This window comes from Deltaproteobacteria bacterium IMCC39524 (genome assembly GCA_029667085.1).
Taxonomy (GTDB): domain Bacteria; phylum Desulfobacterota; class Desulfuromonadia; order Desulfuromonadales; family BM103; genus M0040.
Window position 1 is genome coordinate 922744 of record JARUHJ010000001.1, and the last position, 57671, is coordinate 980414.

50 protein-coding genes (2 of these 50 only partly in view) are annotated in these 57671 nt (G+C 47.8%); 26 read left to right on the plus strand and 24 right to left on the minus strand.

Annotation, left to right across the window (positions count from 1 at the left end):
• From mutL to P9J64_04360, 9 genes are all read right to left on the minus strand, one after another.
• Positions 1 to 925, minus strand: partial view of a DNA mismatch repair endonuclease MutL gene (gene mutL, locus P9J64_04320; protein ID MDG5467542.1) — the 5' portion only. Its footprint begins 878 nt before the window's first position; 925 of the gene's 1803 nt are visible here — the first part of the coding sequence; its start codon is at positions 923 to 925; the stop codon falls past the left edge of the window.
• A gap of 77 nt (positions 926 to 1002) precedes the next feature.
• The gene (locus P9J64_04325; GenBank protein ID MDG5467543.1) at positions 1003 to 1905 is read right to left on the minus strand and encodes an AAA family ATPase; all 903 of its coding nucleotides are present in this window, start codon (positions 1903 to 1905) and stop codon (positions 1003 to 1005) included.
• Between the two features lie 21 nt (positions 1906 to 1926).
• Positions 1927 to 4491, minus strand: a complete 2565-nt coding sequence (locus P9J64_04330) for a tetratricopeptide repeat protein (protein ID MDG5467544.1) — start codon at positions 4489 to 4491, stop codon at positions 1927 to 1929.
• A 128-nt stretch (positions 4492 to 4619) separates the two neighbouring features.
• Positions 4620 to 6020 (minus strand): glucose-6-phosphate isomerase, encoded by a 1401-nt coding sequence (locus P9J64_04335; protein ID MDG5467545.1) that lies wholly within the window; start codon positions 6018 to 6020, stop codon positions 4620 to 4622.
• A 94-nt stretch (positions 6021 to 6114) separates the two neighbouring features.
• The gene (locus P9J64_04340; protein MDG5467546.1) at positions 6115 to 6837 is read right to left on the minus strand and encodes a pseudouridine synthase; all 723 of its coding nucleotides are present in this window, start codon (positions 6835 to 6837) and stop codon (positions 6115 to 6117) included.
• A gap of 62 nt (positions 6838 to 6899) precedes the next feature.
• The gene (locus tag P9J64_04345) at positions 6900 to 7853 is read right to left on the minus strand and encodes a Gfo/Idh/MocA family oxidoreductase (GenBank protein ID MDG5467547.1); all 954 of its coding nucleotides are present in this window, start codon (positions 7851 to 7853) and stop codon (positions 6900 to 6902) included.
• Between the two features lie 118 nt (positions 7854 to 7971).
• Positions 7972 to 9069: an AAA family ATPase gene (locus tag P9J64_04350; GenBank protein MDG5467548.1), complete on the minus strand. Its 1098-nt coding sequence runs from the start codon at positions 9067 to 9069 to the stop codon at positions 7972 to 7974.
• A gap of 110 nt (positions 9070 to 9179) precedes the next feature.
• A complete protein-coding gene (locus P9J64_04355; GenBank protein MDG5467549.1) occupies positions 9180 to 9755 on the minus strand; it encodes an isochorismatase family protein in 576 nt (191 codons plus the stop codon).
• Positions 9756 to 9804: 49 nt separating this feature from the next.
• On the minus strand, positions 9805 to 10281 hold the full coding sequence (locus P9J64_04360) for a MaoC family dehydratase (protein MDG5467550.1): 477 nt from the start codon (positions 10279 to 10281) through the stop codon (positions 9805 to 9807).
• A gap of 296 nt (positions 10282 to 10577) precedes the next feature.
• On the opposite strand from P9J64_04360, the gene P9J64_04365 reads away from it, so the two are divergent.
• A complete protein-coding gene (locus P9J64_04365; GenBank protein MDG5467551.1) occupies positions 10578 to 12431 on the plus strand; it encodes a GspE/PulE family protein in 1854 nt (617 codons plus the stop codon).
• 46 nt (positions 12432 to 12477) lie between these two features.
• Positions 12478 to 13260: a DUF4197 domain-containing protein gene (locus tag P9J64_04370; protein ID MDG5467552.1), complete on the plus strand. Its 783-nt coding sequence runs from the start codon at positions 12478 to 12480 to the stop codon at positions 13258 to 13260.
• A 152-nt stretch (positions 13261 to 13412) separates the two neighbouring features.
• On the opposite strand, the gene P9J64_04375 is transcribed toward P9J64_04370, so the two are convergent.
• The 6 genes from P9J64_04375 to P9J64_04400 form a co-directional block, all read right to left on the minus strand.
• Positions 13413 to 15419: a methyl-accepting chemotaxis protein gene (locus P9J64_04375; protein MDG5467553.1), complete on the minus strand. Its 2007-nt coding sequence runs from the start codon at positions 15417 to 15419 to the stop codon at positions 13413 to 13415.
• Between the two features lie 16 nt (positions 15420 to 15435).
• Positions 15436 to 16533, minus strand: a complete 1098-nt coding sequence (locus P9J64_04380; protein ID MDG5467554.1) for a 6-phosphofructokinase — start codon at positions 16531 to 16533, stop codon at positions 15436 to 15438.
• A 43-nt stretch (positions 16534 to 16576) separates the two neighbouring features.
• Complete coding sequence (locus P9J64_04385; GenBank protein MDG5467555.1) at positions 16577 to 16984, minus strand: biopolymer transporter ExbD; 408 nt, start codon at positions 16982 to 16984, stop codon at positions 16577 to 16579.
• Positions 16985 to 17584 carry a MotA/TolQ/ExbB proton channel family protein gene (locus P9J64_04390; GenBank protein MDG5467556.1) on the minus strand — a complete coding sequence of 200 codons (600 nt, stop codon included), beginning with the start codon at positions 17582 to 17584 and terminating at the stop codon, positions 16985 to 16987.
• Positions 17585 to 17777: 193 nt separating this feature from the next.
• Positions 17778 to 18260: an HIT domain-containing protein gene (locus P9J64_04395; protein ID MDG5467557.1), complete on the minus strand. Its 483-nt coding sequence runs from the start codon at positions 18258 to 18260 to the stop codon at positions 17778 to 17780.
• Between the two features lie 15 nt (positions 18261 to 18275).
• Entirely contained in the window at positions 18276 to 18788 is a 513-nt protein-coding gene (locus tag P9J64_04400) for a metallophosphoesterase (protein ID MDG5467558.1), read from the minus strand.
• Between the two features lie 400 nt (positions 18789 to 19188).
• Here P9J64_04400 and P9J64_04405 point away from each other — a divergent pair, with 400 nt between their 5' ends.
• The 13 genes from P9J64_04405 (at position 19189) to P9J64_04465 (ending at position 35748) form a co-directional block, all read left to right on the plus strand.
• Positions 19189 to 21456: an NADP-dependent malic enzyme gene (locus P9J64_04405; protein ID MDG5467559.1), complete on the plus strand. Its 2268-nt coding sequence runs from the start codon at positions 19189 to 19191 to the stop codon at positions 21454 to 21456.
• Between the two features lie 213 nt (positions 21457 to 21669).
• Entirely contained in the window at positions 21670 to 23061 is a 1392-nt protein-coding gene (gene thrC / locus P9J64_04410; GenBank protein MDG5467560.1) for a threonine synthase, read from the plus strand.
• A gap of 389 nt (positions 23062 to 23450) precedes the next feature.
• Complete coding sequence (locus P9J64_04415) at positions 23451 to 24371, plus strand: DUF3179 domain-containing protein (GenBank protein ID MDG5467561.1); 921 nt, start codon at positions 23451 to 23453, stop codon at positions 24369 to 24371.
• A gap of 108 nt (positions 24372 to 24479) precedes the next feature.
• Positions 24480 to 24869 carry a GtrA family protein gene (locus tag P9J64_04420; GenBank protein ID MDG5467562.1) on the plus strand — a complete coding sequence of 130 codons (390 nt, stop codon included), beginning with the start codon at positions 24480 to 24482 and terminating at the stop codon, positions 24867 to 24869.
• A 101-nt stretch (positions 24870 to 24970) separates the two neighbouring features.
• A complete protein-coding gene (locus P9J64_04425; GenBank protein MDG5467563.1) occupies positions 24971 to 26233 on the plus strand; it encodes a glycosyltransferase family 87 protein in 1263 nt (420 codons plus the stop codon).
• 225 nt (positions 26234 to 26458) lie between these two features.
• Entirely contained in the window at positions 26459 to 28114 is a 1656-nt protein-coding gene (locus tag P9J64_04430; protein ID MDG5467564.1) for a hypothetical protein, read from the plus strand.
• A gap of 327 nt (positions 28115 to 28441) precedes the next feature.
• Positions 28442 to 29398, plus strand: a complete 957-nt coding sequence (locus P9J64_04435; GenBank protein ID MDG5467565.1) for a glycosyltransferase family 2 protein — start codon at positions 28442 to 28444, stop codon at positions 29396 to 29398.
• Positions 29399 to 29469: 71 nt separating this feature from the next.
• Entirely contained in the window at positions 29470 to 30954 is a 1485-nt protein-coding gene (locus P9J64_04440; protein ID MDG5467566.1) for a hypothetical protein, read from the plus strand.
• Between the two features lie 78 nt (positions 30955 to 31032).
• Positions 31033 to 31911, plus strand: a complete 879-nt coding sequence (locus P9J64_04445) for a terpene cyclase/mutase family protein (protein ID MDG5467567.1) — start codon at positions 31033 to 31035, stop codon at positions 31909 to 31911.
• Entirely contained in the window at positions 31904 to 32917 is a 1014-nt protein-coding gene (locus tag P9J64_04450) for a DUF362 domain-containing protein (protein ID MDG5467568.1), read from the plus strand. Before P9J64_04445 ends, P9J64_04450 begins: the two co-directional genes overlap by 8 nt.
• Positions 32918 to 33299: 382 nt before the next feature.
• Entirely contained in the window at positions 33300 to 33749 is a 450-nt protein-coding gene (locus P9J64_04455; GenBank protein ID MDG5467569.1) for a TadE/TadG family type IV pilus assembly protein, read from the plus strand.
• A gap of 177 nt (positions 33750 to 33926) precedes the next feature.
• Positions 33927 to 34349 (plus strand): TadE/TadG family type IV pilus assembly protein, encoded by a 423-nt coding sequence (locus P9J64_04460; GenBank protein MDG5467570.1) that lies wholly within the window; start codon positions 33927 to 33929, stop codon positions 34347 to 34349.
• 28 nt (positions 34350 to 34377) lie between these two features.
• Positions 34378 to 35748 carry a pilus assembly protein TadG-related protein gene (locus P9J64_04465; GenBank protein MDG5467571.1) on the plus strand — a complete coding sequence of 457 codons (1371 nt, stop codon included), beginning with the start codon at positions 34378 to 34380 and terminating at the stop codon, positions 35746 to 35748.
• Positions 35749 to 35900: 152 nt separating this feature from the next.
• Here the strand turns inward: P9J64_04465 and glnA are convergent, their stop codons facing one another.
• Positions 35901 to 37310 (minus strand): type I glutamate--ammonia ligase, encoded by a 1410-nt coding sequence (gene glnA, locus P9J64_04470; GenBank protein MDG5467572.1) that lies wholly within the window; start codon positions 37308 to 37310, stop codon positions 35901 to 35903.
• 68 nt (positions 37311 to 37378) lie between these two features.
• The gene (locus P9J64_04475; protein ID MDG5467573.1) at positions 37379 to 37717 is read right to left on the minus strand and encodes a P-II family nitrogen regulator; all 339 of its coding nucleotides are present in this window, start codon (positions 37715 to 37717) and stop codon (positions 37379 to 37381) included.
• Positions 37718 to 38464: 747 nt separating this feature from the next.
• Between P9J64_04475 and P9J64_04480 the strand changes: the two genes are divergently transcribed.
• From P9J64_04480 to P9J64_04525, 10 genes are all read left to right on the plus strand, one after another.
• Positions 38465 to 38653, plus strand: coding sequence for a Flp family type IVb pilin (locus tag P9J64_04480; GenBank protein MDG5467574.1), 189 nt, complete (start codon positions 38465 to 38467; stop codon positions 38651 to 38653).
• A 69-nt stretch (positions 38654 to 38722) separates the two neighbouring features.
• Positions 38723 to 39340 (plus strand): prepilin peptidase, encoded by a 618-nt coding sequence (locus P9J64_04485; protein ID MDG5467575.1) that lies wholly within the window; start codon positions 38723 to 38725, stop codon positions 39338 to 39340.
• Between the two features lie 750 nt (positions 39341 to 40090).
• The gene (cpaB, locus tag P9J64_04490; protein ID MDG5467576.1) at positions 40091 to 40900 is read left to right on the plus strand and encodes a Flp pilus assembly protein CpaB; all 810 of its coding nucleotides are present in this window, start codon (positions 40091 to 40093) and stop codon (positions 40898 to 40900) included.
• A 25-nt stretch (positions 40901 to 40925) separates the two neighbouring features.
• Positions 40926 to 42515, plus strand: a complete 1590-nt coding sequence (locus P9J64_04495; GenBank protein ID MDG5467577.1) for a pilus assembly protein N-terminal domain-containing protein — start codon at positions 40926 to 40928, stop codon at positions 42513 to 42515.
• A gap of 19 nt (positions 42516 to 42534) precedes the next feature.
• Complete coding sequence (locus P9J64_04500) at positions 42535 to 42789, plus strand: hypothetical protein (GenBank protein MDG5467578.1); 255 nt, start codon at positions 42535 to 42537, stop codon at positions 42787 to 42789.
• Between the two features lie 411 nt (positions 42790 to 43200).
• Entirely contained in the window at positions 43201 to 44379 is a 1179-nt protein-coding gene (locus P9J64_04505) for an AAA family ATPase (GenBank protein MDG5467579.1), read from the plus strand.
• 32 nt (positions 44380 to 44411) lie between these two features.
• Positions 44412 to 45746, plus strand: coding sequence for a CpaF family protein (locus P9J64_04510; protein MDG5467580.1), 1335 nt, complete (start codon positions 44412 to 44414; stop codon positions 45744 to 45746).
• Between the two features lie 20 nt (positions 45747 to 45766).
• Entirely contained in the window at positions 45767 to 46744 is a 978-nt protein-coding gene (locus P9J64_04515) for a type II secretion system F family protein (protein ID MDG5467581.1), read from the plus strand.
• 8 nt (positions 46745 to 46752) lie between these two features.
• Entirely contained in the window at positions 46753 to 47745 is a 993-nt protein-coding gene (locus P9J64_04520) for a type II secretion system F family protein (GenBank protein ID MDG5467582.1), read from the plus strand.
• A 39-nt stretch (positions 47746 to 47784) separates the two neighbouring features.
• The gene (locus P9J64_04525; protein ID MDG5467583.1) at positions 47785 to 48747 is read left to right on the plus strand and encodes a tetratricopeptide repeat protein; all 963 of its coding nucleotides are present in this window, start codon (positions 47785 to 47787) and stop codon (positions 48745 to 48747) included.
• Positions 48748 to 48819: 72 nt separating this feature from the next.
• Here the strand turns inward: P9J64_04525 and P9J64_04530 are convergent, their stop codons facing one another.
• Positions 48820 to 50235, minus strand: a complete 1416-nt coding sequence (locus P9J64_04530) for a hypothetical protein (protein MDG5467584.1) — start codon at positions 50233 to 50235, stop codon at positions 48820 to 48822.
• Positions 50236 to 50455: 220 nt separating this feature from the next.
• Here P9J64_04530 and P9J64_04535 point away from each other — a divergent pair, with 220 nt between their 5' ends.
• Complete coding sequence (locus P9J64_04535; GenBank protein ID MDG5467585.1) at positions 50456 to 50896, plus strand: SH3 domain-containing protein; 441 nt, start codon at positions 50456 to 50458, stop codon at positions 50894 to 50896.
• Between the two features lie 310 nt (positions 50897 to 51206).
• On the opposite strand, the gene P9J64_04540 is transcribed toward P9J64_04535, so the two are convergent.
• The 6 genes from P9J64_04540 to murJ all read right to left on the minus strand — a co-directional run.
• The gene (locus P9J64_04540) at positions 51207 to 52286 is read right to left on the minus strand and encodes a glycosyltransferase family 2 protein (GenBank protein MDG5467586.1); all 1080 of its coding nucleotides are present in this window, start codon (positions 52284 to 52286) and stop codon (positions 51207 to 51209) included.
• Positions 52283 to 53482, minus strand: a complete 1200-nt coding sequence (locus P9J64_04545) for a glycosyltransferase family 87 protein (protein ID MDG5467587.1) — start codon at positions 53480 to 53482, stop codon at positions 52283 to 52285. The genes P9J64_04540 and P9J64_04545 overlap by 4 nt, the downstream gene beginning before the upstream one ends.
• Before the next feature lie 460 nt (positions 53483 to 53942).
• Positions 53943 to 54701, minus strand: coding sequence for an ADP-ribosylglycohydrolase family protein (locus P9J64_04550; protein ID MDG5467588.1), 759 nt, complete (start codon positions 54699 to 54701; stop codon positions 53943 to 53945).
• Between the two features lie 156 nt (positions 54702 to 54857).
• Positions 54858 to 55946 carry an aminopeptidase gene (locus P9J64_04555; GenBank protein ID MDG5467589.1) on the minus strand — a complete coding sequence of 363 codons (1089 nt, stop codon included), beginning with the start codon at positions 55944 to 55946 and terminating at the stop codon, positions 54858 to 54860.
• Positions 55947 to 55992: 46 nt separating this feature from the next.
• Positions 55993 to 56517 (minus strand): methylated-DNA--[protein]-cysteine S-methyltransferase, encoded by a 525-nt coding sequence (locus tag P9J64_04560; GenBank protein ID MDG5467590.1) that lies wholly within the window; start codon positions 56515 to 56517, stop codon positions 55993 to 55995.
• A 3-nt stretch (positions 56518 to 56520) separates the two neighbouring features.
• Positions 56521 to 57671 carry the 3' portion of a murein biosynthesis integral membrane protein MurJ gene (gene murJ, locus P9J64_04565; GenBank protein ID MDG5467591.1) on the minus strand. Its footprint extends 442 nt past the window's final position, so the window shows 1151 of its 1593 coding nt (coding positions 443-1593); its start codon lies beyond the right edge, outside the window — the gene reads right to left on this strand; its stop codon occupies positions 56521 to 56523.

Sequence of the window (57671 nt, forward strand, 5' to 3'; positions counted from 1 at the left end):
GGACCTCATGCTTGGTTGGATGGACGTTAACATCGACGGACTCAGGCGGCATGTCGATAAAGAGCACTGCGATCGGATAACGTCGTTTTTCCAGTAAAGACCGATAGGCTTCAAGAATGGCGTGTTGAACAACCCGGTCACGGACAAAACGACCGTTGATATATGTATAGATATTGTTTGTTGATGAGCGGCTGATACCAGGAGTTCCTAAAAGTCCGACCAGCATCTCGCCGTTTCCGGAATCCGCCTCTACCGTCAGCAAATCAGAAGCAACATTGCGCCCCAGCATGGCTGCCGCACGTTCTTCCAGACGGTTGTGACGATACGCCTCAAGAACATTGCGGCTATTATGCAAGAGGCGAAAATGAATATCCGGCCGCGACAAAGCCAACCTTGAGACGACATCCGCGATGTGGCCAAATTCAGTTTCATCTTTACGCAGGAATTTACGTCGTCCGGGCGTGTTGAAGAAAAGATTGCGAACTTCAACGACCGTACCGGGAGTGACACCGACGGCATCCGCCTGGCGGATTGTGCCACCTTCAGCGTAAATCTGCCAGCCGGTTTCATCATCAACAGAGCGGGTTGTAAGACGTAAGCGGGTCACAGATGCGATGGCCGGGAGAGCCTCACCACGAAAACCCATGGTGTGCAGAGCAAAGAGATCCACGGCACTGGAGACCTTGCTGGTGGCGTGACGCTCGAGGCAAAGGAAGGCATCATCCTTCTTCATGCCGTAACCGTTGTCAGTGACTTTGATCAGGGCTTTACCGCCCTTCTCTATCTCTACAAAGACTTCGCTGGCGGAGGCGTCAAGGGAGTTTTCTATCAACTCTTTCACAACCGAAGCCGGCCGCTCAACCACTTCACCGGCGGCGATCTGATTAGCGAGGTTTTCAGGTAATATCTGGATTCTGTTTTTCATATAAGACCCTTTCGTGAGAACAGAAAGGAAAAGCCGGTTCAGAGAACTGAACCGGCCGCATAGCTTAAGAACTAGGGTTATTGTTTTTGTTCGAGCTTGTCGAGCATGTTTTCAATTTCGGAAAGCTCATCTTTTATTATTGCTCGCGGTAGTTCCGAAAGAGGGTGCTGCAGGAGGCCGAGATCTCCGGCCACGCTATGAGCGATTCGGGAGTCGACTTTGTGCATTTTACGCAGATAGGCCTCAAAAAGACAGTTGTCACTGATGGTGTTAATCAGTCGAGGCACACCACCTGCGTAGCGATGAATCAGGGGAATGACCTCAGCATCATAGAGGACCTCCTTGGCACCAGCAACTTGAAGACGATGCTTGATATAAGAAGTCGTCGTTTCAACAGTCATTGACTTGAGGTGATATTTGACGGCGACTCTCTGGGCAAGTGGTTCATCAAGGGCCAGGCAATCTTCCAGCTCCGTCAAGCCGAAGAAAACAATATTAAGCAGCTTCTTGCCCGGAATCTCCAGGTTGAGCAAGCCACGGAATTCTTCCATCAGCTCACGACTTTGCAACATCTGCGCTTCATCAATCAGGACGACCGCGCGCCGCCCTTCATCCTCGATCTCAAGTAAACGCGTATAAAGTTGCTTGAGTAGCTTGAGACGATCACCAGCCGGTTCGTCGACTCCGAGCTGAAGCGCGATACGGGTCAGAATCCACTCAGGAGTGATCCCGGAGTGAACCATAACCAGCAGCGAAGATTCGTAACGATCTTCTGGCAAATTATCCAGCATACGTCGGGCCAGAGTTGTCTTGCCCGTGCCAACACCACCAACCAGGACGGCCAGCCCTTTGTTGGAGTCAACGGCATACATTAGTCGCAACAGCGCCTGACTGTGCAAGTCACTATTATAATAAAAACGTGCGTCGGGTGCGTTGGAGAAGGGCTCCCGATCCAATCCATAATGCTCCAGGTAACTCATAAGCTAACTACACGCTCCAGGTTAAACATAGGAAACACGATCACGATTCCCTTGTGGGCCGTCATCAATATCTTTTTCGTCAAGACCAAGCTCACGACGTAAGTTCTTGACAAGATCTGCAACATCTCTAAAGAAAGAATCTTTCTCCGCGACCAACTGGAAGAATTCAAGCGCCTCCAGCAGCTGACCGTTCATCTGGAGAAGCATGCCCAGCTCAAAGTGAAGAGACATGCGCCCTTCTTCAGAGAGGCCTTCATGAGCAAGACCGGCCTTGAATGCGTCCATTGCAGCGGCTGTTTCGCCTGCTTCCATATGACATTGGCCTGTCAGAGTAATGCAATCAAGGGCGCGGGACGATGAGCTCGCCGCTTTCTCAAATTCGGCAATAGCATCATCATAAAGGCCCATCTCTTTATAGGCAATACCGAGATTGAAGTGAGATTCCGTATCGGAAGAGTCGATCTCCGAAACCGTTTTCTGTAACAGCTCATCATCGGCGGCAGCATTGCCGCTGATGGAGTCGAGGAAGTCTGTTGCGGCAAGGAAATCATCATCCTGCAGGTCAGACATGATGTCGACAAAATCAATCGCTTCGGGTTCTGCTTCTGTAGCGAGACGACTCTGGTTGATTGCATCTATCTTCGACTGTAGTTCAGGCAACTCAGGGAGGTGCTCCATCAGGGGCTGCAAGACCCTCTCGGCATCATCGTACAATCCCTGCTGAAGGTAAAACTCGGCTTCTTCCAGCTCAGAAACAGTATTGATCCCTGAAACAAAAGCTACCCTTTCAGCAGGCGATGCAGCGGCAAGCGGTTCCACTTCTTCGAGCGGTTCAACATCCTCAAGGACATCGAGTTCCTCAACGTCTTCAAGGACCTCCAGTTCCTCAACCTCCTCGAGGACTTCGAGTTCTTCAATCTCGTCTAACTCTTCGAGCTCTTCCAGATCCTCGACCTCTTCGAGCTCTGCAGCAGTCTCGATTTCTTTCAGTTCGTCAAGGTCTTCAAGGATTTCAAGTTCGTCAGTATCATCCAGAGAGCCGACAGGTGCAGCGTCAAACGTACTGTCAAAGGGCTCAAGAGGCGCATCGCTTTCAACACCGTCAAATTCGGGATCAACGTCAAGTGAAAGTTCTTCCTCTTCTTTGGCAACCTCTTCTTCGGCGACCTCTTCTCCGAAGGAAAGCTCTTCGTCAAAGTCAAGATCCAGATCTCCCATGTCATCAAGATCGATCTCAACTTCTACTTCTAACTCATCGTCTTCCCCAACATCCGGAAGTGATACGTCAGCATCTTCAGTTGTGGCCCCCTCAAGTTCCAGTTCGGGACCGTCAAGGTCCAAATCCAGGTCCAGGTCGAGTTCAACGTTTTTAGCGGCAACCTTTTCTGCGGGCTGATCCTCGTCAGACTCGTCGGCGACAAGGTCGGGGACTTCGACATCATCGGGGACATCTTCACCGACCATATCGAGAGCTTCCACGTCGTCAATCGCCTCATCGGTCAAGGCCGAGTCAGCGATCTCCTCAGAAGCTTTAGACGTTTTTGACGACGTCTCTAGATCATCCAGCTTTGAGGTTTCACCAACAGCCTCATAAATAACAGCAAGCGTGTCAGTAACAACCGTATCACCGCCCATAAGGGCTTTCAGTTCTTCATAAAAACCTTGCAGAACAAAGACGCGTTCTGCTTGGAAGAAGGAATCTTTCCATTCTTCCAGGCGATCTCGAGCACTCTCAGGTTCGCCGGCATCAATGCAGAGACGAACGTAACTTTCACGAAGGTCAAGATCTTCACCGATGAGTTTCAGGAGATGTTTGAGAGTGAGACGTGCGTTGGAATGATCCCTGTTGGCAACATAGGCTTCCGCCAGGTAGCGATTAACAATAGTGTCTTCAGGAGACTTCTTAAGCAATCCCTTTAAAATCTGAATCGCCTTGTCTGCAGAACCGGTATTGATAAAAGCCAGTGCAAGGGGGATTCTTGAGCTGCCATCTTCGGGGCAGATGTCCAGAAAGCGTTCGTAGAGCTTGACGACCTTGAGATGTTCCCCTTTTTCACTGATAGGCTCAATGATCGACAGAAAACGTTTCAGGGCTTCATCATGTTGGCCCGAAGCCTTGTAGCACTCTGCAATTTTAGCCGCAAAGTTTAGATTCTCGGGGTCAAGCTCAAGCATCTTCTCAAGAACTTCGATCGATTCCCGGTACATCTGGTTCTTTTCGTAGAAAGAGATCAGATTGCGATACTCTGTCAGAGCATTACCGATCAACCCCTGATTTTCATTGAGTTCTGCCAGGCGGAGATAGATATCAACTCTGGAAGCGTCAATCTTCTGCATTTGTTTGAACAACGCGATGGCTTTAAGATAAAAGCCCGTCTCAGTGTAATGCTTCGCAACAACTTCATACTCAGCTAAGGCATCTTCGCTTTTGTTATCGCGACTAAGCAATTCGGCGAGCTTCTGCCGATTGCGCACGTCTTTAGGAAAAGTGTCGACAAGTTTTCTATACTCGCCGATTGCTTTTGGGAGTTGCCCCTTAGAAATGAATTTCTGGGCATTTGCGAGGAGTTTATCTTTATTAGCCAAGAGTTTTTCCGATTAGAAAAATAACAATTTACATAAGTTGTAACTCTAAACCAAAAAGGCTCAACATGTCAAGCTATGAGAGCCCTGTTAGAACATGAATTCTCTTTTGAAATCAGTTAAATAGACAATCAACCACAAGAAAGAATTCGCGGCTCAAGACGACCTTGGATTGACTTGAATTCTGCTGCCTTCTCATCGTACCCTTGTCGGCCCATTAGAGCGTAGGTGAAAAGCTTACCTTCTTCCACTCCGGGCTGATCGAGAGGGTCAACATCAAAAAGATAACCTGCGAAAAGAGTCTGCACTTCAAACAGGAACAGCAGTGCCCCAACAGTCTCCGGAGTGACCCCCGGAAGTCTGATCGTACAGTTTGACCGGCCGTTCCTGGTGAGAGCTGCGGCAGTCGCCTGTTGCTCCACGCCGATGAGTTCGCCAAGGGAATGACCTTCAAGGTAAGCCATCTGCGGTGAAGCCTCGTAACCCGGTAAAGGAAGATCCCGATCAAAGCTGTCAAGGGCAACAAAAGTGACGACCTTATCGAAAGGCCCTTCCATATAAAGCTGGACCTGGGAGTGCTGATCTGTTGAGCCAAGAGCATTCACTGGGGTGGGCCCGACATTTCGTAAAGTGCCGTCTGTACCGAATTTTTTACCAAGACTCTCCGCCCATAATTGCCGGAACCAGTCTGAAATATCTCTCAACCGGTCGCTGTATGGCATCAACACTGAGATCGTCAACCCTTTCTGATAGGCAAGATATTGAAGAGTTGCGTTCAGGTAAGCCGGATTTGTCTTCAGGTCATCGTGGCAGAGATGTTCTGAAAACTCACTCGCACCCTTGAGTAGCTGTCTGATATCAACACCAACACAGGCCAAAGGCAACAGGCCTACAGGCGTAAAAATGCTGAACCGGCCACCGACACCTGCCGGGATAGCGCAACTGCGATAGCCTTCTCGATCAGCCAATTCACGCAGGACGCCTTTTTTGGGGTCGGTAATCAGCACAAAGTGTTTGCGATAAGAGGCTCCGACAGCATTTTCAAGCCAGCGCCGAGCAACCAGAAACTGACTGGTTGTCTCCACAGTTGTGCCGGACTTGCTGATCACCAGGAAACAGGTTCGCGCTGGGTCACAGAGATCGAGATGCGCCGAAAAACCATCAGGGTCAACGTTGTCGAGAACAAACAGCCTCGGCAAATCACCTCGTTGCTCTTTGTCCTTCAGGTTGTGGCCGTAACAGAGTGCGTTAAAAACGGCCGTGGTACCGAGAGCAGACCCCCCTATTCCAAGCACCACAAGATTATCGAACTGCTCCTGGATCTCTTTGGCAAGGGAGAGCACTTCAGTAATCATGGCCTGATCATTCGGCAGGTCAAAGAAGGGCAACTCACCAGCATCGCGCCGTTTCTGGATCAGTTGATGAATGGCCTTGGTCTGAACGGACAGTTCGGCGAGTTCTTCGTCGTGGACACCGTAGTCTGAGCCAATGGCAACCTTCATCATATTGGTGTAATCAAGTGATATCGACATAATTTCCCCCTGCAAGCTGTCCATCCACCACAGATGAGCCTGCGTCAGACGCGCAGCCAGGTTCGCACGGCTGCCATGAACACGAAGTTAATTCCTATCCTTTTTTATTCAACCCCTGTAAACGCTTAACCTCTCGTTCAGAAAGCAGACGTTTCTGCCCGGGAGCAAGATTATCCAGAGTCAAAAAGGCGTAGCCAATACGGACCAGCCGACTGACTTGATACCCCAGGGCCTCACACATGCGACGGACCTGACGATTGCGACCTTCATGAATAATCAACTCAAACCAGCTGTGATTGCCACTGATCCGCAGATTGACAAGTTTAGCCGGCGACGACATGCCGTCCTCAAGTTCAACACCTTCTTCGAGCTGACGCTTTGAAGCGTTGGACAGTTGCCCACGCACCTTGACCAGGTAGCGTTTATCCACCTGGTGGCTCGGATGAGCCAAACGATTAGCCAAAGCACCATCGTTGGTTAACAGCAGTAAGCCAGAGGTGTTGATATCCAGGCGACCGACAGGAAAGAGACGTACGCCAAACTCTTTGACCAGTTCCGTGACTACAGGACGGCCCTCTGGATCACTTAAAGTTGTCACTGTTCCCAGAGGCTTATTGATCAGAACATAGACAAGTTTTTCAGCCGACTGCAGCGGTTTGTCATCAACCAGAATAACCGCAGCCTGGCCGTCTGCCTTTTCGCCGATAACTGCGACATGACCATCGACACGCACCCTGCCCGCCGCAATCAGTTCTTCAGCACGTCGACGGGAGCAATAGCCCGCTGCGGCGATTATTTTTTGCAGGCGTTGCTGCATAGTTTCAATTCAAACAAAAGCACATAAAGGTAGCATCTGGCTACGGGGACAAGAAGCATGGATTAGTGCTGCAGCGCAGCGAAGAGCAAACGATGCAGCACTTCGGAAAGCTCGGTGTTGTCCTCTCCCTTGCTGAACATCTCTGTCAGGTCTGAGAAGACACCACAATAGTGATTCACCAGGCGAGGCTTGTCAGTGGCCAGGTTAAACACCAGAGAATCTTGACCACTCAGGCTCAGAGTCGCGACTTCTTTGGCGTGATCCAGAGCGACAAGACCATTTTCGTAACGCAGTCGCGTGGTTTTATAGTTCTTGCCAAGAGTCCAGTTGGTATCAACCATGCCATAGGCAATATTATTCTGCTCAACAAAACTATAAACAGCCAGCCCCTGGACTTGGGAGCATGCCAATGAAGGGATAACGGTCATTCGACCATCCACCAATTCCATAGAATTCGGATCGATCAATCGGGACAGTGCGCTCAAGCCACTAATACCGCTATCCGACCAGGCGCCAGCCTTACCAACCGCGCCCAGGGTTAGCTTGCCATCAATGTAGTAGGGGTCGGCGAAACAAGTATCAAACCCAAGCAGGGCACCGAGATCAAAATTACGGGCGTCACGTTGTTCGCGCCACCAATCAACTTCACGGCCATAGGCAGGGTGAAAAGCAGTGTAGAGTGGCAGTTTACGCGTGCGTGCGGCTGTTAACAGAGCATCCATCTCGGACTGGCTGGTACAGATAGGCTTCTCCACAATCGCAATACGGTCAGATTCGATAACCCGCATGGCGACTTCGAAATGGCTGGGCGTCGGAGTCGAAACGAGGAATGCATCAGCCTTCGATTTGTTGAGCAACTTTTCCAGGTTGTCATGGAAATTAACACTCCCCGGCAATTCCTCGGCTTTATTCGCATCCAGATCATGCGCATCAACCAGTTTGATTCCCGGCGTATGGGTAATGGCCTGCATCTGGTAGTTGGCAATCTTACCGATTCCAATCAGCGCTATCTGCATAAGTTCATGCTCCTGTCTGTGTCATTCAATAACAATTCCGAATCAGCTTTATAGCATTTCCGGGGAATAAATTCGAGCCCCTGTTTTGCTCACAGCTCGCTTTAAAGACTCACTTACTTCAGCCAAGCAGAGAATCCAGGGCATCAAATTCAAAACGCTTGTCGGCAAGTTCCATAATCAGGTTAATTTTCTGAGTGTCCATGGCATTAAGTTTGGAAACGTCATCAGTGATGGTATTGAAGACATCTGCCGTTGTGCGGGTCGTCCTCATATAGGGGATGCCACTATTATCAAGAATTTTCTGTGTGATCGCACTGATTTTGGCAACACCGGGGATAACCAGCCCGGCAAGCAGGTGCCGATATTCGGGCAGGTTGTACATATTAGCCAGGGTCACCAATAATTCATCACGGCTGCTGGTCACCGTCACCAGAGAAGACTCCTTCAAAAGCTCCGTGACACGTTGTGTAGCAGCAGAACCGATCTGGACATGGTGGGCAATTTGTCCTGCAGCCTCCTGATTACCATGTAAGGGAACATCGAGGACCTGACTGATACGGCGAAGGGTCGGGTTGGCGAGAATTGGCTGGTAGTTAAAACCACCGACAACCTTGAACGTTTCCTTCGCAAAAGCGAGCTCCAGGTAGCGCAGCGTTTTTTCACGCTTCTCGGGAATAATTTTATTGACCAGAACCGCGCGAACATCAGCCTGCTCTTTCTCAAACAGAGCAAGGTTCATGTACGCTGAATCGACAACGTTGCCAACGCCACCACCAGTCACCATAACGACCGGTGCGTCAGCAATCTTGGCAACACGTGCGTTTGAGAAGCCCAGAACCGAGCCGACTCCGGTATGTCCGGCACCCTCTATAATCAGAAAATCATTTTTGCGGTCCAGTTCGTCTATGGCGTCGAACATTTTCCGCTCCATATCGGCGCCGGAGAGCTCACCCTCAAGTAATTTCTGGGTGTCGCCGGGGTGAAGGACCAGCGGTGACATCAAAGAGAGGTCATCCTCAAGACCAAAGACTTCAGCCATCAGGGCGGCGTCTTTATCCACAACCATGCCATTTCTGGCGATTGATGGCTTGGGACCAAAGGGTTTTATGAAACCGACCCTCCTGTATTTTTTACGTGCCATATACATGAGGGAAAGGCTGGTCGTGGTTTTACCACTATTCTGCCCAGTTGCAGCAACAAAGACCTTGCGGGCCATATAAGCTCCTAAAAATGTCGCGAATGGCGCTTGTCGAGAAAAAAACTATGTCGCTCGTGCTGTGCGCAAACCAAAGGCTAGTGTCGTGTCAACGATAAGCTGACGCGGCACTAACCTCTTTCCTTAACCAGCTTTGACACTGCACGGAACTGCTCGTGCGTTGATTCCTGGAGCATCTGGAACATAACTGTTTCGGCCGTAGTTACAACGGCACCGGCCTGTCCCGCGTTAGCCACTCCTGCGAGGTAATCCGTTTTGTTGCGTGAACAGATTGCATCTCGAATCAGATGGACATAGTAACCACCTTCAAGTAGACCCAGCACCGTCTGGTAGACGCAAACATGGGCCTCCATTCCGGTTATCAGCACCTGGCTGCGACCAGTATTCTTCAAGGCCTCAAGAAAGGTCGCTTCACCACAACAGCCGAAGCTGACTTTTTCAATGACTGTCTCATTGCAGGCGGCAGCCAATTCAGGGACAGTATGCCCAATTCCTTTAGGATACTGCTCGGTAGTGACAACCGGGAGATTAAGCAAACCGGCAACCTCAACCAGCATGGCAACAGTATTGCGCAAGCGCAGGTAAATATCCCCAGGCATCGCCGGTACCAGGCGCTCCTGAACATCAATCACCACCAGGACGGCTTTCTCCGCATCCAACTTGAATTTACCAAGGTCGTTCGACATAAAAGTTCCCTCGCTTAAAGTTTATTCCACAAAGAATTTGAGGTTGAATCTAAGGATACACGCGCATCACCTGTTCGGCAACGCACGCAGGCTTCTTCTCACCCTCAATCTCAATCGTCAGAAGGTAGACAATCTGCACACCATCGCGAACCTCTTCAACGGACTGGACTGTTGTCCGGGCGCGAATTTTAGAGCCACACAAAACCGGCGCGGGATAGCGAAGTTTGTTCAAGCCATAATTCACCCGCAGGCGCATACCTGGATAATTGTCAGTGAAGAACTCAGGGTGATTGCTCTGGGTCAGGTAAGGCAACAACGACAGGGTCAGGAAACCATGAGCAATTGTTGTTCCGTACGGGGACTCTTTTTCCGCACGCTGTGGGTCGACATGGATCCATTGCTCGTCGCCGGTCACCCGTGCAAAATCATCAATCCTCTGTTGGTCAATTTCAAACCATGGGCCGACATGAATCTCCTGGCCCAGAAGAGTCTGGTAACGTTCAATTAATTCAGTCTGAGCAGACATGATTAAATCCTTTCAAAACAACTGTCTCGATTATTGATAGATAACCCTATTACCTTTGCCCTGCAAGACAAATCGGTAAAATATAAGCTTCATAGCGTATACATTTAACTCAGATAAACCTTGAGCAAATTCAAACATTTCGAAATAATACAGAACAGAAACCTCTGCGCAGGAAAAAAATTCTGTGCTAAAGTGACCAGCAGTTAAAAACAGCTACTGTACTCGAGCAAATGGTTCGTAATTCTGGCAGACAAACAGGCAGGATTAAGACCATTTCTTAATGCATGAGGTCCAGCATGTCGAACAGCGACAAAAATAAACTTCGAGAAGACAGCCATCCAATGCGTCGGGCGACCGACAAGAGACCACAAAAGTACATGCTGACCATTAAGGATGTTGCCAAGCTCCTTCACCAGCGCAGCAGAATCGATGATGAACAGTATGAGATGATTCTCAAGCGGGGCGATGCCCAGGCTGCAAGGCTGAACAGTCATCTGCCCAAAAACCTGGCCAAGAAAGAGATCTACTTGCCTGAGCTGGCCTCTCCTGCCCAGGTGATCACCTCCTTTAGTCTGGAGATTCCTGCGACACAGAAGAAATTGACTGAAGATGCCATCACGGAGCTGATCGCCCAGGCGTCTGGCATGGAATATATCAAGATAGACCCCCTCAAGCTGGAACTTGATGTCGTCACCGACCAGATCCCCAGAGCCTTCGCTTTGAAGAACCTGGTGGTACCGATCGATGAGAAGGAAGGTGTCATCACAATTGCCGTAGCCGACCCATTCAATGTCCGACCGATTGAAGACTTGCAGCATGCGCTCGGCATCAAGATCAAAAGAATTTTTGCTTCCCGTAGCGACGTCCTGAAAATTCTCGAGGAGTTTTTCGGTTTTCAGGCCTCTGTCAGAGCAGCGCAAGTCGACATGGGCCTCAGCTCTGAACTCTCCAATCTCGAGCAGCTCTTCAAGATGCGCGGCCGTGACGAGGTTGAAAGTAGCGATCAACACATCATTTCTGCGGTGGAATTCCTGCTCAAATATGCCTTCGACCAGCGGGCCAGCGATATCCACATAGAACCGAAACGAGACAAGTCATCAATCCGCTTCAGGGTCGATGGTGTTCTGCACAACATCCACACCGTTCCTGGCAACCTCCATCCGGCGATTGTCTCTCGCCTGAAGTTGCTGTCACGTCTCGACGTCGCAGAGAAGCGCCGTCCACAAGACGGCCGCATCAAAACCGAACACATGGCCAAAGACATCGAGCTGCGTGTTTCCACCCTGCCGGTCGCTTTCGGTGAGAAGGTCGTTATTCGAATCTTCGATCCAGAAATTCTCATGCAGAAGCTCGACCGGATCGGTTTTTACGAACGTGAATACAAACTTTACAGTGAGTTCATCAGAAAGCCGAATGGCATTGTCCTGGTCACCGGGCCTACAGGTAGCGGTAAGACGACGACTCTTTACTCCTCGCTGAAAACTATCGCCTCACCGGAGATCAATATCATCACCATCGAAGATCCTATCGAGATGGTGATGGAAGACTTCAACCAGGTCGGCGTGCAAGCTGCAATCAATGTCACCTTCGGCACCGTCTTGCGGAACATCCTGCGACAAGACCCCGACGTCCTGATGATCGGCGAGATCCGCGATGCAGATACGGCCAGCAACGCGGTACAGGCAGCCCTGACCGGTCACCTGGTGCTCTCCACCTTGCATACCAATGATGCGCCGTCATCCATCACGCGTCTGCTTGATATCGGGATTCCGGCATTCCTGATCACCTCAACAATTAACGGCATTATCGCCCAGCGTCTGCTCCGATCCATCTGCCAGGAATGCAAATATGAAACAACCCTGACTGATGAAGAGATCACCTATCTTGACCTTGAGAAGAAAGACTATAAAGTTTGGGAAGGTAAAGGCTGTGATGAGTGTCGCGGCACAGGCTACAAGGGTCGAACCGGGATCTTTGAGGTCCTCGAATTCACTGAACGGCTAAAAGCGAAGATCACTGAGCACACAGACATGGCCGAAGTTTACGCAATTGCCAAGGCCGATGGAATGGTTTCTTTGCGTGAGTTAGCCATGCAGAAAATGTTTGAGGGACACACCACCTTCAAAGAGATTGTTTCCGTGACGGGTTAGCAACTTCAGGATTGCTTTCGCGGGGAAACTCTTAAGGAGACAGGCAATGAATCAAGGCTGTTCCTGGCAAGACGTTTCTATCGCAGTTTTTATCCTGCTTCTGTTCCAGAGCGTTATTATACCGCCGGCTTATGCCCAGATGGACTGGCTCAAGTCGGGTCAGGAACTTCTGGATACGGTCAACCAGACCCCTCAGGGACAAACCACACCCCAACTCTCCAATCTATCCGACAGCGACATCGCCAATGGTCTCAAAGACGCGCTTCGGGTTGGTACGGAAAGGGTCGTTGGACAACTCGGCAAAGCTGACGGCTTCAACGCGGATCCCGCAATCCACATCCCATTGCCTGATAGTATGTTACGGGTCAAACAAGCACTGGATGCGATAGGTCTGACAGCCATGATGGACGACCTGGAGCTCAAGTTGAACCGCGCGGCAGAAGCAGCGACCCCACCTGCAAAGAAAATCTTTTGGGATTCCATAGAATCGATGACGATGGATGATGTCACGGGCATTTACAATGGCCCTGATGATGCCGCCACTCGATATTTCCAAGACAAGATGTCTGCCCCTCTCGCAGAAGCGATGCAGCCCATCGTCGAACAAGCCATCAATCAGGTTGGTGCAGTTCAGGCTTACGATGCGGTCATGGGAGAGTACTCGAGCCTGCCCTTTATGCCAAACGTCAAAGCAGATCTGAACAGCTATGTTGTTACAGAAGGGATGAACGGAATTTTTCATTACATCGCAGCAGAAGAAACGGCAATTCGCCAGAACCCCGTTGCAAGGACCACGGATATTCTGAAAAAAGTGTTTGGCACTAAATAGTGCCTAGAGACTCGGGGGCTATCCCCCAGTTAGCTGAACAAACACATGCCATAACTAAGGGTTATAAACTATCTGCAACAAAGGCGAGACCATAACTTCATGGTTTCGCCTTTGTTTATCCAAAGAGTTGATCGTTAAAAATTTGTCGGCGACTAAGCCGTCTTCTCTTTCAGGCGCCTTAGATCTTCGATAACCTGGAGGCTGCCATTGCGACGCTCGTCCATTTCGTCAAAAATACGTTGCGCCATGTCACTGACACGTTCGACCGAACTCTCGATCTGTCGCGTATTTTCGGCCTGACGGGAGGTCGCTTTCACCATATCATCGGACATGGTCTGGACTTCCTCGACAGCAGAGACGATACTTCTGGCTCCATTGGCCTCTTCTCGTGAGGCCCTGGAAACCTGGGAAGACATTTCACCCAGCTCTTCAACCGAGTTACTCACTCCGATAACAGACTGAGAGATTTCCTGCGTCGATTTTCTGATATCGTGAGCCATTTCCATGGCCTGCTGAGAGCTGCCCAAGATCTGGGACAGGACATCTGACATCTCTTCACCCTGCTCCATGCCAACTTTGACCAGTCGGTGCGTGCTGCGAATATGGTCAACCGTATCTTTTGTATATTTCTGAATCTCTTCGATAATTTGATTAATTTGATCTGTTGATGAAGCGGCTTCTTGAGCGAGGCTTCTGACTTCATCAGCAACAACAGCGAAAGAACGTCCATGTTCACCGGCCTGGGCTGCGATGATGGCCGCGTTTAAAGCTAACAGGCTGGTTTTTTGTGTCAGATCTGTAACGACAGAGGTGATTGTGCCGACCTGCTCTCCCTTGAGAGAGAGATCATTGATTGTTCCCTCAGCCTGCTCAACCGCAGACACAATTCCGCGCATACCATCAAGAACCTGTTTTACGGTTTCAACACCGTGTTCAGCACGTTCCTTGACTGTTTCCGACATGGCATGAGAACGAGCGCTGCTCTCTTCGACAGCGCTTACGGTGTATTGGATCTCGGTCATTGATGCAATCGAGCTTTCCATAAATTCGTTAAGGGACTTGAGACTGTTAGAAACCTGATCGATTGAAACGGAGATCTGGCCGACAGCTGAACGCGTCGAGTTAACCGACTCCTGGATAACCCCGGCACCGCCGGAGATATCTGCTGTGGCAGTCGTTGTAGAAGAAGTCGCTAATCGTAAAGATGTTATTAATTCCGCATGTTCATCGCGATATTTAAGAAATTCATCAAAGGTGTGTTGCAACTGCTGAGTCAGTAATTCAACGGCATCAAGTAAGTTGATACGCATCATCGACGAGGAGACCTGGTCGGCGAACAACTTGACCGTATCGACATCGGTGTCAGAGAGCTTGGCCTTTTTGAACTTGTTATCAACGGCAATCAGGCCAACGGCCTGCCCACGAACGATGATTGGACAGAGGATGAAGTTCCGTGAGCGCAATTGCGGCACAGCATCACACGGGGGCTGCAGGTGATACTCCTCGGGCATCTTTGCAATATCATCAATCAACATCACCTTCCGATCATTAATTGACTTGTAAAGGCAGCCTGCCCGTTCATCAAGAGGAAGTCGGGTCTTGACATCGGCTTCGTCGAGGCCTCCCCCCCTGCTGGCCGCAAAGTAAAGTTGCTGAGATGCTTCATCGACCATCAGAATGTTAGCGCGATCAAAGCCGATGACTTTGTGCAAGCCCTCAGCCGAAAGGCGCATTATTTCCTGACGATCGACACTTTTTTGCAGGTCAGTATTGATGATATGGAAGTTCTTGATGCTACGGTCGAGATCGGTAAAACGTTGCTCGAAGGAAGCTTTCTGCTCGGCAACTTCTCGATTTAAAACATCCAGTTTCAAAGCCCTGTCATGAATCTGTTGGGAGGCCCTGCCAATAAAGAACCCGAATAAACCGAGAACAACCATGGTGCCACCACACATATAGGTATACATGTACCGACTCTGTTCAGTCCCTATTATGTCCTGCATAACCTGGCCAGAGAGAGACTGGCTATCATCCCAGAACAAGATCAATCGCAGGATAATCCAGCCGATCGGAGCCATGACACCAAGCAGCATGCCGCAAGCGGCATAGGCGACATCACGTTTTCCGCTGCGGCCATTCAATATTTCCGTTAAATCCACTCCACCCTCCTGCTACCTAAGCACCTGCGCGCCCAAGCATAATACCCAGAGCTTCGGCAGTGCGAACCAGATCACCATCTGGCTCTACGCGGTTAAGTGAATCGACCGCATCAATAATATCGACATCAGAAACTTGACGGCCCTGCAAAGAGACCATACGTCCATAGCGTTTCTGTTCGATCAACTCAACAGCTTTGACACCAAAACGCGAACCAAGAATCCGGTCAAACGGTGAAGGCGTCCCTCCACGTTGAACGTGACCCAAGACAACAACCCGGGTTTCAACCTGCAAACGACGGGAGATTTCATCAGCAACAAACGCGCCGATGCCACCGAGGCGTTCAACACCCAGGTTTTCAGAACCAGTCAATTGAACAACTTTTTGCCCGGCAATCGGAAAAGCCCCTTCGGCCGCGACCACGATTGAAAACTTGCTGCCACGGGCCTTACGTGCCTCGATAGCATCACAAACGGCAGTCATGTCGAAAGGAATCTCGGGAATCAGGATAACATCTGCAGAACCTGCCAGACCGGCCTCCAGGCCTATCCAACCGGCATCACGGCCCATGACCTCAACCACCATGACCCGCTGGTGACTCTCGGCAGTACTGTGGAGTCGATCCAGGGCTTCAGTGACGATATTCACAGCGGTGTTATAACCAAAGGTAACATCCGTGCCGCGCAGATCATTATCGATCGTTTTTGGCACACCGACCATCGGCACCCCCTTCTCCTGCAAGGCTCTGGCAATTTTCAGGGTCCCGTCACCGCCAACGGCAATCAGGGCCTCGACGCCAAGGTCATGTATGTTTTTGACAACTTCGTCGGAAACATCCACGAGGCGGGTTTTACCGTTTTCCACAACAGGATAAGCTAGAGGATTGCCGCGATTGCTTGTCCCCAGGATCGTGCCGCCGCGTGGCAGGATGCCACGCACAGAGGCGAGTGTCAGCTCTCGCCAACGAGGTGTGCCAACGAGTCCATCAAAACCGTCTTCAATACCAATAACACTCCAGTCGCGAGTCAGGGTGGCACTACGAACAACACCGCGAATGACGGCATTCAAACCGGGGCAGTCGCCGCCTCCGGTGAGGATCGCTATGGTTCGACTCATGAGATATTCTCCGGCTTAGTCATCAACAGAGACAGATTACTGATCACTTCTTTCGTTGTTCCGTTGCAATAGCCAGCTTGGTAAATCCGGCATCCCGGGCCAGGTCCATAAGAATAACAACCTTGCCGTGTCGCGATTCCTGATCCGCCAGCAACAAAACGGTTGTCTGCTTCGCATCAGCTTGATGTTCGGCGAGCAGGCTCCTGAAGTCATCTATGGAAATCTTCTTTTCACCGTGATAGATGTCGCCTTCCTGAGACAGGTAAACCTTGATCTCTTTCGGCTCACGGTCGATGGTCTGCGAGGAAGCCTCCGGTAGTTTGATAGAGATGCCGGGGCTTTCAACAAAAGTCGTGGAGATCATGAAGAAGATCAACAGGAGAAAAACCACGTCGACCATTGGTGTCAGGTCTATCCTCGGCTCCTCTCGTTGCTTGCGGTGAAAGCTCATTTACTCCTCCAGTAGATCAACCAGGCGAAGTGAATAATCTTCCATTTCAATGATCAGCTGGTCGAGACGACTCGTCAGGTAGCGGTGAGCAAGGATAACCGGGATTGCAACTGTCATTCCCGCTGCAGTTGTAATGAGTGCCTCTGAAATGCCGCCCCCCAGGGTTGCCGGAGTGCCCATTCCCTGGCTTGCAATCACATTAAAAGCGCGAATCATACCAAGAACAGTACCCAGCAGACCTAACAGTGGAGAGATCGTCGCGATGGTGCCCAGAAGGCCGAGAAAGCGCTGCAGTGGAGCTGATTCACGTCTGCCTGTTTCTTCAACGACCGCCTTGATCTGATCACGGCTACGGCCTGCAGCACGAAAAGCAGCGAGAAAAACCTGCGCCAGGGGCGTCCCTGCTTTATGACAGACGGCCACGGCCTCTTCGTGCCGGTCCTTGGCCACCAAAGGTTCCACCTGGTGAGCAAGCTCCCTGAATTCTCGACGAACCCTGACATAGGTCCAGAGCCGCTCCAGAAAAATGCCGAGAGCAAAAACAGAACAAAGGACAATCGGATACATAAGGTATCCGCCTTTTTGGATAATGAGCCACATATTGAACTAAACTCCCTGAAAGGTTAAGGCCTCGCCTGACAATACCATCGAGGGTCAAGGCATTAAGATTTGAGATAATTGAATCATCCAACCGATTTTATTGGTTTTCTCAAAGGAATACAACGAAAACCCTGTCTTATTTAAGATAGATTTCTGCTGGTCGGAAATCGAGCAAGGAATGCCAGGCAAAAGGTTAGAGCTCAGAAAAAGCTTTCGCCAAGAGTGTATAGGTTTTTTCAATGTGCTGTGGGATGACTCTGGTCTCAGCAAGAATCGGCATAAAATTGCTGTCACCGGTCCAGCGCGGGACGATATGCATATGGATATGATCGGCGATACCGGCGCCAGCAGTCCGGCCAAGGTTCCAGCCAACGTTAAAGCCCTGGGCGCCACACACCGCTAGCAGAACAGCCTGACTGTCAATTAACAGTTCATGGATTTCGAGAACTTCGTCCTCATCCAGAGCAGCCATATCGCCAAGGTGCCTGTACGGAGAAATCATCAAATGCCCGTTTGAATAGGGATAACGGTTCATCATGACGTAGCAGAACTTACGGCGTACCAGGATAAAGCGATCCGAGTCTGTAATAGACTCATCATTGACACAGAAGATACAAGCACCTTCTTCGGGGCCCTGAATATACTCGAGACGCCACGGCGCCCACAATTGATCCATATTCTCTCCGCTACATTAATCCAGACGAATAATCGTTCCACGTATATCGTCATCAACCTCCAGCAGACCGACAGAGTGATAGTCCATACTACGTCTGTCCGTTGCGCTGCCAGGATTAAAAAACAGGATACCATCATGATGGTGGCAAGCCGGTTGATGGCTATGACCATAGACCAGGCAGTCAAGTGAATTTTCTGCAAACTCATCTTGAACACGATCCTCCAGGCCGCAGACAGGCCCCCAGCCATGGATCAAACCGATAGTAAACCCACCGACATGAACCAATTTCTTGTGCGGCACCCCTTGAGTCGCAGGATCCATATTGCCGCGAACCGCATGGAAAGGATATTCGTAAAAAGCATCGAGCAGATTGGGGGACACCAGGTCTCCGGCATGAAGGATTAAGTCAACCGGCGCAAGAACTTCTTCTATCAGGGTGTGCAGGAAATCATAGGCATCTGCCGAGTCCGGGAGATGTGTATCGGAGAGGACCCCTATTCTGACAGGGGAATTCGCATCCATATTCATCAAAGCGCCCTATATTTTGAGTGTAGGTTACATCTATAACGACTAACGCCTGAAGAGCGTTCTGTCAAACAGATGGCCTGAAAACGCGTAATAACAGCCCATGATGGCCAATTTTAGCCATAATCTCTTATTACATAGTCAAAGTTTCAATGCAAAGAGGCTTGACGACATTGGGAAAAGCGATACTTTATAAGACGTTGCACCCTATTACACATAATCATAAATATTGGCATCAGCATTGCTGTATAAGCCCGGAGTTAGTCGTTAGAATACCGTTTTATCTTGACAAAAGTGCGCTATGAGCTTTATCTAGACTTTTTATTATTGCTAAAAAAATTTACTGAAACAAAAATCACCAACAAATTGGCTTCAAGGCAACAAGCCAAGGAGGACACAAAGAATGTCAAAAAGACAGGAAGCGCTTGATTATCACTCAATGGGTCGCAAAGGCAAGATTGAAGTTATCACGACAAAGCCGTGTGCTACGAGCAGGGACCTCGCACTGGCTTACAGCCCTGGCGTTGCTGAGCCTTGTCTTGAAATTGAAAAAAACCCCGATGATGCTTACAAATATACCGCAAAAGGCAACCTGGTCGCAGTCGTCTCCAATGGCACCGCAGTTCTCGGTCTTGGTGACATAGGTGCGCTGGCTGGCAAGCCAGTCATGGAGGGCAAAGGCGTCCTCTTCAAGAGCTTTGCTGACGTTGATGTTTTCGATATTGAACTCGACACCAAGGACTCCGACGAGTTGATCCGCACGGTGAAGCTGCTAGAGCCTACATTCGGCGGAATCAACCTGGAAGACATCAAGGGCCCTGAGTGTTTCTACATTGAAGAAGAGCTCCAGAAGATCATGAACATCCCGGTCTTCCATGATGACCAGCACGGCACCGCCATCATCTCAGCCGCTGGCATGCTCAACGCAGTTGAAATCGTCGGCAAGCAGATCGAGAAGTGCAAGATCGTTGTCAACGGTGCCGGTGCCGCAGGCATCGCCTGCGCCAACCTGGCTATCACCATGGGGATTGACAAGAACAACGTCATCCTCTGCGACACCAAAGGCGTCATTTACAAAGGCCGCACGAACGGCATGAACGACTACAAAGAGCGCTTGGCTGCAGAAACTGAAGCCCGCACCCTTGAAGACGCCATGGTCGACGCAGACATCTTCTTCGGCGTCTCTGCAAAAGGCGCTCTGACCAACGAAATGCTCAAGTCAATGGCCAAAGACCCGATCGTCTTTGCCATGGCCAACCCTGACCCGGAGATCACCCCGCCGGAAGCCAAGGCCGTTCGTGATGACGTCATTATCGGTACTGGCCGCTCTGACTACAACAACCAGGTCAACAACGTGCTCTGCTTCCCCTTCCTTTTCCGCGGTGCACTCGACACACACGCCAGCGCCATCAACGATGAGATGAAGTTGGCAGCTGTCAAAGCTCTTGCCGAACTCGCTAAAGAAGATGTGCCCGATTCGGTCCGTAAAGCCTACGCTGGAGAAGAGATCAAATTCGGCCGTGAGTATGTTATCCCCAAACCTTTTGATCCACGCGTGCTCTTGCACGTTGCTCCTGCAGTAGCCCAGGCAGCCATGGATTCAGGCGTTGCCCGCCGCCCGATCGAAGACATGGACGAGTACAAGGAACGCCTGGAAGCGATGCAGGGACGCTCCAAGCAGATCATGCGCACCTTGATTAACAAGGCCAAAGCCTGTCCGAAGCGCATTGTCTTCCCCGAAGGTGATGAAGAGAAGATTCTTCGCGCGGCCCAGATTCTGGTTGACGAAGGAATTGCCAAACCAATCCTGCTCGGCGACGAAGACGAGATCAAAGCCAACGCAGCCGCTGCAAACATCGACCTGACAGGCATCACCATTATCGACCCACCCAAGAGCGATATGGTGAAAGCATACACCGAAGAGTTCTACACCATGCGGCAGCGTAAAGGAGTCACCGAGTCTGAGGCAAAACGCACCATGCGCAAGAGCCGCAACCACTTTGGCTCGATGATGGTCCTTAAAGGTGACGCCGACTCACTCCTCTCAGGGATCAACCACCATTACCCTGAGACGATCCGCCCTGCCCTGGAAGTTATCGGCAAGCGTGAAGGACTCTCCAAAGTTCACGGCATGTACATGATGGTCACCAAGAAGGAAGCGACTTTCTTCGCTGACACCACAGTCGCCATCGAGCCAACAGCTGAAGAGCTGGCAGAGACAGCAATCCTGACCGCTCAGAAAGCCCAGCAGTTTGATTTCGAGCCAAAGGTCGCCATGCTCTCTTTCTCAAACTTCGGCAGTGCAGCGCATCCTCTGACTGTTAAAGTAAAACGTGCAACAGCCATGGTCAAAGCCCAGGCACCGGATCTGGTTGTTGAAGGTGAAATGCAGGCCAACGTCGCCCTCGATCCTGATCTGATCGAGAAGCAATATCCCTTCTCACAGCTTAAGGGCGACGCCAATGTCTTCATCTTCCCTGACCTGCAATCCGGCAACATCGCTTATAAACTGCTTCACAAGCTGGGCGGTGCCGAGCAGATCGGTCCCATTCTCATGGGCATGAAGAAGCCGGTTCACGTGCTGCAGCGTGGTGATGCTGTCGCGGACATCATCAACATGGCAGCTGTCGCTGTTGTTGATGCCCAGGAATATGCGGCCAACAACAAATAACAAGCCGCGGAACGAGTAACGCGGAACGCGAAAATCTTAGAGGGCCGCCCATACCGGGCAGCCCTCTAGTTTTTTGTGCAACGATGCTCTTGACTTTCTCGTCCCCAGCCCCCAGCCTCCAGTTCCCAGCCCCCAGACCCATTTCCTCTTTTCTGAAGAGGGAACTCCTGCTAGAATGCCCGGCCACAACACGAACATAAAGGACAAGAGACAATGAAATATCAAAGTACTCGTGGTCAGATCAGGGACATCCCTTTCAAGCAGGCCGTCATGATGGGTTTGGCCGAAGACGGCGGCTTACTGCTGCCGGAATCTATCCCGCAACTGACTCCTGGCGATCTTGATGCCCTGTCGAAACTCGCCTACCCTGAGCTTGCATTCCAGGTCATGAGCTACTTCATAGAAGATATCCCTGCCGCAGATTTGAAAAGCATGATCGACCGTGCCTATGCAAGCTTCACTCATCCGGACATTACTCCGGTCATACACGAGGACGGCCTCTTTATCCTGGAGCTCTTCCACGGCCCCACCCTCGCCTTCAAAGACGTTGCCCTGCAGTTTCTCGGCAACCTCTTTGAGTACCTGCTTGCAGAGTCCGATGAGCACATGAACATCCTCGGTGCGACTTCTGGAGACACAGGCAGCGCAGCCATTTATGGGGTACGGGGTAAAAAGAATATCAATATCTTTATCCTACATCCGAGCAAAAAGGTTTCGCCTGTACAGGAACTGCAGATGACTACGGTCACTGACGCAAACGTCTTCAACCTTGCCATCGAGGGCACGTTTGACGATGGTCAGCAAATCGTTAAAGAAACTTTTGGGGACCTTGATTTCAAAAAGAAGTACGCACTGGGCGCAGTCAACTCAATTAACTGGGCCCGCGTTCTCGCACAGGTCGTTTATTATTTCTACGCATGGGGGCAGGTCCGCAAGAAAACCGGTTCTCACAAAGTTTACTTCTCGGTGCCGACCGGTAACTTCGGTGATATCTTTGCAGGCTACATTGCAAAGAGAATGGGGCTGCCTGTTGAAAAGCTGGTGCTTGCGACCAACGCCAACAATATCCTCTCGCGTTTCGTCAACGATGGTGACTACTCGATTGGGGAAGTCCACCCGACTCACTCTCCATCGATGGACATCCAGAATGCAAGCAACCTGGAACGCTATCTCTTCTACCTTTTCAAAGAGGACTCAAAAGAACTTTCCTCAGCCATGCAGGAGTTCTCTTCGACTGGAAAGCTCTCCTTTACCACCGAGCAGATCGCAGAGATTAATGACATTTTTTTCTCCGCATCTGTAGACAATGAGCAGACCCTGGAAACGATCAAGAATTTTCACGAAGCCACCGGTTACGTCCTCGATCCACACACAGCAACCGGGGTCAAAGCCGGCAAGGACCTTTCTGGGGGAGAGTCTCCCGTCATCTGTCTGGCAACAGCACATCCGGCCAAATTTCCAGATGCCGTGCATCAGGCGATTGGCAAAGACCCCGAACGACCGGCAAGTTTGGATGGCCTCGAAAAGCGTGAGAAACGCTGCGAGATCATTGAAGCCAAGACCGCTACGGTCAAATCCTATCTGGCCCAAAATGCATTAACCTGAAGCCGTTGTCATTAACCAGAAAAAAAAACACGGAGCGTAGCTATCTACTCCGTGTTTTTTCTTTTCAGGGTATCTACTTCGCTCCACCAGTAACAATAGGGTCATAAACTTTTTTGAACAGGGATATACAGGATGTACAGGATAAAACCATAAGAACCAAATATTAGTGATTTATCCAAGCCCCGAAGATTTTGACTTTATCCTGCTTATCCTGCCTATCCCTGTTATTAATATTTCTTTTGACCTTAAAGCCTCTTGATTTGTAAAGATAAAATGGTTTTCTGCTAACCTCGATAAGTTAGTTGAGTGAAGAGGATAACCACATTTTCTTTTTGGGTCGTTTGACTCAAAGAGAGCCCTCCTGAGACAATGATTGTAAGGAGGTAAACATGAGACAACTCCTTACCCTGCTCATTTTTTCTATCTTCGCATCAGTCTGCCCACCAACAGCCTATTCTGATTGGGACTACTCCAAGCATAGCATAGAGATAAGTGAGATTCAGTCCGGAGGCCCTCCCCGCGATGGCATACCGGCGCTCTTCGAGCCCAAAACCCTGCCAGCCAAATGGGTTGATTTTCTCGATGATGATGACCGGGTCCTCGGAGTCGTTCACAATGGCATCGCCCGCGCTTACCCTATCCGGATCCTCTCCTGGCATGAACTGGTCAATGATGACTTCGGTGGAGCCCCCCTACTGGTCAGTTGGTGACCACTCGCATTTGCGGGAGCCGTGTTCTCCCGGGAGATAAACGACAAAACCTATCGATTCGGCGTCTCCGGTCAACTCTATAAATCCAACGTCCTGATGTATGATCAGCAAACTGAATCGCTTTGGTCCCAAGTCCTTCAGCGTGCAGTGACCGGCCCCATGACCGACACAAAACTTTCTCAACTACCTTCGACTCTGACAACCTGGAGCAAGTGGCGCAAGAAATATCCGGAGACAGATGTTCTAACACCAGCAACCGGTCACGTCCGCGACTACTCAAAAGACCCCTATGCAGATTATTACGAAAGCCGTAGTGGCATGTTTGGATTTCTTAAAGGTGGGCCAGGTGCGGAAGAAAAAGAGTTGGTGATTGGCATAGAGATTGGCAATACCGCCAAGGCATACAAACTTCAGGACCTCCGTTCCGTAAACCGGATCAAAGATAAAGTTGGTGCAACTGAGATTACGTTAAGATTCGATGATGAAACCGACACGCTGACCGTGAAAGACCTATCTGGCAACACTCTCGACCATCTGCTGCTTTATTGGTTCGTATGGAAAGAGATTCATCCTGAAGCGGAGGTGTATAGGAGTAAATAATCTTTCCTTTGACATGTGATATCAGACAGTTATACTTCCCAAGACAAAAGATCACAGGCTAGCAGACCACCGGTGCACCAATGCGCTGGCTGCCAGGAGAGAAGTCCCGTGAAGATTTTCAGGCAGTTTATTTCTTTTTCGGTCATCGGGGCCATCGGTACAGCTGGCCACTTTGCCGTTCTCATTATTTCTGTACAGATCCTCTCAACTGGCCCTGTTACAGGATCAATGGCCGGGTTTCTTGTCGGTGCCATTATTAATTACCTGCTCAACTACCATGTCACATTCAAAAGCGGGATCAGACATCTGGAAAGCTTTCCCAAGTTTTTCACCGTCGCTATAATCGGGCTCGTTCTAAACATTTTGATCATGTATATCATGACCCAATGGCTGCATTATCTCGTCAGCCAGGCAATAGCTACGGCCATCGTGCTGATTTGGAATTTTCTATGTAATCGTTTCTGGACATTCAGGGAGGAACACCTTGTCAAACAATGATGGAATCATTCTGTCTATATCAGTCGATGTGTCTGCAGTAAATGCCGATGACACCCGCTGAACAAGACGATCCTGGTGGAAGTGTCCCAGAGAGAGCATTGATGAGTGCCGAGAGAAACCCTCTTGTTGGGGCGCTGAACCGGCTCACCAAACCACCGTGGCTTACCGGAGCCCTCGCGCTCCTGGCCACACTGAGTATTGCAGTACTCGCATTTCACCTGGCAACCCTACCCCCGATAATGGGATCTGAAGGGAACCCGCAGACCGGGGACTTCCTCGCTTTCTACACCGGCGCCGCCACGATCGCCGGTGGCCACGGTGTGGCCCTTTATGACCTTGACGCACAGCGAACGCTACAAGCCGCGTTGGTCGGAGCCAAGGCAGCGAACTGGCAACCTTACGTTAACCCCCCTGGGTTGGCGATTCTCCTATCACCTTTTGTAAGCTTTGGTTACCACTGGGCGTTCTTCGCATTCGACGCAGCCGGGCTGTTCCTGTTCGCGCTCGCTGTACGGTATCTAGGCTCCGAGATTCCAGCGCTAACGCGCACCTCGGTCGCGGCGTGGACCACGTTTCTCGCAGTGGTCGCCCACCAGGCGGTAATCCACCCTCTGCTCGGCGGGCAGAACACAGGGATAACCTTGTCGCTGCTCGGGCTCGCCTACGTTGCGCACCGTCGCGACAAGCGGGTGTACTTGGGCCTTGTTCTTGGGCTTCTCACGTTCAAACCACAATACCTGCTGGTGCTCGGCCCGTTGATGCTGCTACGCGGGGAATTACTGGCTGTCGGTATCGCCGGTGCAGTCTCGATTGGACACTACGCACTCGGCGCTGTGTTCTGTGGCTGGGACTGGCCACTACGGATGCTTCATACACTGCAAACCTACGGGCCAATCGAGCAGGCCTCCCAAGGAATGAACCATTTCTCGCTTATAGCAACCGCTAGGCACGTGCTACCTGAGCCGTTCAGCGCGTGGGTCGCCGTATTAGGTGTGGGGCTGGTCCTTGCTGTCATGGCGGTACACCTACGTACGCTCGACCGGTCACACCCTGGCTTCCCAGTCGCGTGGGGGATGGTGGTGTCGGGAACGATGTTGGTGAGCCCGCACCTGAACTACTACGACGCCGGTGTACTGGTGCTCCCAGTGCTCTTGGGGCTTGACCATGTGATCGCCCGATACGGGGTGCCCGGCACAGTCTGGCGTGTCGCGCTAGTGGCGCTGTGGGCCAGCTATAACAGCTGGAAGCTAGGGCCGGCCCTAGGCTTCCAACCCCTTGTGCTGGTGCTCGCAGTCGTATTCATCGGTCTTGTTGTAATTCTGCAACGGACGATCCGATCCGAGCCGCACCCCGGCGGAGCCTGAAATCTCAAATTACCGCCAATCAGGTTTACATGAAATACACACTTTTGACTTTAATCTGATGTTGCACTAATTTGACAAGGGTTTATTGATGTATTGCTAGGGGGAGGATGACTTGATCAACACCCCAACAGTTCTAACCGACTGATAGCCCTCTTCTGTCGGCATATACTAACCGGCGATTATTTTTAGGGAAACGGATTGACTGGAAACTGGGGGGCAATTCAGATGGACGACCAGAAAAAATTTCCGACCCACTTAGCTTACCTAAGTTTTTTTATCTTATGCTTTTTCCTAACCATTCCTCCATTCCTGAATGGTTACTGGGTGGCAAACGACATTCTCTACCAACTCAACTGGAATGAGCTATTTCAACAACAACTCTTCGCCGGCGACCTGTATCCTCGTTGGCTGTTTGAATTGTACGGTGGTCGAGGCAGTCCGTCTTTCTACTTTGGTTGCCCTCTGCCATATTATGTATCGGCCTTTTTTGCACTTCTGATCCCGGGTGAACAGAGTTCCTGGTATTCACTTGGCGCATGTTATTGGTTTGCCCTTGCAGTCTCAGCAACTGGTCTGTTCCGTTTATTGACCTGCTATACCAGACCTGGTGCAGCGTACATGGTGACACTCTTTTATATACTGTATCCTTATCACTTAGTGGTCGATCTCTATATCAGGTTTGCCTTTACTGAATTCTTTGCCATTTTCATAGTGCCGTATTTGTTTCTATTCTCACACCAATTGGCAACTGGCAACCGGAGTGCCGCCCCTAAACTCAGTTTCGCCTATTGTCTTCTAATCCTCTCACACATCCCAACGACCTTACTGATATCTCCCTTTATCTGCATTCATTACTGGGTCGTCTCAACGGCGTCCAAAAAGGCATTTAGAATCTGCACCGCCCTTGCATATGGTGTCGGCCTTTCGGCATTCTATCTCGTTCCAGTGTTCTTTCTCAAAAAACACATTGCTATACCGCAATTGTTCTTTGGTCGCTACTATTATGAAAATGCCTTTTTATTGGTTGGAGGCAAACTCTTCCCCGATTGGGCCAACTTCTGGGCTTTGCTGAACAATCTGGCTATGATTTCTTTGGCTCTGGCAATTCTGACGATTGTTGTTCAATCGAAACCAAGCCGTCTGGCATGGTTCTTTTTCCTGACCTGCATCTTGTCCATCTACATGATGTATCCGGTTTCATCGATTGTCTGGCAAGCTCTGCCTCCTCTGCAAATCGTTCAATTCCCGTGGCGTTTTTTTATTGTTCTGAATTTTTTTCTATTCTTCAATCTTGCTTTGATTTACGGAAAACAACTGCCGAAAAGGAATGTTGTTAAAACATCGATGCAAAAATTACTGGTCGCGATTTTAATCGCACTCAGCCTCTTCTCCCTGGTCAGTTGTTATAGGTATTCAGCCACTTCCGTTTCCACTGAAGAAAAGACATACATTGATAAAGCACTAGCAACCGGAAATACGGGGGGGAGTGAAAACCTGCCGAGGGGTGTCTCCGCTACACTGGTTGATGACGTTAACAATAATACATTGACAAGGATTGATCGTCTTTTCGAGGTTACAGATGTCAGGCTAATACAAGCGCCCCGCCTGCAAAACGACAAGATTTACCTGGAAATCATGATGCCAGAACCAGGAGTTCTAAAGTTCAATCAGTTCTATTTTCCAACCTGGCAGTGCATCGATAAAATATCAGGCATTGAAAAGAAAATCGTTAAAACAGCAAAGGGTTTTATGGAGATTGAGCTGGAGGCCGGTGCTTACCACTTGGTTTTCAAGCACAGGATGACCGCTTCCGAAAAGTTCGGCATCGTGCTTTCATTACTGACAGCCGCGGCCCTCATTTGGAGGGCCAGAAGAGTCTGATGCTGCGAAACCTACGAGATGGCGGGATTGATGGTCGTGAGACAGACGAACTGACGATCACAGGCCAGACGGAGCAAAACGTAGGCCACATGAACTTATAGGTTCATCTGGAAAAGCGACCACCCTGAGTCATGAGTCTATTGATGAGTTCAAAAGACTTAAACAAGGCCAATTGACATGCAATATTAAGTATTTATACTTCTAACACCCAATTTTACATGGCTCATAAAGAAACGATACGAAATAACAGCCATGCCAGTGCCTTAATAATGTTATTCTAATTCCAATTTTTCATTTCATCATTTCATGAATTCGGGGAGTCCTGTCTTGCCAGACAATCAAGAATTGAAATTATCGGTTGTTATCCCTGCCTATAATGAAGAAGAAGTTTTGCCGGAGTTTCACAGACGTCTCACTTCCGTTCTGGAAGAGATTGAAGGCGCCTGCGAAATACTCTACGTCAATGACGGCAGCAGTGATCGGACGCTCGAAGTTTTAAATGCTTTCAAAGACCCCCGCGTGGCGATCATCGACCTGAGCCGTAACTTCGGCAAAGAGATAGCGCTAACAGCTGGACTCGACCACGCCAAAGGTGAAGCTGTTGTCGTTATCGATGCGGACTTGCAGGACCCCCCTGAGCTAATCCCAAAATTCATCGAGAAATGGCAGGAAGGTTACGATGTTGTCTATGCAAGACGAACCGCGCGAGACGGCGAAACATTCATCAAAAAGATAACAGCGAAGCTCTTTTATCGTCTGATTCAAGGTGTCAGTCGAGTCAAGATTCCTGAGGACACCGGCGACTATCGCCTGCTGAGTCGCCGATCAGTAGAGGCACTCAAACAGCTCCGCGAAACTCACCGTTTCATGAAAGGCCTGTTCGCCTGGATTGGTTATCCGCAGATTGCCGTCAACTATCGGCGCGACCCACGTTTCGCTGGCAGCACTAAGTGGAACTACTGGCATCTCTGGAACTTTGCCATCGAAGGGATCACATCGTTCACCATCAATCCCTTAAAACTTGCCAGCTACCTGGGATTAACGACTTCAATCGTTTCCTTCACCTACGCCTTGTTTGTTATATACAAAACGCTCGCCTTCGGGGAGCCGGTACAAGGCTACCCTACTCTTATGGTTGTCATCCTTTTTTTGGGTGGGGTTCAGTTGATGAGCCTTGGTGTAATAGGAGAATACCTCGGGCGGATGTTCAACGAGACCAAGCAAAGGCCGCTCTACTTTATAAACAACTTCAGGCCTGCATCATCAGAACTCAAATCGGACTAGTATTTTAAGGATTTCTTACCAGGCTTTTTTTCTCTTAACTTTAAGGTTATTTTTCCCCAAGTATACTAACTATGTCCAAATACCTTCCTGACTTCGCAGGCGCTTTTTGTCTGATGATCTTCCTAGCCTCGCTTGCTACGAAACGTGATGCCCTCTTTAGTGATGGTGACACATTCTGGCACATCAAGGCCGGGTCCATAATGTTGGAGAATCAAAGTCTGATCAACAGTGACACCCTTTCACATACAGCTTTTGGTACACCATGGACAGCACATGAGTGGCTGGCCGAAATCATTATGGCAAGCATACATAATGTTGCCGGACTGGAAGGCCTTCTATGTTTCTTTCTACTTATTTCTTCAATGGCTTTTTGGCTGCTGTTCAAAGCAACAGAAAAATGGGCTAATCAGTGGGTGACGTTAAGTTGCGTCGCTCTGGCTTTCACCTTCAGTCAAGGTCATTTATCGGCACGCCCCCACCTGTTTACCTGGCTATTCATGATGATTACATTGTCAATGCTCACAACTGGAGGGAAAAAACTGTACTGGCTGCCTGTGGTAACGATCGTATGGGCCAATCTCCACGGAGGCTTTATTCTTAGCCTTGTATTACAGATAATTTTCATTGTCGGGATAGTGATTGAAAGCCATTGGGGCATTAAAACCCCCTACCCTGAGACCCTGCGGCAACTGAAAATACCAATATCTGTTCTACTGCTCAGTGTCTTAGCCGTTGGCTTGAATCCTTTTGGATATGAACTTTTGTTATTTCCGTTTCAGGTCTCAAAAGGGGTCTTTTCGGTGATGATCAACGAGTGGAAAGCTCCCAACCTGCAAGAGATGTGGTCCTTTCGCTTTTACCTGGTCGCGCTTGTTTTTCTAATCTCTTTTACCAAAAGTACCGTTACTTGGACGGAACGACTTTTAATTGTTTTTTTCCTCAACGCGGCACTAACTCATATTCGCCACATTAGCCTGATGCTCATAGCTTTGACACCCTTCACTGCCAAGATGATCAACACCCATTTCGATACGTGGCGACTTAAACGAATTGAACACGAAGCAGGGGAACACCTCCAGTTGTCAGCAAAGACAGGCCCCCTGGCAACCATTGTTGTCGTTTTGGTACTTCTCATTTCTAGCTATATCGATCATCGTTCACTCATGTTCCTGACTCCGAAGAAAATGCTTAACATAGAAGCGGAACAGTTGAACCAGCTAGTTGGTTATCTTGACAAAAACCTGCCCACCGGAAACATGTACAACGAATATTCACTCGGAGGCTATTTACTTTATGCTCTCACCCCGCCCCCGAAAGTTTTTATTGACGGTCGAGCGGATATGTATGGTGAGAAGATCCTGTCAGACTATAGTTCAATCGTTTCTTCAAGTTCAAATCGTGACAATCTACTTGACCAATATGGTATTGATTGGGTCGTTTTTGAAGTAAATTCTCAACTGGTAAAGGATCTTATTCAGTCAGGTCGTTGGGAATCCACTTTTAGGAATACTCAGTATGTTGTCCTAGTCAGACACAACGAAGATACCGTTTTGTAAAGAATCGAGGACTTGTTTTTTTTAATACATTATTTCGAGACATCAACAGACAATGATTCTCACGTCTCAGGATTTATAGTGGCGCATTTTGACTACAAGAGAGAAATCTCACTTTTACTTTCACGCTTAGATCACGATGGTGGATTCTCAGAAATCCATGGCGGAGATTTTCGCCCTGATTCAACCGCGTGGGCTATTCTCTGCCTGGATGCTTACAATTCCCATAGTGATATGGCAATAATGGCGCGTGAAAGACTTCGTTCCACTCAAAAGTCCAATGGCAGCATCCCTCTGTCAGCAGACCACCCCGAGGCTTTTTGGCCTACGCTTTCTGGGGCTCTGGCGTTATCCGGCGATTCAGCAAGCAAAGGGGCGCATACAAAGGCTATCGAATTTCTCATATCTACAATCGGCCAACAGAGTCCTAACCTGGAAGATGACGCTACAGGACACGACACCATGCTCCAAGGCTGGCCCTGGATTGACCAGACTCATGCCTGGGTAGAACCGACAGCAATGGCAGTACGTGCTCTCACTGAGGTCGGCCTGACCAATCATGATCGCACTCGTGACGGCATTAAACTCTTGCTTAACCGTCAACTTGCAGATGGCGGCTGGAACTACGGCAACACGACAGTTTACGGACAACGACTCAATCCTATGCCTGGACCAACAGGAATGGCTCTTTGGGCTCTGGCTGACCACATTGAACGATCACAAGTTTCAGGAAGCCTTAAATATTTACAGGAACAACTGGGCAGACTTAAGACTCCTCTCTCCCTCGGTTGGGCACTTAAAGGCCTGTTCTCCTGGGATATTAAGGTTGAGAATGGATATGAGTTGGCTGTTGCCTGCCTGGATCGACAGCAAAAATATGGTTCATACGGCACCTCCCAAGTTGCCATCCTGCTCCTGGCATTGGCCATGCTTGATGTTCAGGAGGCCGCAAATGTTTGAATCGAACAGAGATGGAAACTGCCGTGGCATTACACGTCGCGACCTGCTCTGGGGTATCGCCGGGGGGGTTGCAATCGGGACTGGCATTCATTATCTGTTCCGCCGACCTTCCTTTCCCAATGCAGATGTCTTTATAACCAAGGCGGCAGACTACAACCTGGATCTGAGGAGTCTGATTGCACGTGGTCTTCATGAGCTTGGTGTCTCACCACAGGAAGTGCGTGGAAAGAGAATCTTGCTAAAACCGAATCTGGTTGAAGTGTCTCCTGGGCATGAACATATCAACACTCACCCATTGGTGGTTCGTGGGGCAATTGAAGCGTTTCTAGATCTAGGAGCAGCCAAAGTGTTGGTCGGTGAGGGCCCGGGACACGTCAGCGATACGCTTATGGTTCTTGAAGAAACCGGTCTGGCCGACGTTCTATTCGAAGATCGTATCCCGTTCATCGATCTGAATCATGACAATCTATTCAGTATCAACAACCAGACTGGCTTTAATTCTTTAAAGAAACTGACTTTCCCAGGGACTTTGAAAGATGTTGATTGGATCGTTTCTTTAGCCAAGATGAAGACGCATCACTGGGCAGGAGCAACCCTCTCCATGAAGAACCTTTTTGGTGTCATGCCAGGCGCAGTATATGGCTGGCCCAAAAATGTTCTACATCATCATGGTATTGATCGCTCGATCATAGATATTAACGCAACGTTGAAACCACACTTCGCTATTGTCGATGGAATTACAGGTATGCAAGGAGACGGCCCCATTATGGGAGATCCGATCCAAGCCGGAGTGTTAGTTATGGGAAGAAGCCTACCATCTGTAGATGCGACCTGCTGCCGTGTAATGGCACTCGACCCTAATCGTATTTCGTATCTAAAGGTTGCAGAAAACACGCTTGGCCCAATCCAAGTTCACAAGATCAAACAACGTGGTGAAATCATTGCTGATGTCATGACCGAATTCGCCCTAAGAAGTAATATCCCTGCGCTAAAGCGGTTGATGTGATTAACCACTAGGCAGAAACAGACCCACTCTTTTTGATTTAAAAAAAAACATCTTGGTCATTCTATAATCAAAATGTATATAAAACCCTTAGACCATTAAGGATGGACTCGAGCGACCACCGAAGACAAATAACAGACAACATCTTGTGGTATTATTATGACTAATGTTAAGCAATAAAAAATGGTCATCAAGTTCTCTCCAACCGTTAGCATAATGAACAAACACTAAAATGGTAAGGCACTAGAAAAGTGACATAATTAAAGTATAGTGTTTATATCCAGTCTTTAAAGCTCCTCCTAGCAGACTAAAGTCTTTACATGGAGGGGGTTTAAGTTCTGATTTTCTTAACAACCTTTGAGTTGAACCCGCCCTAGGGGAGCGCATGAATAGCATCAACAAGGAAAACCTGGAACGTGGAGCGATCATTGTAGAGTTCGCAATTCTCCTGCCTTTTTTTCTGCTCTTGGTGATTGGCATGATTGAATTCGGCTTGCTTTTTTACAACCAGCAAGTAATCACCAATGCCAGTCGGGAGGGCGCCCGTGCCGGTATTGCCCGCATTGCTAAAGACAGTGATGGAAATGACTTTGTATTAAATGAATCAGATATCGATGACATCATCGACAACTATTGCTATGAACGTATGATAACCTTTGCTGCGGTGTTGCCAGACCCAGAAACCTCTGCTCCCAACTTGGGGGGACTCCCAGGAGGCCCACTCACCGTAACCACAAAGGTTGAATATACTTTTTACTTCCCTGGGCTTCTCGGCTTCGACACAAGCATACAATTGGATGCGGAAACGACAATGGATATGGAGCTTAGCCTTTAGCACAACAACTAGTGTTCGTTACACAACTGAGACAAAGAGGAATCAACTTTGTTGGACAGGGTAAACACGGGATAAGCGAGTCTGAGATTCGTAGCGACGGCCATAAGCCACTGTTTAGAAGTGCCTAAACTAACGAACAATGAATACACTTTCGTGACAAACAATACAGGGGACCTCATGAAGGGGATACAACTTCGAGAAGAGCGCGGTGCAGCAACTGTTGAGTTCGCGGTGATCGCAGGAATCCTATTTTTGATTGTGTTCGGAATCATAGAATTTGGCCTACTTTTGTTTAACCAGCACATACTGACAAACGCCAGCCGAGAAGGCGCCCGTGCCGGAGTAGTGATGAGGTCGCCGCGTTTGAGTGACGAAAAGATTAGAGATGAAGTCAAACATTATGCACAAAATCATATGGTAACCTTTGCTCCACCAAATGTGGACTGGCCTAACGGAGACGATTTCTCGGTGTCACCGGCAACACGTGTTGGCAATATGTTCGGCCAGGAATTAACCGTCACCGTAAAGTACGAATTTGATTTTCTTTTTTTCCCGTGGAAACCAAAATTAGAAGCAACGACCCGTATGCGCATGGAGTAAAACCAGTTAACAACTGAGGGAGCTAAAGATGAGAAACGATCATAATGAACCTCTAAACCGTGCTAAATCAAGAGGCAGCGTACTGGTTCTGACAGCCTTTCTATTGACCTTTTTTATCGGAATGGCCGCATTGGCGATCGACATTGGCTACCTGAGCACGACCAAAAATGAGTTGCAGAATACAGCCGATGCCGCCGCTTTGGCAGGAGCGGGATACATAGGGAGAATTTACAGCTCCCTTCCCGTTGCTGACCAGGCAGGGCACACATTTACTAAAAATGCCATATACACTGTCGTCAATTCTGCGGCTTTGGAGAATAAGGCTGCCGGGTTAGATGTTACTATCATTAACGATGAGTTTGACGTCAAAATTGGCACATGGAATCAAAACTTGTGCAATCAATTTACAGATGATTGTTCAGGTGATCCAGCACTCTTTACTGGTGACATTGAACCTCTGCCACAAGACCCTGGTGCGACTTATACAACGCCCACTGCAGTCTCTGTGATTGCCCGCAGAGACACAAAAGCAGGTTCCGACAAACCAATTAGCACCTTTTTTGCCGGGGTACTGGGTATCAACGAACTGCCCACGTCAGCTATAGCCGTAGCATCGCTCAGCGGGCCGGGAACAATAGCCGAGGGAGAACTGATCCTCCCCTTTGCCCTCTCCGAACATGCGTTCCCTGATTATTGTAACGATTTTATTGAATTCTCTCCAACGACTGCGAGTTGCGCTGCCTGGCACAATTTTTTCGATCCGATCAATGCCTCCAACATGGAGAGTAAACTCTTGGGTTTCATTGAGGGAAACGGCGATGATGATGGTGGCTCTTGCGAACATTGCGGTGACTGTGAAACTTGCGGCCAAAGGATCCTGCCATCTGGGCCGGAGTGGCTGGCAACGAACTTTGATATCAATCCCGCTCAATATCCTGAAGAAGCAGTAACTCCCGCGGCTGAGGCAAGTGTAGATTCCTTTAATTTTCAGGGGGGCGATATCGCAGCACTCTTCAACGGCGGATACTTTGACGTGAATTATGACGGCGCAACCGGAACTGTTTTAGGTCAGGATAGTAAGCCGGCTCCGCTCTTTGCCTTGTTCGATTACTTTAGATATAGAGATGGTGATGATCATGATGACCGGTGGACGACAACTATTCCTGTATATCAAGATCTAACAGTACAAGATGAAAGTAACGATACGCCAGAGTGTGACAACGCAAACGACAACCGATTGATCGTTGGTTTTGCAACTATTATTGTGTATCAACCTTTTCCACCTCCAGCGACAAACATCAACGTATGGGTCGATTGTGAGTTTAAAGCTGTTGACGCCAGAGGAGGTGGAGGGACGTACGGCAATACAGTGGGAAGTGTCCCACAACTGGTCAAGTAAATTCGATGAAGAGTCTCTTGTTAAATTCAAGAGATTCATCTGACAAAAAAATTCCCCCCAAATAATAACACTTGGGGGGAATTTTTTATCCAATGAAAGCAAAAGGCCTACTGATTCAGGTTTTTGCATTTCGCTAAAGAGGAGATTTCGACTTAGCAGTCGAAGTAAAGCGCAAACTCTTCAGGGCAAGGCCGCATACGCACAGCGTCAACCTCTACTTCACGCTTGTAAGAAATCCACATATCAATAACATCCTTGGTGAAGACATCGCCCTTGAGCAGGAAGTCGTGATCAACTTCCAGACAATCCAAAGCTTCATTCAAGGTACCAGCAACACTTGGGATATCTTTAAGCTCTTCAGGTGACAAGCCGTAGATGTCTTTGTCCAGAGGCTGACCTGGATCAATTTTGTTCTCAATACCATCGAGACCGGCCATCAACTGCGCAGCAAATGCCAGGTACCCGTTACAACTAGGATCAGGCGTACGGTACTCAACGCGCTTGGATTTCGGGTTGTCGGTTACAGGGATACGCAGCGACGCCGAACGGTTACGGTTCGAGTAAGCCAGGTTGACAGGAGCTTCGTAACCGGGGACCAAGCGCTTGTAAGAGTTGGTGGTCGGGTTAGTGAAAGCACAGAGAGCCTTGGCGTGCTTCATGATGCCACCGATATAGTACATGGCCATCTTGGAGAGGCCACCATAACCATCGCCGGCGAAGAGGTTTTCACCATCCTTCCAGAGCGACTGGTGGCAGTGCATACCGGAGCCGTTGTCACCAAAGACAGGCTTGGGCATGAAAGTGACGGTCTTGCCATTTGCGAAAGCGACGTTCTTGATGATGTACTTGAACCACTGAAGGGTATCACCCATGCTGAGCAGGGAATCAAAGCGCATATCGATTTCAGACTGACCACCGGAAGCAACTTCGTGGTGAACGGCTTCGATGGTCATGCCGACGCTTTGCAGCACTTCAACCATCTCGTTACGCAGATCGACCATAGAGTCGGTCGGGGCACAAGGGAAGTAACCTTCCTTGTGGCGAGGCTTGTAGCCGAGGTTAGGGAACTCCTCACGACCGGTGTTCCAGATCCCTTCAACAGAATCTACAGAGTAAAAAGACTCGTTGGCCGTGGACGCGTAGCGAACGTCATCAAAGATGAAGAACTCAGGCTCAGGGCCAAAGTAAGCTGTGTCAGCGAGACCGGTAGACTTCAGGTATGCTTCAGCTTTCTGGGCGATGAAGCGAGGATCGCGGGTATAACCTTCCTTGGTAATCGGGTCAATAATGTTACAGATCAGACTGAGGGTTGGAACCTTAACAAAAGGGTCGACCTTGGCAGTACTTGGATCGGGCATGATCAGCATGTCCGAGTTATGGATCGGCTGCCAGCCACGAATTGAAGAGCCGTCGAAACCGATACCTTCTTCAAAAGTATCTTCACTGAACTCAGCGAGTGGCGTGGAAAAATGCTGCCAGATACCTACGAAATCGAGGAATTTATAATCGACCATCTTGCAATCATTATCCTGGGCAAATTTGACTACTTCTTGTGGGCTCATCGTGTTCACCTTCTCCTTTTAGGGATTACTATTAGTGTAACAATTGATTAGATAAAACAAACAGCTATTTACAGGGCGTCATCACCCGTTTCACCTGTACGAATCCGAACAACTTCATCGACGGGAGTCACGAAAATTTTACCATCACCGATCCGACCGGTTTTGGCAGATTCGCCGATCACCTCGACAACTTTAGCAGTCATTTCGTCAGCGACAATAATTTCCATTTTGATCTTGGGAATAAAATCTACCACGTATTCTGCGCCGCGGTACAATTCGGTGTGGCCTTTCTGACGGCCAAAGCCTTTAACCTCACTGACCGTGATTCCCTGGATACCGATCTCATTCAACGCTTCCTTCACTTCATCCAGCTTGAAAGGTTTGATGATGGCTTCGACTTTCCTCATAGTATTAGTGCTCCTCAATCGATTTGGTATGTAGCTTTTGGCTAGGAACGAACAATATCCAATTCACACGGCTTTAGACAATAGCAAATTTCTTGCCCAAATTATTAGCAAACCTCCAAATACACCTAAGCCACTGATTTTATGTGACTTAATAGCAATAAAGAGTTGACCAAAAACATCTCTGTGGTAAATACAGGTGCATACAAATAAAGCAAAGGCACTCCTCGTTGCACACCTTTTGTGCAGAGGAACTTTGCGGTGTTAGTTTATCTCCTGTGCAACACTCTCAGCTCAGGTGTATTACTAAGAAAAAGGTTATCACAAGGTGCAGGTATATTTCAGAGTCTACACCCTTACCTTTTGGCCCTGTGCGAGCAGACACGCAGACTGAATCATCTGCACTCTTCAACCCGGGGGTTTCAATATTCTCGTTTAGCAAAAGCATTGATGCCCCTCCACAACTGAAACTCAAAAGATACAGAGCAGAAATTTACCAATTTAAAAGGTGGTTATCCACTAAGGCATAAAGCTTCCAAAAACGAGGGAGGACTTTCATTCAAAACGGCTAAGCAACACCGTGAACATATAACCTTAGTTATAGTTATATAAATAATCGGTATAAAATTAAGGAGTTTTTACCATACTACGAAAGTTGTGTGCTTGACTTGAAATGGCTCGGGGTTATGATTGCATCAAGCTCAAAAAGGGAAGCAAGGAAGTTAAACCAACTGCAAGGAGGAAAAGAAAATGGGAATCAAGAATTTTTTCAAGAGATTTATCCAGGAAGAAGAAGGCGCAACAGCTGTTGAATACGCAGTCATGATCGTTTTGATCGTTGTCGTGTGTCTAGGTGTTGTTAAACTGCTCGGCACAGAGGTCCAAAATGCATTCAGCGTCGTACAGTCATCTATGAATGCAGCTAATACCGGAAGTTAACAAACACTATTAAGGTTTGAAGATTACGAACAAATCAAGCTTCACTGTAATATAATAGAGGCGGCACAATTGGGAAGAGAGAAAATTGAAATCACACCGAGTCATATCATTGGCTTGATAGCTGTAGTGGTCTCAATCTACTTCTTGGTCACACAAATAGCAAATCTTCCCATTGTAGCCGCCTCGATTTATTTCATTCTTGCCTGTACAACAGACACACTCAAATGTAAAATTCCAAACATTCTTAACGCCTGCCTGCTAGTTGCAGGCATTGTTATATATACTGCAACTCTAGGCGTGTCGGGGCTCCTATTGAGTCTCTACGGTTTAGGCTTGGGACTAATTCTCTTGCTTTTGCCCTACATAATGGGGGGGATAGGTGCGGGCGACGTTAAAGCACTGGGAGCACTCGGCGCATTGATCGGCCCATATGATTTGTTACATGTGTTTATTTACATGGGGCTGTATGGTGGCGTCCTCGCACTTTTACACTACTGCTTCAACACCAACATAAAAGACAATCTCCGTGAAGCTTGGTTCTCAGTGTGTGCTTCAGTTCTTACTCGAGAAGTTAACTATATAGTCCCCCACAAGCCTGGGCCTCGTAAAGCCTCTATGCGTTTTCCTTATTCCGCGGCAATCGCCCTTGGTTATTACAGCTTTGTTTATTGGGGAGGGCTTTTATGAGTCGCATTTTCAATTTGTCGACACGACCGGCGTAAGCATTCCAAAAAAAACTTCAATTTTTGCAAAACACGAGAACAAAAAGAGATCAAATGAACTACCTCACGGGAAGCTACGAAGCATAAACAGCATGCAACATTTGCAGCCAAAACAATTGGGAACCATATTTAGCCGCTATCATGATCTATGAAAATTTGTATCACTAAAAAAGTCCCCATAGAATTGGTTCCAACTATAGACCTTGATAGTCCTTCATCGCGGCCAAACAAAAGTTATAACTTTAGAGACAATTAGCGCACCAAACTGCGGGGAATTAGACCAGCTCTTTTGATTAAATTCCTTCGAGCTGTTTTTAACCACAAGCAGAGACATTAAAACCTTCTTAAGAAATAAAATATATGGAATTCTTTGGGAGAGTTTTTTTTAAAATCTGGTAGAATATATTCAGCTACTTAGCATGACTTGATTCTGATACATTTGGTGCAAGTAGCTTATGTGATAAATTCTCATTCTAGGTAAAGCAACTTATATCAATTAGAGATAAGGACAGATTCGCAACATGCGTTTCAAACAAATTTAACTTTTTCGGTTTAATTATTGTGTAGACATTATGTAGTACGGCCGTTTTGTTGATGGCGAAGAGACGATAGGCTCTGTCGCCATAACATTCAGACGAAGGGTCTAATTTAAAAAGCTAATTACTGCCTACTTAAGTTTAGTGTCCATATCAATATTCATTCAAGGAGGTTCACCATGAAACAATATGGCACGCTGATCGCGCTGGCCGTAGCCGTGATTTTCGGCATTGTTGCCGTAATCCTTGCGAACCAATGGCTGAGTACGCAGGTTTCCGATGACAAAGCTATTGTCCAGGAGCAGAAGTTTCCTCTAACAAAGATTGTTGTCGCAGGACAAAATCTTGATATCGGATCAATACTTAATGAGAAGAACCTCCTTCTTGTCGATTGGCCAAAGGCAAATACCCCTCAAGGATCTTTTGAAAACATCGAGGAGATCAAAGATCGTGTATTAGTGACCAGGGTTGTCGCAGGTGTACCAATTATCGCGGCAGAGCTTGCCGCTCCTGGCTCTGGGGCTGGATTAGTTGCCAGCATCAAGCCAGGCATGCGAGCTATGGCGATCAAGGTTAATGAAGTTATCGGCGTTGCTGGCTTCGTTTTACCCAACACATTTGTCGATGTCATCTCCGTGCAAAACAAAGCAGCCCAAACAGTTCTCAAACGTATCGAGGTCTTGGCTATTGCACAACAGACCTTCGTGGAAGAAGGGATAGCAAAAGTAGTCAGCACTGTGACGCTGGAGCTTACACCCAAACAGGTAGAAAAATTATCCGAAACAATTCCCAAAGGCCCCATGACCTTAGCATTATTAAACCCTGCCGAAGACATGGAAGAGAAGCCTAAGCCAAAACCTGTAAAGGTCGCCAGCAAAAAAAGAGCTTACAAACCACGGCCAGCTGCCCCAAAAGTGTCAACATACGACATTGTAATCATTAAAGGAACTCAGTCAGTTGAGACAGTTAAACTGAAAAATCAAAATTAGATTTGATATATTAAGGGAGGCGTAAATGAAACCAACACCCCATGCTACAATTAGGCTTTTAATGTTTACTTTAGCCTTAACTGTCTCGTTAATTAGCATATCTGGTGCGCAGGTCTGGGAAGACAGCGTCGAAATTGCATCAGGTGAAACCGCTAACTATGTTTCACAACACCACCCTTTAAAAAGGGTTATTGTCGGTGACCCAGACATGGTCCATGTTGACGTTATCGCTAAAGATGAAATCGTTCTGGTTGGCAGGCAGATGGGCCAATCAAAAATTCTGTTGCGTGACAATATGGACAACACGACAACTCTCAATGTTTTTGTGTCGCCCGATGTCAGCCTTTTAAAACGACGAATTCATCAACTCTTCCCGAATCAGGATATCAAGATTTATTCAAACGCCAACGGAGTCATTCTGGGTGGCACAGTGACTGGAGCTGAGATTATTGAGCAAGTTCTACGTGTCGCTAGCCAGATTCTGGTCGCTCCAACGGGTGAAGGGCCAAAGCCGATCAAGATCGGAGAAGGCGTGGCTAAGAGTGCATCTAGAGAAGAGCTTGCGACGGTTATTGCACAGAAGCAGACTATCTCGGCCAGAGCTGATGATGGCGGCGGAGGGGCCGGAACGGGGGAATCAAGCCCACAGATTATCAACCTGATGAAGGTTGGTGGCCCACAACAAGTTATGCTTGAAGTCAAGTTCGCCGAGGTCAACCGAGACTCAACGCGTGACATGCAGGCGGCATTCAAGCTTGGGGGATTGAGCAGCGATTTTGGTGGCGCAATCGGTGTTTCTCCATTTGGTGTTGGTGGCGGAGGAGCGGCCCCTTCTTTGCCAAGCCTTGCGGGGGATCTCTTTGTCAACCTTGCCGGCCTCGCGGACAACGCGAATGTATTTCTCAACATCAACAAGTTCTCTCTGGCAATGCGATTCCTCGAAGAAGAGGGAATGGCCAGGCTTCTTGCTGAGCCGCGCCTAGTGACCCTTAGCGGCCAAGAAGCAAGCTTTCTGGCTGGCGGAGAATACCCATATCAGACTGTTAGCGATAGTGACGTTTCAATCGGCTTTAAAGAGTACGGAGTCGGCCTCACATTCACTCCGATTGTAGGCAGTGACGGCATGGTGACCTTAAGGGTCAGCCCCAGTGTCAGCGATATCGATAGACTGGTACAGACCTCGACGGGCCCGCAACCGATACTAGTTACACGCAAACTCAACACAACGGTCAGACTTCGAGATGGGCAGACTTTGGTGTTGGCCGGCCTGCTTCAAGACAACCTTCGCGAAAACATTGAGAAGTTACCTTTTCTTGGCGACATCCCGATTCTGGGTGCACTCTTCCGAAGCAGTTTCTATGAAGAGCGCAAAACAGACCTGTTAGTCTCCGTAACACCGCATATTGTTAAACCGGTCAGAGAAGGCAGCATCAGCTTCCCGGGTGAATTCGTCAAGAAGCCAAGCCGACTGGAGTTCTATCTGGAAGGCCGACTCGAAGGTCGACGCACTCCTGAGGATCCTTCTCTCTTAAGCCAGCACAATTTTTCTGCTGCAACGGCAAGCGACGGTGGTGGGATGGAAGGTGATTTTGGCCAAACAGACGAAGCCCAATAAATTAAAGGGGATCATTACCATGAGATATCTGATACTGATATTTGTTGCGACAATATTTATGACAGGTTGTGCCCAGGAAGCCTACTACGCTGATCAAGAGTACGGGATAGCATCGATGGACGCTTACGATCAACAGATCGTACACAAGGATTACGTCCATGCCGGTAAGGAAGTTAAAGATATGGAAGGCCTGCACGCGGAGCCGACGATGCAAATGTACCATGACTCTTTCGGCGAAGGGTTCACCCAGAAAGATGTTGGCGAGGTTGATTGAGCTATCCCTGATTATGGCCTGCACGCCTGAGTTAGGACAAGAAAGAACTAAATTGAGAATGTCGTCATAATGAAATTGTGGCGACATTCTCAACATGAGGATAAGCATAAATAAAGACCAACGAAGCGTATATACAACCATTCCTGACACACTTGTTGTGGTTATTTTGTTGTCCTGCAGGTGCTTACCTTTCTTGTTCGTAATTTGCAAAGTCAGCGCCATTCTGTCGCAAAAGAGTTCATAACTCTTTGATAATGAATTAAATTGATATCATCTATGATATCCTTAAAATCAAAGCAAACTCAGACAATTATCTAAACAGTTAATCGGTTGCACAATTGAAAAATCGAGAGATTTAGTTACAATACATCTGAAGATGGAATTGAAATTTAATTTAGAGGGCAACAATAAATGGCAACTGAACTCATCTTCGCAATCGAGATATCCCAACCTAACCGAGCCAAAGCCTTTCTGGGCTTAGCCAAGCAGCTAAAAGGGGTAAATATTCTGCAGTGGCAAAGCCGCACGGCTGAAAAAGGCGTGTCTGCAGCTAAAACTGTCCCCGACATCATCCTGATTGATGACATCCTGGAAAGCGATGACCTGCTCTCAAGAGTCCAGGCGATCAAAAACAATTTCCCTAAAACCACACTATTCGTCGTTTCAGAAAACAAGGATCACCAAAACATCATATCGGTCATGAAAGCCGGGGCTTCAGAATACCTTCTTGAGCCTGTTCAAGAAGACCTGCTTTATAATGCGATTGAGGAGGTCCGCGTAAAGCTGGCCAGCTCAGGGAGCTTGGCGCAAGGCCGCATTTACAGCTTTATCAGTGCCAAAGGAGGTGTCGGTTCAACCGTTCTGGCAGTCAACACTGCGGCTTCTCTGGCAAGGGACAAAAAAAGTGCCGTGGCGCTGATGGATATGTCTTTTCAATCAGGTGATGCTTCGGTTCTTCTCGACATTGTGCCTCAGAACACAATTATGGATATCTGCGAGAACATACACCGCCTGGATGTTTCATTCCTGCGCGGTGTGATGTCTGGGCATTCAACAGGGATCAACTTCCTACCGGCACCAGCCAACCCTGAAGATAGCGAAGATATCCTAAGCGATCATATATCCAGCATCCTGAAGCTTTCCAAAAATCTCTACGATCACCTCGTCCTTGACTGTGCTTCCATGCATATCAATGACTGCAGCGTGGAGGCGTTCAAACAATCCGACAAGGTCTTTGTAGTAACAGACATGTCGGTTCCAGCGGTTCGTAATACTGTTCGGCTCTGCAAACTGATCAGAAAATTCGGCATCGGTCTTGAAAAAATTGAGATCATCATCAACCGCTACATCAAAGGCGGAGCACTCTCTTTAGCCGAAATCGAGAAGAATTTTGACAAACCGGTCTACTGGCTGATACCAAACGATTTCTCGGACGTTGTATCATCAATCAATCGTGGTGTGCCGCTGGTCAAGTTGACGAGTAATGCCCCTTTTTCCAAGAACATGTCCGAGTTCGTGCGAAAGTTTCAGGGGATCCTGGACGATCCAGACTTCAGGGGAATCAGAGGGACGTTTGGTAAAAGTATTTAACTCTTAGAGGCTGTAGTCATACTGGAGGGTCAATGGCAATCAAAAACATGCTCAGTAGAAAAACTACTGAAAACGATACAAGCGTTGTTACGCAAACAGAACACTCCAACTTCTACCATGAAGTTAAAAGGAAAATTCACGGCCGGCTGGTAGAAGAAGCGAATCTCGCAGCACTTGACACCTTAGAGCCGGGTGAGATCAAAGCTGAAATCGAGAATGTTGTAGAATACTACCTGCGCGATGAAAAAGCCCTTCTCAACGATAATGAGCGTAAACATATCATCGATGAGATCCTCGATGAGCTAACCGGTCTAGGCCCTCTGGAACCATTCTTCAAGGACCCAACGGTCAGCGATGTTCTCGTCAACACCTACAAAGACATTTATGTTGAGCGCTTTGGCCTGATCGAAAAGACAAAATCACGCTTCATCGACGATGTTCATCTTCGTAACATTATAGACAGGATAATTTCACGCATAGGCCGTCGTATTGATGAATCTTCACCGATGGTTGACGCTCGACTACCCGATGGATCACGTGTCAATGCCATCATCCCTCCCCTGGCTATTGACGGTCCTATGCTCTCCATTCGAAGGTTTGCCGTAAAGCCTTTAATAATGCAGGACCTGATTAACTACAAAGCTCTTACGCCTGAGATTGCACAACTTCTGTCAGGTTGTGTCAAAGCCAAGATGAACATCATGATCTCCGGTGGAACCGGGGCAGGTAAAACAACGCTGTTGAATATACTCTCTGCTAACATCCCCGCTAATGAGCGAATCATAACCATCGAAGACTCGGCAGAATTGCAGTTACAGCAGCCGCATGTCATACGTCTGGAAACACGACCACCAAGCGTTGAGGGGACTGGGCAAGTCACATCACGAGATCTGGTCCGAAACACACTGCGGATGCGCCCTGACAGAATCGTTGTCGGTGAGGTCCGTGGCGCAGAGGCCTTCGATATGCTACAGGCCATGAATACGGGCCACGATGGATCCTTGACAACCATTCACTCAAACAGCCCACGAGACTCACTCACTCGCCTTGAATCAATGATCCTTATGACCGGAGTTAACCTACCAGAAAAAGCCATGCGTTTCATGGTTTCGTCTGCACTTGACGTGGTTATTCAGGCTTCTCGAATGACCGACGGAAGCCGCAAAATAACCTCGGTTGCCGAGGTAGTTGGCATGGAAGGCGATGTTATCACCCTTCAGGATATTTTCGTTTTTGAGCGTCAAGGTTTGGATAAAGACGGCAAGGTGGTAGGAGAACATCGGTCGACTGGAATTCGGCCAAAATTCACAGAACGTTTAGAAATGGCAGGGATTGAAGTGCCTGAGAACCTGTTCAACAATTTCTGAACTTGCCCACTGGAGACTTTATGGACAAGATGACAATCTTTCTTTACGTCGCAGTTTTCATCTTTACAGCTGCTGTTATTCAGGTCATTTACCTCGCCTGGATGGAAAGCCGCTTTATTGAGAAACGTAAAATAAAAAAACGCCTGATGTTCATCTCTGCAGGGGGTAAACATGGACAGGAGAAGCTCGATAAATACCGCAAGGGTATTCTGAAAGATGTTGGGGCGTTCGAACGACTTGTTTTCAGTATTCCCCGTCTGAGTAATCTTGACAACCTTTTAATTAAAGTCAAAATGCCGATCAATGCCACTCTGTTCATTCTCCTTAGTCTCACTCTCGGATTTATCGGTTTTGGGATTGGCTACCTCTACTTACCACAACCTCTAGCGGCAATTTTTGTTGGTCTAGTCTGCATGCTTGCTCCATACTTCATCTTAAAACTGGCGGAGAAAAATTATTATAAAAAGTTCAACGATCAACTCCCGGAAGCTCTTGACCTACTGGCACGAGCTGTCCGCTCGGGCAGTGCCCTGTCTGCCGGATTAGGCATGATTGGCGAGGAGACTCAAGACCCAATTCGTTCAGAATTTGCGGCAACAGTAGACGAGATCAACCTGGGACTAACCATGACAGAGGCGATGGAAAATCTTTGCCAACGGGTTCCAATTGCGGACTTAAGGTTTTTTTCCATAGCAATTCTGGTGCAAAAAGAAACCGGTGGCAACATCGGTGAGATTCTCAACAACATCAGCCGGCTGATCAGAGAACGTATTGAATTTAAAGATCATGTTGCCGCTCTCACTGCAGAAGGTCGCTTGTCAGCGATTGTCTTGATAGGGCTACCAATTTTTATGTTCATCTATATGTATTTGACAAACTATGACTATCTCTCGCTTTTGCTGACAGAAAAGTTAGGCCACTATATGATCTTTGGTGCAATCGTTTTGATGATTATTGGTTCCTATGTCATCAAGCGTATTGTAGACATTGATATCTGAAGGTTCTCATGCAATTACTTAAAAACACATATTATGCACTTCTGGAGAATGCAGATTACTACGGAATCTTTCTTCTTATGTTTCTGGCTGTATTCTTCATGATACTGGCCATAAGCCTCTTAATCAGGGGGAGACAAAGTGGCACTGAAGGGCGGCTCAGAAAACTCGTAGGCGAAGGTACGCCTTCAAAATCGGGGAAGGCAGCCTCCCGACTCATGGGGCATAATGACGAAAGCTTAGCGGCCAAGCTTTCTAAACCTCTGCACAGGATTGCGTCCATAGATAAAAGAAGCGTCAGACAAAAAATGCAGCTGACATTAGTAAGAGCAGGATTCCGATCTGACCAGGCCATCTACAATTACCTGACTGCAAAGATTCTGTGTCCAATAATCTATGCTCTGATCTTCATGTTCTCTCGTATGGTATACAATTTTCAAACAGAAGTTTTATTGTCTATCCTAATGTTACTTATCCTCGGTTTTTTTACACCAAATCTTTGGGTGTTTTTGATGACAAAGACCCGCCAGGAAAAACTTGTCAAAGGGTTGCCCGATGCTTTGGATCTTATGGTTGTTTGCGTAGAATCTGGCCTCGGCCTCGATATGACTTTCAAGCGTGTCGGCGATGAAATGCTGCCCCTGTGCAAAGAGTTAAGCGATGAATTCACCTTAACAACCATGGAAGTAAGAGCGGGGATATCACGCGCTGATGCGTTCAAAAACATGAATGTGCGCACAGGAGTCTCTCAAATTATTAGCCTTACAACTCTTTTGGCTCAAACCAGTCGCTTCGGGACAAGCTTGGCGACAGCCCTGCGGGTACACGCCGACTCAATGCGTATCAAACGACGTCAAATTGCCGAGGCAACGGCAGCCAAGTCTGCAGTTAAAATGGTTTTCCCACTGGTTTTGTTTATCTTCCCAGCAATCTTTGTCGTACTTGTTGGTCCTGGTGCTATCCAGATTATAAAATACCTGATCCCAGCTCTTGGTGGCCGCTAGCCCCTTATCTGTACCCCATAAAATTAATGGAGGTTCAAAATGCAATGCAACACCTGTGGACCAGGCGTACCCATGAGGTCAATCCTGATCCTGACAATAATTCTGGCGGTAATTCTAACTAGCGGTTGCTCGCAATCAGCCCGAAAAGTCAGTTATATTTCTGATGACGCAGCGTCCTTGGAATCCCTTTCTGCAAAAGACGACACATCCTCGATGCAAAGCAAATCAGCTCAAGAACTGGTCACTGCAGGGTTCATTTATCTGGCAAACGAAAACCTGAGAATTGCAGAGTTGCATTTTGCAACTGCAATCAATAAAGATCCAACCATGGTGAATGCTTTTATCGGACTTGGCCGAATAGAGATGAGTAAAGGGAATTACAGCGCGGCGATGGTAAGGTTTGGTCAAGCCAGAGAGTTAAATCCTCAATCATTATATGCTTTGACTGGCGAAGCACGGGCATTACGTATGGAAGGAAAATTAAATGCCGCAATCAAGAAGATCAATACAGCAATGGCTATTGATCCAAAAGACATCAACGTCATTAAAGAGCTCGCCATGATTTACGACCTTATGGGGAAGGAGAACCTCTCAGGGCCTCTATACCATGAGATCATAGTCATGGCTCCGGACCAGGCAGCAAATCACAACAACCTTGGTTTAAACTACATGGTCAGAGGCGAGTATCCTGAGGCGGTACTCTCTTTTCTGCATGCGCTCGCACTCGAAAAGGACAATATTCGAATCAAAAACAACCTTGCTTCCGCTTATCTTCTGAGCGGCGACAAGGACAATTCTATTGAAATTTTCAGGGGAACCGTCGGTGAAGCGGGAGCATATAACAACGTCGGATACCTGCTTATGACTCAAGGCCACTTTGATGATGCAGAACAGGCATTCAAAAAAGCTTTACAACTCAACCCAAGCTACTATGTACGCGCACAAGAGAATCTCGACAAACTTAAGAGAACGCGTAACAAAGCAAATGTTTACCGCCCCTAAAGCTAAAATCCCCGCAAGAGCACTGGGCTACTAAACATTGTAGAACTCAAGAACATAGCCAAAGGGCACTACTTAATCGGACGTATTAATGATAGATACCTTTTTATTTGGGTCAATAGAAGACCCTCTATACATATTTTGACCTTGAGCATTGAATAGATCTTGTGATTTTTTATAATGTTTCCGAGAAAGATCTAATTCGCCCCTCTTTTCATAAATCTCTCCAATTGCCAATTCTACAAATGAATCATATGGATTAATCTTATTTGCACGTAACTGCATTTTGAGATTTTTATCTGGATCATCACTATAGAGCAATATACCAACGTTACTGATTGCCACCGCAGAATTAGGGTTAACATTCATAGAATGAGACCAGAGAGTTAAACTGTTTTGCCAAATATTGTTCTGCTGAATCGTCAAAAAAGAGAGTCCAAAAAGAATTGGGGTTACGAGAACAACTACAGCTTTTGCATCGAAATTTTTTGTAACTAAAAAAGAAAAAATCATAAAAAAACCAACAGAGGGAGCATATAAATAACGGTCTGCTGCCAAATGCGTAATAGGGATAATATTCGATGTTGGAAGAAACAAAAGACCAATCCAAAGAAGGCTAAAGAAACAATATTTATTAATTTTAAATAAAAAGTATAAAGAGGAAAGGTAAATAGTTATGAAAATGCATGTTAAAACAATTCTTATGTCCCAAAAAGAAAAAGGTACTTCCAATATATAATTTACAGACAAATTAAAGGGGTAAATGAGTTTTAAAAAAATATGCCCCCATGAATTTATAACAATCAATAGATATTTCTGGATTTCAAACTCATAAAAATAATTATGGTGTTGAAGTACAGCGTTCATTTTACCGATATAATTATAATTTATCAGGATAGGAACTGAAGGAACAGCGGCAAGAATCAGCAAAACAGATATTATTTTTTTATCAAATGATTTTTCCCCAAGCACTCTTTCGGCAATGAAGACTTCATAAATTAACACCAACAAAGGAAAGACAATTGCATTCTGTTTAGCTAAAATGGCAATGGCCATGGAAACAGTTGAATAAAAAAGTAAACGACGTTTGCCTCCCCGCTTGAATGTTAGATATGAAATGAAAGATAAAAGCATGAAAAACAAAGAAAGACTGTCTTTACGGTGAGACACTTGAGCGACAACTTCAACCTGCAAGGGATGCACAAGAAAAAGAGCAGCAGCCAACCAAGCAGTTTTTTTATCGTCAAACAAAAGAGATGACATCACAAAGACCAACCATGCATTGAGAGCATGCCAAAGAACATTCTGAAGATGCCAGCCCGTCGAGAAGAGCCCAAAAACATGATAATCTAGCATCATGCTCAGTTCACGGAGAGGCCTGCCTGGGTAAGTATTCGCTATGAAGTTTTCAAAGGATCTTATATCAGAATTGCCGACGACGACAAAATTATCATCAAATGACCATGCATTATTAAAAGAATTTGCGTACAAGAAGAGGCCTGACAAAAGGAATATCACTAAAGAGTAAAAATACGGATCTTTATTGAGCCTGTCAGAAAATTTTTCAAGAAAAGAAATCAACGTTTAAACTCGCAAGGTTAACTTCACTGAGGCGTTTATTATTTTAAGGGATTCAGGAATTGACAAATCAAAAGTTTAACTATTAATATGCCCAAAGGATACCATAAACATTAACAATTCTGGAGGTGTAATGCACAGTTCGCTAATTTTAATCTCTCTTCTATTCTTTGCTTTGAGTACAAATGGTTATGCAGAAGGAATGTCTGTAGCCTTTACCGGGGCGGAAATTCGTACGGCACCTTCATCAATGTCATCAAAGGTCATTCTGAAAGTGAGCAAGTACTATCCCCTGACTGTCAACAAGCGTGGTTCAGAGTATTACCATGTCAGCGATTATCGTGGACGAAACGGCTTTATACACAAGTCTCTTCTGAAACCACAACCTGCCATTATTGTAACCGGCGACCGAGCCAATGTGCGTCAAGGTCCAGGTACGAACCATTCTGTAATTTTCCAGTTATCCAAAGAGGATTCGTGTCGTTTATTATCCAAACAAGAGAAATGGTTTGAGATTCAAACGGTTGATGGCCGCAAGGGCTGGGTCGCTGCATTTCTAACCTGGGGCCAATAACTTCCAGTAAAACTCCAAGATGAGAAATACTTCGCACCCTGGTGCAGTACAAACTGTCCAAGAGATGATCACATTGAGAGCTTTCCACTCCCGAACGGATCAGTTACACACTTTGCCCTCTCCCTTCCGGGAAAATCATTTTTCTGTACGACAGGCCTTTTACCTGTATTGACAACCCGATCGAAGCGCTGATTAATCCGTAAGCATAAAAACCCTTCAGAATTACTGAAGGGTTTCAACATACGTCACTAAATACTCTAATATACTTCTAGTGCCATCCCTGCGCTGTTTTCTGGGGATGAAAACATGTTCAATTTCTCCATGCAAGTAGTGAGGTCGCAGCGTAATTCCACACTGTGCCGACTAGCACACCGGCAAGGCCAGAAACCCACCAAGTATATTCCATCCCGAAGATGTAGGATGCAACGCCGATATTAGCCAGACTGCCAATGCTGCACACACCGTAGAACGTCAGTAAGCCTTTTATAAGTTGTTTCCCTTTGAGCCGTTTGTCGTAATAGGTCAACCAATTATTGATAAAAAAGTTGGTCGTCATTGCAACCAGTGTCGCTCCGGACTGAGCAATTGTAAAGCTGGCATCAACCAGGTTCAAAAATGAGTAAAGCACTGCAAAGTGGACCAAGACACCGGTCGTTCCTACCATAGAAAACATAACAAAACGGGCAGGCAATAACCCACCCGTCAGCTTTTCAATCAACATGAAGACAAACTCCATGATGACCATGCTATCCAGTTTACTTTGCCCATGTTCGCGCACTCTAAATTGATAGGCGACATCAGAAATTCTGATCTTGCCAGGATAACTGGTGACGATATCGAGTAACAGCTTGTATCCTTGCAGAGAGAGATGGCGTACGCATAGATCCAGGACCTCGCGCTTCATCATAAAGAACCCACTCATCGGATCAGAAATTGGCTGGCGAGCAATCAATCGACTAGTCGCAGTTGCTAATTTACTGGTACGAATACGGTCAGCATCCCATTCACCAAACCCACCCTCTGCAACATAGCGACTCCCAAGGGCCAGATCTGTCTTCCCTGTTTTCAGCAAGCATAGCATCTCCGCAAGTTTTGTTTCATCATGCTGCAAATCACCATCTATTACAGCCAAAAATGGTGATACACAAGCGAGGAAACCTTCGACTACTGCAGATGACAAACCGCGCCTTCCAATGCGGTGAAGTCGACGGGCATTGGGTTTTTCTTTACAAAGATCAGTAAGAGCTTCAAGAGTGCCATCGGTGGAATCGTCATCAACAAAAATTATTTCCCAGACGACGGACGGTAAGGCTTTTTCTATCGCGTCATATAACAGGCGAATGTTGGCAACTTCATTAAAAGTTGGAACAATGATGGAAAGTTCGTTCATGACAGTGGGGAAGCCTCCGTTACCTGTACACGACATAATCTGATCGTCTGGTATAGAAACATAAACATAATTATCGGGGCCCACGGTATAGGCACAAGCAAGTTCAAAGATCTAGCCATAATAGGTGTAAGCCATGCAAGAAACAGCAAATTGATGAGCCCGGGTCGAAAACCATTAAAAAGGCCATAACTGGCCAGACAAGCAATCGGAACAGCCAGAAGAGTCAGATCGTAATCCAGCAAAAATGGCGATATCAACAAGGAGCCCGTTCCGAGAGCAGCAGACTTCAGGCGGAGATCAACATCTTGGCGCCAAACCCAAAGCACAACGATGGCAGCAAATAGCGCCAAAGAGCCATGCAGAACATAGGCAATCTCCGTATCCAAACCGATTGCACGTAACGAGGTATACAAACTTTGCATTTTATAGAAAGACACCATCCCTTCGTTCAGCACAGATGCCGTTTTACCGGTACTGGCAAAAAATGCAGACCAGGTCTTTGTCCCAAGAGCCACCCATGAAACTAAAATGAAAGACACCGCCGAGATGCACGCAGAGAAAAATACACGCCATCGACACGACGCGATAAGTACGATGGGGATCAGGACACCCAGATGCGGTTTGAAAGTCAGTAAACCTATCAATAATCCAGCAAGAATTGGTTTACGATCGAGGTAGTAGAGAGCCCCAGTAAAGAGTCCCGCTGTAAGAAAAGCGTTCTGCCCATGGCCCAGCGTCACAAAGACCGCAGGGAAAGCCAGTGTCAAAATGATCGCCTCGTGACGCCCTGCAAGTTTCACCACCATAGACACGAACAAAAGCAAGGTCAGTCCCTGCCAGACGAAGAGCGCCAATAGATAAGGTAGTGCGCCGAGAGGCATCAACATCAGTATAAAGGTAGGTGGATAGGAAAAGCTGTAGAAGTCTTCAAGTTCAGGTCCGAGAGCCACTCTCTCGGCTTTAAATTGTGCAGAAAAATCGTAGGCAAGAGGCGCCTGGCCGTCGATCGCCAATTGTGCAGCAGAATAAAAGCTGGTGAAATCAGTCCCAAGAGGACGGCCCTGACGATCGAACACTCCATTTGCCATGAGCACCCAGATCAAAATGACCAGTATGTAGGTTACCAAAAAGATACACGGGTAAACACGTAAACGTTCTTTGGTCAACCACTTACCAGAGGAACCTGATAGTGACATAGGCAACGTCCCTCCTCCCTGGTGAGTATATAATTACTCATCATGCAATTAAAATATAACGAAAGTGACAGGTCCCTATTCTCTAGAGGATCGATGTCTATTGAAAAGATTGTATAGGAAACCCGTGGCGATTCAAAGATACAAAAATACGTGCAATTACACCGGATATGGGGTTAAAGACAAAAGAGAGGTCAGGTCTTACTTATACTTGCTCATAAATATGGGTAAAGTTGTCAGATCTTTCGAAAGGCTGTGCAAATTAGACGGCAAAAAAGCCCTTGAATTATTTCTATCATGTTTGAGAAGGTCAATACCCAACCAATTAGAAGGTGGATTTATTCCGATATGCGACAGCACAATTGCAGGAGCATCATAATGGGAACCTCGAACAGAACTTATTACACCGCAAGATTGATTTTTCGACAGTACAAATAGAGGAAACGATATAATGCAATTTTATTCATAATTGAAAGTTTAGAAAAACACCTCTCAGCCGTTCATCAAGTCCGATTAAGGTCTCACCCACAATCTCCTGCGGAACCCCACCATAAAAGTCCTCAGCAATACTCCCGGCAATACACGCTTGAGTATCACTATCCCCTCCCAAAGAAACAGTATAACGAACAGCATCCTCAAAAGCAGTCGATTCAAGAAAGGCAATGATGGCTTGCGGCACAGACTTCTGGCAAGAGACTTCAAAACCGTAATCTTCGCGAAGAACATCGATCGTTGAGGAAAGATCATATTTAAAATGGTTTTCTACATACCCCTTGGGCTCTGTTTTACTTGAACCGGTAAGCGATATAAAAACAGCCGCCGCAACAGCCTGTGCACCTTTGATCCCTTCCGGGTGATTATGTGTGATTTCAGCGCTGTGCTTCGCTTCTTTCAGGACCTTATCCAGATCGTCATAAAACCAGGCAACGGGACTGACACGCATAGCGGAGCCATTACCATAACTGCCATAAGGTTTCGGATGCGGGGAGCGGGCCCAGCGCCGGAAGCGACCACCGTAACCTGCATTCGGATAATAGTAGAAATATTCTCGGAGTTTATCCTGGTAGGGAATCCTGTGCAGAAGGCTGTCTGCTAAAGCGATGGTGTGAACAGTATCATCAGTGAAAACACTTTGGCGGCTGAACAGTTCGAACTCTTGGCTCTTGATTCCGGGATGTTCAAAGCGCGAGCCTATGATATCAACCGCGATGGCCCCCAGCATCCGCCCCTTCACTAAATATGTGCTTAGATTTAAAAAAAACGGGGATAATCCCCCGACGCTTGCTTCGTAAACATGGTCAAGTCTTTGTTTGTCTCAGAGATCTCTGCTACTCTGTGGTGCAAGATGATTGGGTGGTCTGATTTTTTATGCTTACGTTTATAAAGATCCGTTGAGAGAAGCCGTAATCTTTGAAGATAAGGACTTCAATTTCGCCAGACGCTCGTCTTTTGGCAGAGCCCCGAGCTTCTTCACCTCGACATAGAACTTTTCCAGATCGTTTCCGGATTGCAGCAAAAGCGTCTGAAAGGCCGGAACCAGCTCATAATAACTTGCCGCTGAAGAGAGTCGCGCATTATTCAGGCCGCGCTTGACCCATAAATCATAGCCCGCATAGCCATTCCAGCGCTCTTTGAGGCGTTCATAATCATCAACAGCACCATTTATAATCTGTTCTTTAGCAATACGCTTTTGATCATTCCCCTGCTCTGAAGCATAAGCTTGTGTTAAATCAGAACGAACGTTCGCAAGGAACTCATGAAAATCAGCAGACCGCTTTTCCCTCTGCAAACACTCATGCCATAATTCCTGTGAATCGGAGCTATCAAACCAGCGCCTTAGGCCCTCTAACTCTACCGTTTTTGCAAAAGACTCGTTAAACACCGTGTCGTTCTGGACATAAATAACCTGGTGTGACATCTCGTGAAAAAGAAGACCTGCAAGTTGAATATCATCATTATCCAGGAATGTGTTCAGCACCGGATCATCGAACCAGTTGAGCGTTGAATAAGCCTCGACTCCGTAGACGTCCACATCAAACCCTTGAGCGGAATAAACCTGCGCCCTTGTCTGAGCTTCCTGTTCATCAAAATAACCGCGATAAGTCACACAGCCGGCGACAGGAAAGCACCACTCGTTCAACTTGAGGGAAAGTTCCGGTGCAACAACCAGGTTCCACACAGCGTATGGACGTTCAAGATCCGCATACTTATGATAGCTGCCATTATCCGGCAAATCCAGAGATGAGACAGCAAATTCACGGAGCGTGACAACCTTGGAGAGTTGTTCTCGAAGGTCATGTGGTTCAGTCTCTTGTGTGAGGATGTCGTCAATCGATTCAGCGCTGGACATCAAGGACCACTGGCCCTTGGCGACCTTTAGGAGGTAGGTGCTATCGCTACAGGAGATCAGGAGAGCGATTACGAAAAGGAGGAGGAGTATGCAGCATGTTCGACGAAAGAAAAACATGGCAACCTGTTTAACAAAGTCATACGCGAAAAAGGCAAGCCCAGAACTAAGTTTTCAGGCCTGAGGCAAGCTTACATTCAAAATCCAGTAACCAGGTTTTGGTGCTGGTCCCGTGTGCGCCTGAATACTGTCCAACCCTTCCATTTGCATTCACGACCCGATGACAGGGTACAACCAGTGGGAAGGGGTTTGATGACATCACCCCACCAACGGCTCGCGCTGCCCCTGGAGAACCGGTTCTGGAAGCCAACTCACTATAAGAGACAACGGACCCCAAGGGAACCTTCATCAACTCATCATGAGTCTTTATCGCGAAGGCCGAAAGAGATTCGGTGCAAAGTGCCAGGTCGAATTCATCACGCGTCCCCTGGAAAAACTCTGCCAGCTGCAACAAAACTGTCTGTGGATAGCCTTGGGATATACGCTCAGCATCGGGGTAATAACGCCTGACTGCCGCCACAGCAGCGTCCTGCGAGGTCTCAAAGCAGACCCTGAGCAACCGGTTTTGTCGTGTAATAACGGCAACATAACCACAGTCAAATGATACCATATCCCACTGTTCTGCAACCATGAATCACCCCTGACGTGAAGGAAAGGACAGTTTCTTTGCCAATAGGGCCCAGGCTTGCGAAATCTCCCTGACACCGCAAACCCTTAAGGATACAGCGTAAACGAGGGCTCCACAGACAACAGAAGAACCTAGCAAACCAAGACGAGCCCAGAAGCTACCGGCTACCATCCAGTCTACCTGAGCAAGCAACAGGGAAACAACCACAGCCATCAGAACCAGACCCGGGATCATGCGGAAAGTCGTCAGGAATATCCTCGAGAGCTCAAGATCCCCGATCCGCTTTGAAAGTAAGACAGTCAAAACGACAGCATTAAAGACCGAAGCAATTGTGAGGGCAAGAGCCAGGCCAGCATGACCCATGGTTTGCATCAGCAGTAACCCTGCGACAACATTCACCAGGAGTGTCCAGAAGGAGATAAGGACAGGAGTTCGCGTATCCTTCATCGCATAAAACGAAGGAACAACAACTCTGCTGATACCGACAAAAAGCAAACCGGGGGCATACCAGGCCAGAGCAATGGCAGCCTGAGAGACATCGAAGGAGGTAAAATTCCCACGCATAAAGAAAAGACTGTAAACAGCCTGGTTGCAGAGGATCAAGCCAAGAGCCGCCGGGATAGTGACCAAAAGAATTAAAATCAAGGCAAACTGCAACGAGTCGCGGAACCCCTCCCTGTCGTCTGCAGCAGCCTGACGACTCATAGCCGGCAAAACGGCCTGAGCCAGGGAAACCACAAACACCCCTTGAGGAAATTCAAAGAGTCGTTGGCCATAATAGAGCCATGAGACACTCCCCTCCTGGAGGAAAGAAGCCAGCAGGCGGGTCACCACCACGTTAATCTGGTAAATGGCAACACCGAGGATGCCAGGCAACATAAGACGCATGACTTTAACAACCGCGGAATTACGGAAATTGAAATCAAGGCGAAGATCGTAGCCGAAGCGATAAAGCACGGGGATCTGCATAAAGAACTGCACCATGCCACCAATAACAACACCCACAGCAAGCGCAAGGATCGGTTGATCCATCCTCGGAGCAATAACAAGCGCTGAACCAATCATCGCCAGATTCAGCATCACCGGTGATAAGGCAGGCATGAGAAAGTGCCCTGACACGTTTAAAACCCCAGCAAACAAAGCCACGAGGCTGACAA

Coding starts and splice junctions, on each gene's coding strand:
- P9J64_04325 (MDG5467543.1), bottom strand. CDS start 1,905: ATGAGTTACCTGGAGCATTATGGATTGGATCGGGAGCCCTTCTCCAAC.
- P9J64_04335 (MDG5467545.1), bottom strand. CDS start 6,020: ATGTCGATATCACTTGATTACACCAATATGATGAAGGTTGCCATTGGC.
- P9J64_04340 (MDG5467546.1), bottom strand. CDS start 6,837: ATGCAGCAACGCCTGCAAAAAATAATCGCCGCAGCGGGCTATTGCTCC.
- P9J64_04345 (MDG5467547.1), bottom strand. CDS start 7,853: ATGCAGATAGCGCTGATTGGAATCGGTAAGATTGCCAACTACCAGATG.
- P9J64_04350 (MDG5467548.1), bottom strand. CDS start 9,069: ATGGCCCGCAAGGTCTTTGTTGCTGCAACTGGGCAGAATAGTGGTAAA.
- P9J64_04355 (MDG5467549.1), bottom strand. CDS start 9,755: ATGTCGAACGACCTTGGTAAATTCAAGTTGGATGCGGAGAAAGCCGTC.
- P9J64_04360 (MDG5467550.1), bottom strand. CDS start 10,281: ATGTCTGCTCAGACTGAATTAATTGAACGTTACCAGACTCTTCTGGGC.
- P9J64_04365 (MDG5467551.1), top strand. CDS start 10,578: ATGTCGAACAGCGACAAAAATAAACTTCGAGAAGACAGCCATCCAATG.
- P9J64_04370 (MDG5467552.1), top strand. CDS start 12,478: ATGAATCAAGGCTGTTCCTGGCAAGACGTTTCTATCGCAGTTTTTATC.
- P9J64_04380 (MDG5467554.1), bottom strand. CDS start 16,533: ATGAGTCGAACCATAGCGATCCTCACCGGAGGCGGCGACTGCCCCGGT.
- P9J64_04385 (MDG5467555.1), bottom strand. CDS start 16,984: ATGAGCTTTCACCGCAAGCAACGAGAGGAGCCGAGGATAGACCTGACA.
- P9J64_04390 (MDG5467556.1), bottom strand. CDS start 17,584: ATGTGGCTCATTATCCAAAAAGGCGGATACCTTATGTATCCGATTGTC.
- P9J64_04395 (MDG5467557.1), bottom strand. CDS start 18,260: ATGGATCAATTGTGGGCGCCGTGGCGTCTCGAGTATATTCAGGGCCCC.
- P9J64_04400 (MDG5467558.1), bottom strand. CDS start 18,788: ATGAATATGGATGCGAATTCCCCTGTCAGAATAGGGGTCCTCTCCGAT.
- P9J64_04405 (MDG5467559.1), top strand. CDS start 19,189: ATGTCAAAAAGACAGGAAGCGCTTGATTATCACTCAATGGGTCGCAAA.
- thrC (MDG5467560.1), top strand. CDS start 21,670: ATGAAATATCAAAGTACTCGTGGTCAGATCAGGGACATCCCTTTCAAG.
- P9J64_04425 (MDG5467563.1), top strand. CDS start 24,971: ATGAGTGCCGAGAGAAACCCTCTTGTTGGGGCGCTGAACCGGCTCACC.
- P9J64_04430 (MDG5467564.1), top strand. CDS start 26,459: ATGGACGACCAGAAAAAATTTCCGACCCACTTAGCTTACCTAAGTTTT.
- P9J64_04440 (MDG5467566.1), top strand. CDS start 29,470: ATGTCCAAATACCTTCCTGACTTCGCAGGCGCTTTTTGTCTGATGATC.
- P9J64_04450 (MDG5467568.1), top strand. CDS start 31,904: ATGTTTGAATCGAACAGAGATGGAAACTGCCGTGGCATTACACGTCGC.
- P9J64_04455 (MDG5467569.1), top strand. CDS start 33,300: ATGAATAGCATCAACAAGGAAAACCTGGAACGTGGAGCGATCATTGTA.
- P9J64_04460 (MDG5467570.1), top strand. CDS start 33,927: ATGAAGGGGATACAACTTCGAGAAGAGCGCGGTGCAGCAACTGTTGAG.
- P9J64_04465 (MDG5467571.1), top strand. CDS start 34,378: ATGAGAAACGATCATAATGAACCTCTAAACCGTGCTAAATCAAGAGGC.
- glnA (MDG5467572.1), bottom strand. CDS start 37,310: ATGAGCCCACAAGAAGTAGTCAAATTTGCCCAGGATAATGATTGCAAG.
- P9J64_04475 (MDG5467573.1), bottom strand. CDS start 37,717: ATGAGGAAAGTCGAAGCCATCATCAAACCTTTCAAGCTGGATGAAGTG.
- P9J64_04480 (MDG5467574.1), top strand. CDS start 38,465: ATGGGAATCAAGAATTTTTTCAAGAGATTTATCCAGGAAGAAGAAGGC.
- cpaB (MDG5467576.1), top strand. CDS start 40,091: ATGAAACAATATGGCACGCTGATCGCGCTGGCCGTAGCCGTGATTTTC.
- P9J64_04495 (MDG5467577.1), top strand. CDS start 40,926: ATGAAACCAACACCCCATGCTACAATTAGGCTTTTAATGTTTACTTTA.
- P9J64_04500 (MDG5467578.1), top strand. CDS start 42,535: ATGAGATATCTGATACTGATATTTGTTGCGACAATATTTATGACAGGT.
- P9J64_04505 (MDG5467579.1), top strand. CDS start 43,201: ATGGCAACTGAACTCATCTTCGCAATCGAGATATCCCAACCTAACCGA.
- P9J64_04510 (MDG5467580.1), top strand. CDS start 44,412: ATGGCAATCAAAAACATGCTCAGTAGAAAAACTACTGAAAACGATACA.
- P9J64_04515 (MDG5467581.1), top strand. CDS start 45,767: ATGGACAAGATGACAATCTTTCTTTACGTCGCAGTTTTCATCTTTACA.
- P9J64_04520 (MDG5467582.1), top strand. CDS start 46,753: ATGCAATTACTTAAAAACACATATTATGCACTTCTGGAGAATGCAGAT.
- P9J64_04525 (MDG5467583.1), top strand. CDS start 47,785: ATGCAATGCAACACCTGTGGACCAGGCGTACCCATGAGGTCAATCCTG.
- P9J64_04535 (MDG5467585.1), top strand. CDS start 50,456: ATGCACAGTTCGCTAATTTTAATCTCTCTTCTATTCTTTGCTTTGAGT.
- P9J64_04540 (MDG5467586.1), bottom strand. CDS start 52,286: ATGAACGAACTTTCCATCATTGTTCCAACTTTTAATGAAGTTGCCAAC.
- P9J64_04545 (MDG5467587.1), bottom strand. CDS start 53,482: ATGTCACTATCAGGTTCCTCTGGTAAGTGGTTGACCAAAGAACGTTTA.
- P9J64_04550 (MDG5467588.1), bottom strand. CDS start 54,701: ATGCTGGGGGCCATCGCGGTTGATATCATAGGCTCGCGCTTTGAACAT.
- P9J64_04555 (MDG5467589.1), bottom strand. CDS start 55,946: ATGTTTTTCTTTCGTCGAACATGCTGCATACTCCTCCTCCTTTTCGTA.
- P9J64_04560 (MDG5467590.1), bottom strand. CDS start 56,517: ATGGTTGCAGAACAGTGGGATATGGTATCATTTGACTGTGGTTATGTT.